Raw genomic sequence first — 56,399 nt, forward strand, 5'->3', positions numbered from 1 at the left:
ACCAGTTCTTGCAAGGCACGGCGATAAACGCCTCGTTTAAAATGAATCACTTGTCCAAGTGGATACCAGTAGCTGACCCATTGCCAATGGTCAAATTCTGGCTTCCCTTCATCGAAGCGGATATGTTGTGTGTTTGGCTCATCTAAGCGCAGCAAAAACCATTTTTGTTTTTGCCCAATACATAAGGGTTGCTGACCGTGTCGCACGTAGCGTTTAGGCAGTCGATAACGCAACCAATCTTGCGTCACTGCCAATAATTCCACATGACGCGGATGTAAGCCGACCTCTTCCCAGAGCTCGCGATACATTGCATCCATCGGCGTCTCCCCACGGTCGATACCACCCTGCGGAAACTGCCAAGCGTTGTGACCAATACGTTTTGCCCACAGAACCTGCCCTTGTGTATTTGCCAAGATGATGCCGACGTTGGCGCGAAAGCCGTCTGCATCTATCATGACTAAACCTTTTTAATGTGTTTAAAAATAGCTTGTCTTGTGCTTATATTTTGACAGTAATCGTAGTTATTATAAGGTGATTGTTATCAATATAAGCTCAAAACGAGACTCATTACCGTCATTAAACCAAGAAACAAGCAAAATGTGTAACAGTATTTTGCTATAAAATGTTTCGTAAGTTTTACCTTTTAAAATCAAGTATTTATAAATAGACTTTTGTGGGTTTTAAACGGCTGTATGGACAAGGTATGGTCATAGATTAGATCATAGAGAAATGCTCTATAACGGACTCTACTGAAAATCGATACTCGCATATCTATAAGTCACTATAAATACTGCTCATAAGAATGGCAAAGACAGTAAAATCATAGCAATCGCATGGTAGTGATTTTAAAGTGGGTCGACTACAAAACATTAGCGCCATAAAATCTTGCTTTGGCCTGTGCTACACTAGCCCATCTACATAGATTTAAACGATGATTACTCTAAAAATAACAGTAGTGTAATCTCGCTTAAAATGTCAGTTTATAGGCTTGAGTGTATCTCTCTCTCACTTTGAATCAACGATATAATAAACAGATAATATACCTATCAGAATAAGGACAAAACAATCATGTCAGAATCAAAAGCAAGTGTCGTATGGCAAGAAAACAAAGCCTTTATGGGCGTGTCACCATCAGGACATAATGTACAGATCGATGCAGACAAAGAAAAAGGCGCCAGTCCAATGGAGCTGATTTTACTAGGGCTTGGCGGCTGTGCCAGCTATGATGTGATCTCGATTTTAGAGAAATCTCGTCAAGAAGTGACCGATGTACGCTGTGAATTGACGGCTCAGCGCGCTGAGACGATTCCAGCGGTCTATACAGATATTCATATGCATTTTGTCGTGACAGGTCAGGATATCAAAGACAAGCAGGTTGAAAAAGCCATCCATTTATCAGCAGAAAAATACTGCTCAGCCAGTCGTATGTTAGTAGCAGGTGGCGTTAACATTACTCATGATTTTGAAATCATAGCAGGCTAAGGGCTCACATAATAATGAATGCATTTTTTGAGTTGGTTTCTAATACGTCAGCGTCCGCCATCTGGGCAATGGTGGCAGCAAGTTTACTGCCATGGCTGGTATCCATCGTGGCAAAAGCATCTGGCGGTTTTAGAATCAGAAATAATGCTCATCCTCGCGATTTTTTTCAAAATGCGACAGGCGTGGCGGCACGCGCTAATGCCGCACAGCAAAACAGCTATGAAACCTTACCGATATTTTTGGCCGCCGTATTAACAGCTATGCTGTTCTTCGTACCGCAGTCAATCATCAATATATTGGCATGGCTGTATGTGTTGATTCGGATTGGTTTTTGCGTGGCTTATATCACCAACTTATCGATGTTTCGTTCTATTCTTTGGGCGTTATCGATGGCTTGCTGTTTGATGCTGTTCTATTTAGCGATTAGAGTGAGTGTATAACTTTTAATTATTAACGTTTATGGCATCTAGATCAACCAAATATCAGCAGGTGATTATTGTTGTATGCTAGATTGTAGCGCACTGATAATCACCGCTTTATTTTTTTCTCGTTTGATACCGTCCCATAAAACTTTTGCTTCGCCATAGCCTTTGATGAGCATCGCGAGCCATTGCTTGTAGCGACCAACCAATATCACTTCAGTTTTAGCCTGACCTTCCAAAAATTTTATCTGATGGCTGACCATTGCTTCCCACGATAACGTTGCCGCATTCAGCGTGGCATCATCTGAACCGCAATCCACACGAGCAACCAAATCAGGACGGGTAACCGCACCGCGACCTAACATTAAATGTTTTGTACCTGCTTGCGTCATACAATTCTGTGCATGTTCTGCGTTCCATATCTCACCGTTGGCGATGACAGGAATATCAAGCGCATTAAAACTTTGAATCTTGTCCCAATAGGCTGGCGGCTTATAGCCTTGGGTTTTGGTTCGTGCATGAATGGTTAGCCAGTCAGTACCACTGTCGTTAATCGCGCCACGAATATCATCCATTCTACTGGTATCGGTATATCCCAAACGAATCTTGGCAGACACAGGAATATTATCAGGTACTGCCTGACGTACAGCGCTAATAATCTGATACATGGTTTCAGGTTCATCCAATAATACGGAACCACCACGATGGCTGTTTACTGTCTTGGCAGGGCAACCAAAATTGATATCAATGGCAGGCGCACCAAGCTCGGCAGCATAAGCGGCATTGTCTGCCATCAGCTGTGCCTCGCTGCCCAAAAGTTGTAAATGAATCGGTGTGCCACAGGCAGTTTTGGCATCATGACGCAGTTCTGGCACGTATTTATAAAACACATGGGCGGGCAGGACGTGTTGAGTCACCCGAATAAACTCACTAACTGACCAATCATAGGGACGGCCTAGGTCTGCCGCAATCTGCGTTAAGATTTGCCGCATTAAAGGATCCGTTAAGCCTTCCATTGGCGCAAGTAAGCGGACGGGATTGGCAAATAACTGACGGATGGTGTTTTGACGTGCTTGAAGTTGCTGACTATTATTCATGCTTGTTGTTCACTGCTAAAGAGTCGTTATAAGAAAGATAGACTAGGAATTTAGAATGGCAAATGCAAAGAGTGTCTGATTTAGGAAAATTAAGTATTACCAAAAATCACTTTCTTACCTGTCTGCAATCCTGATATCAAGTCTTTAATATTATGGATGTCCAAATTGCTCTGAGCACGCGTGCATGCAACGTAGAGCAGTCGCAACTCTTCTGGACTTATCTTGACCGCATTGGTGGTGATATCATAATAAAAATCATCGTCTAACTGCACCTTTCCCCATTCGAGCCCTTTGGCTTTGTGAGCGGTTGAGATGACATAATCTGCATTTTCGATACTGGTCAAGCTATTGACCGCTTGGCTTAATACATTAGTACCATGGTCATCGACCAATTTGACCAGTGTTTTTAGATCGCTGCCTTCGTTGGTTTCGGCGTACTCTTGCACATCGCCCCAGTTATAGAAGTAAGCCAGCTCAGGCACACCATAAGCAGATTTGCCGTTTTTTAAATTTTCGGCAGCCTGACAGAATTTGAGCATACGATCAGTGTCCGCCTGCAGTGCCACTCTATGACCGAGCTTGAGTCCAGTTAATAATTGCGACATTGCAGCAGCATTAGTGCGACAGAGAATGGCGTCTTTTTTACTGTGCACCATGCCTTTGTCCGTAGAGGACTGCTTATTCGGGTTGCCTTTGAGCGGTACGTCTTCTTGTAAGGCTTTCAATAAGGTATTGGCCACTTCTGCAATTGGCTCACCAAAACGAAATGACTGCGTCAACAAGGTTTGCGGTAGGGGCAGTTTCTTCATGGCATTGACCGCACCGCGCCACTCGTAAATCTGCTGATGCGCGTCACCCACATAGATGACCTGTCTCGGCTGCTGGGTCAAAATCCCCATCATCAATGGGTCGGCATCTTGGGCTTCATCGAACAAAATAAAGTCTGCTGGAATACTTGGCTTAGATAAGGCCCACAGTTTAAGATAAATATCATGACCAATACCAGCAGGGTGCCGCGCATCTATTGACTGTAGCCAGCGCTGCTCGACGGCAGGGTAGAGCATCTCACGTAATTGCTCTGCGTCAGAATCATCGAGCCAACTTGGGAAAAGTATGTGTCTGGGGGCAGGGTAGCTGGCATGCGTACTACAAAAGTGACTCACCGCATCACTGACAAACCGCGACAATCGGGCTGGCGTGAGTGTGATGTATTTGTTTATGCCATCCATTTGCCGACGTACTTGGACAGGTTGCAAGCCCAAATCGTCACCCAGACGCTTAGGTGAAAAGCGCGGCAAGGAGAGTTTTACGGTAATGTCACGCGCGACATGACGATAGGCAAGCGAATGAAAGGTGCGACACTCTACATGTGGTGGAAACTTTGAGCGAGCATCATTGGCAATCGTTTTGTTAAAGGCTAAATATAAGCCGCGTCCGCGCAGGCGCTCACCGATTAGCTTTAATGTCGTGGTTTTACCAGCACCCGCATAAGCCACCACTTTGAATGACTTGTGATCCATCGCCATATTGAGCGCATTCAATTGCTCATCAGTGGGATCGCTCATATAAGCTGGCATCGATGCGGACATAATAAAACTACCTAATACAAAAAATGATTAAAAACAAAGAGGGCAAAAAAAGCCACTGGATAAACAATGGCTTTTAAATAATAGCTTATAAAGGATGGTACTAAAACGTACTAACTAAAATATGATAATAAGCATATGGCTTATTTGTGGGATAAGAGTCAAACAATACAAGAACCAGATTAAACCATGGACTTATGCAGGCCTAATCTTAGTAAGATACGCACCAGTCAGTGGTGCTATCTTAATACAAATCATCGTGTTAAGGGCTTTATTTTTTATCGCTCAATACGGATGCTAGAGCAGGGTTAGGCTCTTCTTTGATCAGAATTTTCGATAAAAACAAACCAAGCTCAAACAATAACCACATCGGAATGGCTAGCATCAGCATCGACACGCCATCGGGCGGTGTGACGACTGCTGCCACGGCAAAGCAGCCCACAATGATATAGCGGCGTTTGTCTTCTAGACTCTGAATGGAGACAATGCCCGTCAATATCAATAGTAAGGTGACGACCGGAATCTCAAAGGTTAAGCCAAATACCATAAACAGTTTGAGGGCAAAGCTTAGATAACTGTCGATATCTGTCATCGGTAGGACGTTTTGCGGGGCGAACATAATAAAGAATTTCAGGACGCCTTTGAGCACAACAAAATACGAAAAAGCCACCCCTGCATAAAATAGAAAGATAGAGGATAGTAGTACTGGAATCGCGATTTTCTTTTCTTTTTTATACAGACCAGGTGCTACAAATGACCAGATTTGATAAAGAATGTATGGCATGGCAAAAAAAGCAGCGACAAAGACCGTCAGGCGTATCGGTGCCATAAAGTTGGAAGTAATATCAGTGGCAATCATCGTCGAGTTGGCAGGCAGCTGTGCGACCAAAGGATCTGATAGTAGGTTGTAAAGCTCGCGCGAATAACCGACTAAAGCTAAAAATATCACCAATATCGCCACGCATATTTTGATCAAATGCCGACGTAACTCAATCAAGTGCTCAGTAATAGGCATGTCACCCAGTGAGCTTAAGACATCAGTAGAGGCTGTCTTTTCAGTAGATTCGGTATCATTGATAGGCTCACTGTTTCCCAAAGCCTGCCCATTCTCAATCGTATCCGTACTAGTCCGTTTTTCTTGGCGGCTTTTTTTGCGTTTGAACAATCCCATCAGTTAGCCTCCTGATCATTGACAGAAGACGGTGAGCTTACTGGACTGCTTAATAAGGTATCGGCTTTATAATTCGGCAGATAAGGTGGCATAGGTAGCCTACGTGCTTTGTCATAAGCACCGAGTCTAAACCACATATTTTCCCATGGACGTGTGACAATCGTTGGAGTAGCATTCTTTGGAATGGCAGTTTTTGGAGTGGCAGCTTTTGCAATGTCAGTCTTTGGAATATCAGCAGCTGGAGCGCGCGACGCTTTGCTATCATCGATCATGTTTGCATCATCGTTGATATCGGATGCTACCGTATCAGCCTCTAAAGTTTGATGACGGTCTGACATCTGACTGTCTTGCTCATCAGTCGCGTAGGCATAGTCAAATGCTTTTGGTTTGGCTGCTTGATGTGAGTGCCGCGTACGATCACTTTCATGAGACTGCGTGTCGTGTGATGTCTTTAAAGAGTGGCTTTGCGAGTTTTCAAAGGCTTTCATATTGCCACGCATTTCAGCCATTTCACGCTTCATGTCAGCCTCAGTTTGGCGAATTTTGGCCAGCTCTTTTTGCATCTGTTGGCGCGTCTCTGCCAAGTCGAGCTCAGCCTCTATCTCAGACTGCAAAGTGGACACCGTACGTCGAATTTTGGCATACCACTGCCCAGCAGTACGCGCGGCTTGCGGTAGCTTTTCGGGGCCTAATACAATCAAGGCAATCACCCCAAAAAGGAGTAGTTCAGAAAACCCAATATCAAACATAATGTTCCGGTATCACTGTCTAGATGCTATACATTGTGCTTATCATCAACCTTAGTGGTTGCTGGGCGCTCTTCGGTATGTGCCGTGCCATCATGGTCGAGAACCACCTGTTTTTTGGCATGCTCAGTATTTTCGTCTTTGACCGCTTCTTTAAAGCCTTTGACAGCGCCGCCCAAATCTTTGCCAGCATTTCTGAGTTTTGAGGTGCCAAATACGACAACCACAACGACCAATAGTATCAGCCAATGTGTAATAGAAAAACTACCCATAACGGTATCCTTGTGACTTGGTTTTCAGTCTTTATACGAGTGACGTTGGTTCCATATAAGGATTATGAATGAAACAAACAGCATCAGCATATAATGCGAGATAAATCAGAGCTATATTATAACCTGCACTTATTACAAATTGGTGAAACCAACAACAATCAAATACGATAGGCAGTTATTTTATCTCTCAAATGCTATCTGGATGCTTTTTCATCGATGCCTGATAACCCAAACCGTCTTCCTAATTCATTTAGGACAGCATCTGATTCGATATCAAACCATGCCAACCCAACCAAGGTATGGAACCAGACATCGGCCACTTCATAGATCAGCTCATGACGGGCGGCGTCATAATGCGCTTTGTTTTGCGCTTCATCACAATTTGCCAAATCTTTGGCAGCGATGATGCTTTCTGTACTTTCTTCACCCACTTTCTCGAGTATTTTATTCAACCCCTTCGCATATAGGCTGGCCACATAAGAGCTGTCAGCGTCAGCGTGTTTCCGTTCTGCCAATACGTTATCGAGTTGCTGAAGCACAGAACCTTTATGCGCGTGTGCTTGACGGTCATCAGCACCAGAGTTCGTCGCAGTATGTTCGGTATTAGACTGGGTGCTGGCAGGTTTAGGGGTGTCATAAATATCAGCAGGGTCTTTTAATACTTTATCGACTGTGTGCCACTCAGGTGTCGTGCCAGACAGATCCAAACTCTGATAAAAACAGGATTCACGGCCAGTATGGCAAGCAATACCACCTGCTTGGGTGACACTCAGTACGATCACATCGGCATCACAGTCTAAGCGAATATCATGTACTGTCTGCGTATGACCTGATGACTCGCCTTTGTGCCATAGTTTGCCACGCGAGCGCGAAAAATAAACCGCGGTTTGTGTTTGTGCAGTGAGCGCTAGCGCTTCTGCATTCATCCACGCCATCATCAAAATGCGACCTGATTGGTAATCTTGTGCAATTGCAGGAATCAAACCATCAGTGTTGAAATTTACGGCAGTCAGCCAAGCAGGTAAAGTCATAATGTATCAATCATCTTATAAGTAGGAAGTAGAAAAGGGTAATGAGTGGTGGAGCAAATGGATATATGATTTTGATAAATATAGGGTATGAGCGAGACGGTTATCTAGGTAAGGCAATGATAAAAGCAATAGTGCTATTTGAGCTGAATGATTGGTAGAGAAAACCTTCAAACATGTCAGATATCAGCAAGTATTTTAAATCCTAAATAAATGCGGATACAGTGCTTCTTTGGTCGCATTATCAATGATAGTCACTTTATTGAGATGAAAATCATAATTGACGAAGTGTTGTTTGGCTTTTGCGACCGTCTCGCCCGTGTGCATGCGAGTGACTTTCATCACTATATTGCCGCCATTATCATACAACGGCTCAACGCCGACCTCAAACAAAAGCGCTTCACGCACCCGTATACGTGCAGTAATCTCCAACTGTAATGTATCAACGATCAGGCCTTGATGATCTGCATTGACTTCTTTAATACCTTTGGCATATAAGAATCGCAGCCGCGCCTCAGACAGCAAGGCTGTGAGTGATTCGATAGTGACATATTGATTCATGTCAGTTTCGGTATGACGCACACGCATTACTGCTTCGAAAACAAATAGATCATCATTAAACACCAGCGCCTGTTTTGACACATTGCCTCCTAGGTTAATGGTCGGCAGACATATTCTGCGTCACATAATGTGTGCTGGTCGTATTAAACTGATTACGAGGCTGTTGCTTTTTGCTAAGTTTTTGGCTGCAAACTCAGTAAAAACGAAGCCCAATCACGGTCATTAAGCGCTTGGTTTTATCGGCACCCAAACCGTCTTATCGCTTAGTATCTACTTAATCACAGCTTAAGCATACATTCAATCTATTTGGTGGATTTTTGGCAAAAATGTCTTCATTTATGCAAAATCTGATCATATAGGATAGGGGGGTATTGCGCGTGCTTATTTGCCTTTGTTACCTAATGGCGTTGCACCGAAACTTTCCTTGGCAAAACAGCGTACTATCTGCTAAAATACGGCCTCCCACCTCGAGGCAAATAGAGGTTTAGTGCTTGTTTTTAAAGCTACTATTCGTTATGTACTATTTGACGACCAGGTTCTATCAAAGACAAAGAGGCAAATCATCATGAAAGTTAAGATGAAAACCAGAAGCGGTGCAGCTAAACGCTTCAAAAAAACAGCAAACGGCTTCAAGCGTAAGCAAGCAAACAAAAGCCATATCTTGACCAAGAAATCAGCTAAGCGTATTCGCCAGTTGCGCGGTCTTAAGATGGTGGACAAGTCTGACGAAGCAGCAGTTCGTCGTATGTGCCCATACATCTAATAGCCTATCGTCATATGTATTTAATTAAGCGCTATTTAATTCATAGCTGCTGAGTTAATAGTATGTGACCTTGCAATCTGATAACGATGTCTACCATTCGATGACATCGTAATTCGTTTAATAATGATTAAAAATATCTTGGAGTAATTTATGGCCCGTGTAAAACGTGGTGTACAGGCGAATCGTCGTCACAAAAAAATCCTAAAACGCGCAAAAGGCTACTACGGTGCCCGTTCACGTGTTTACCGCGTAGCGGTACAAGCAGTGACCAAAGCTGGTCAATATGCTTATCGTGACCGTCGCAACAAAAAACGTACCTTCCGTCGTCTTTGGATTGCACGTATTAATGCTGGTGCACGCTTAAACGGTTTAAGCTATAGCCGCTTTATCAATGGCATGAAAAAAGCTAACATCGCAATCGATCGTCGCGTTCTAGCTGACATCGCTATGCATGATGCAGCGACTTTCACAGCATTGGTTGAAAAAGCAAAAGCGGAACTAGCATAAATATTAGTCTATCTAATTGAATAGAACTAATATTGATTAATAGTACGATATTAATAAAAGCTACCGCTGGTCGGTGGCTTTTTTTATATTAAATTATTTTATTCATGTTCGACGTTGAGATTTTATTAACATCAAAGCATGCTTATCATCGTCTAAATATTCAAGCCATTCTTATAGCCAATCTTTGTATGAATTTTTCATATGAACATAACTGAATAAATGGTTTGCAATATTTGGTCAAGTCCCTAAAATTAATGGTCTGTTTAAATCAGGAATAATGCGTCTTATGACTACCCCTGCTGCTATCAACGATTTGTCGGCGCTACCGACCTTATCCTCAGAGCTCAACGAGCTTAACGAAAATCAGCTCATTGAGTTTGCTAGTGCTGCTGAAGCATTAATTTTACAGGTCACTGATGCGCGTGAGTTGCAAGATTTGCGTGTGCAATTGACGGGTAAAAAGAGCCCGTTAACTGGCTGGTCAAAGCAGATGGGTAAACTCAGTGCTGATGACAAAAAAACTTACGGTGGCTGGTTGCATCAAGTACGTAGCCGTATTCAGCAGGCATTGACTGATCAGCAGCAGCAGCTAGAAGTTGCTGAGATGAACGCTAAGTTAGAAGCTGAAAGCATTGATATTACGCTGCCTGCTCGTGGTGGTCAAAAAGGTCATTTGCATCCAGTCACGATGATTACTCAGCGGATGCAGCAGTATTTTATTCAAGCGGGCTTCAATGTCGCAACCGGCCCTGAAGTCGAGAGCGATTACTATAATTTTGAAGCATTGAATATTCCGTCGCACCATCCAGCACGTGCGATGCATGATACGTTTTATTTTGATGCGCATTATCTACTGCGTACGCATACCAGTCCTGTGCAGATTCGCACGATGGAAAAGAACGAACCGCCTATTCGCATTATTTGCCCAGGTCGCGTCTATCGCAATGATTCAGATCAAACCCATTCGCCGATGTTTCATCAGTTAGAGGGGCTTATGGTTACTGAGTCGAGCACCTTCGCTGAGCTAAAAGGCCTGATTAGTGAGTTTTTAGAAGCATTTTTTGCCAAAGAACTGACCGTGCGTTTCCGCCCATCATTCTTCCCATTCACTGAGCCTTCTGCGGAAGTAGATATCTTGGATGACAATGGTAAATGGCTCGAGGTCATGGGCTGCGGAATGGTACATCCACAAGTATTAACTAACTGCGGCATTGATAGCGACAAATACACTGGCTTTGCGTTTGGTATGGGTATTGAGCGCTTTGCGATGCTGTATTACGGTATTGACGATTTGCGTCTGTTTTTCCAAAACGACGTACGCTTCTTAAAGCAATTTGGCTAGATTCTCGTTTTTGATACCAATACGCCTACCTTTACTCTAAAATTTTGATCCGAGATATTTATGAAAATTAGCGAACAGTGGCTACGTCAATGGGTGAACCCCACGAATACCAGCGAGCAGTTGGCCGAACAGTTAACGATGGCAGGACTAGAGATTGATGATCGCTATGCGGTTGCTCGTGCTTTTAGTGGTGTGGTCATCGGTGAAGTCATCAGCGTTGAGCAACATCCAGATGCGGATAAACTGCGAGTCACGCAGGTAAATATCGGTGAAGCTGAGCTGCTACAAATCGTATGCGGTGCACCTAATGTCACCGTTGGTATGAAAGTACCTGTCGCCACCGTTGGAGCAGTACTCCCAAGCGATGACAAGAAAGGCTTTAAAATTAAAAACGGTAACCTACGCGGTGTGGCCTCTAATGGTATGCTGTGCGGTGCTTCTGAGATTGACTTAGTCGACGACATCGATGGCTTGCTTGAGTTGCCAGCAGATGCACCAGTTGGTACAGATATCCGTGAATACTTAGGCTTGGACAATCAGATATTAGATATCTCGATCACACCAAACCGTGGTGATTGCTTTAGTGTTCGTGGTATTGCACGTGAGATATCTGTCATTAATGATTTATCTATGCAAATGCCAAGTAGCCCTAACAATGTAGCAGTCAACGCTAACGGCGCAACGCCAGCCGTCACGGTAAACGCAGTGGAAGCGTGTCCACGCTACTTATTACAATCGATTAGCAATATTGATCGTAGTATTGATACACCAAAATGGATGCAAGATGCGCTCGTTCAATCGGGACTACGTTCACACAACTTCTTGGTTGATGTGACCAACTATGTATTGATGGAGTTGGGTCAACCGCTACATGCTTTTGATGCAGATACCATCGTTGGTGATATCGTTGTGCGTTTGGCACAGCCTGCTGAGAGCATCACTTTACTCAATGAGCAAACGATTACTCTAACGGGTGATGAGCTCGTGATTGCTGATGATAAAGGTGCATTGGCGCTCGCTGGTATCATGGGTGGTCAGCGTAGTAGCGTTACTGATAGCACGACCAATATCGTTGTAGAAAGTGCTTTCTTTGGTCAGCTTGCTATCGCTGCTCGCGCACGTCGCTTCGGTTTACATACTGATGCGTCGCAACGTTTTGAACGTGGGGTAGATTTTGAGTTACCAGAGATCGCATTGGCACGTGCTTGTGATTTGATTGTTAGCGTTACTGGTGGTCAAGCGGGTCCTATCGTAAAAGCTGAGAGTAGCGATTATTTACCAGCACGTGCGCCAATTACTTTGCCAATCACTAAAGTTCGTGATGTTATTGGGATCGATATCGACCCAACAGAGATGGTGCGTATCTTAACTCAATTAGGGTTTGAGGTTGAGCAGCAAGCCACCGCACTTGTTTGCAAGCCGCCATCCTATCGCTTTGATATGAGTATCCGCGAGGATCTCATCGAAGAGATTGCTCGCATCTATGGCTATGACAATATCCCAAGCGTCCTGCCACATTTGCAAGTCAGCATGGATTATGATGATACCGCAGACTTGACTCATGAGATGAAGCTGGCGTTGGTTGATACTGGTTATATGGAAGCGATTAGCTTTAGCTTTAGTGATGCCAAACTAGAAGCCTTACTCGATGACGAAGCACTGGGAGAGGTACTGGCACTGGCCAATCCTATCTCTAGCGATTTGGCAGTGATGCGCCGCACTTTGCTATCGAGCTTATTGCCATGTGTGCAATACAATCTCAATCGTCAGCAGCCACGTGTGCGTTTCTTTGAAACAGGTCTTAGCTTCGTCGGCCAGAGTATCAGCGAATTAGTACAGACCCCGAGCATTGCTTTGGTCGCAGTCGGTAATGTGTGGGATGAGCAAGCGTATCAAAATCGTGCTTTAGATTTTTATGATCTAAAACATGACATCGAGCAGTTATTACCTGCGCAAATAGAGAGTGCTCGTATCCGTTATGAGCGTAGTGGACTAAATTTTTTGCATCCTGGTCAAAGCGCTAAATTATATATCGATGATCAGTACGTTGGTTGGCTTGGCCAGTTGCATCCTAATACTGCAAAACAGTTAGACCTACCAGCTACTTGGGTTGCGCAGCTATCACTTGCACCATTATTAGATGTTGCTCGTGAGCAGCACGCCATCACTACGCCAAGTAAGTTCCCGCAAGTACGCCGTGATATTGCTATCTTGGTAGACAGTGATATCAGTGCTCAAACATTAGAGTCAACGATACGATCAGCCGCTGGTCAGCTACTCACTGATTTATGGCTGTTTGATGTCTATCAAGGCGACAAAGTACCTACCGGTCAGCGTTCATTGGCATTTGCACTTATTTGGCAAGACAAAGCACAAACGTTGTCTGATGATGCTGTAAAGGTTGCCACGGATAAAGTAGTACAAGCATTAACAGATAAGCATTCAGCACAGCTACGCGATAGCTAATACTGTGCATCTGTAATACCCAATGCTCTGCAGTTTTCTTGTTTGGAGGACTGCAGAGCATTACTATTCGTAGAAATTATTATTCATAGAAATATGTTAAGTGGTTATTAATAAAGGATTTTCATGTAGATTGTGCTAAAAGACAGTCAAAAAACCTTTATAATAGCCAGTCTTAATCCTCATACCGCTAAACCATGATATTCGACCATCACGACATAGCATAGGAGTCGTACTGTGAGCACCTTAACCAAATCTGACATGATTGAGCATTTAATGAGTCACCTAAACCTAACGCGCCAAGAAGGTCGCTGTCTGGTAGAGAACTTTTTCGATGAATTGTCAGAGAGTTTGATTGACGGCAAAGAGGTCAAGCTTTCAGGCTTTGGCAACTTTGAGCTTAAAGACAAAAATAGCCGTCCTGGCCGTAACCCAAAGACGGGCGAACCAGTGGCAGTATCTGCACGTAGAGTAGTGACTTTTAAAACGGGACAGAAGTTCCGTCAAAAGGTAGATGAGCGTCTGTTCGAAGCTTAATTGATGCTAGCATAGGGATAAAATGGATGTCTTATGGGTTTTTGCATAAAACTCATAAGATATCTAGTACACGTCTACATATTGCTATTTTCTAGCTTATGGCTGTCTGCATAAGATAACGTAAAGTCAATCTCAGCAGTTATCTCAAATGACACAAATTTTAGGCATAAAAAAAGAGAGCATAAGCTCTCTTTTTTACTATAGTAGATCTATTGTATAAACAATAGAATTACTTAGCTTCTTCAACTACAACTTCGTCAGATGCTTCAACAGCAGCTGTATCAGTTTCGCTAGCTACGTCTACGCTAGTAGTAGTACCGTCTACAGGAACTTCAGCGTCCATTTCGTCAGTAGCAGTAGCAGCTTGTGCATCAGCGATATCAGCTTCAGCGCCAGCAACAGCAGCATCAGCGTCAGCAGTCATTTCGCCTTCAGCAGCAGCATCGTCAAGCTCTGCAGATGCGTCTTGCACTTCTTCTTGTGCGTCAGATAAATCTTCAGCAGCGTTTTCTTTGTTGCTGTCACAGGCAGTTAGGCCCATAGTTGCAGTCATGATACCAGCTAGAGCAAGTAATTTAAGTTTCATAAGGTTTTCTCCGGAAAAATGAAATGAGCAGTAGCAGCAACGACAAATTGAACTTCGAGATTTCTCAAAATTCAACTAGGATTAGTCACAGCTACTCAGCTTCCACGCATTCTATAGGTTTTCTATGTAAATAGAAATAGGCTGTACAATTAAGTAACAATAATATTTAAAATAATATTTTACTTTGTCTGTTTGATAGTATTTTTAATACAAAAAACGCAATTAATCGACGTATAATCAATGACATCGGTACATATGAGATCAATTATATAGGTATCCTTACGACGTGTTATTTGGCTATTTGTGATACTCCTGTAGGCAGAATTAGAGGTAAATAGTCCAATTAATGGTAAGTGAGTGAGTCAAAATATTAAGAGCTATTTTAAATATTCTAAAATAGCTTGCTTTTTCGATATTAGACCAATGTATCAAAACGAAAAGCTGCGTTAAATACTTTATTAAGAAGCGTGTTACATTAAAAAGAGCATTCAATCAAAAAAAGCTCGACACAATATGGACATCACATAAAATCAATTAGGATCAATGCGAATAGCAGACTATCGTATGTTTGAGGAATACAGTTATGAAATGGCAAGGCAGGCAGGGCAGCTCTAACGTACGCTCGAGTAAAGGCGGCGGTAAAGTATTGGGTGGGGGTATCGGCGGTATTATCATCGCAGGTATCTTATGGTTGGTATTTGGGGTCAACCCAATGACGGCATTACAGACAGGCCAGGCAGTTACAGGCGGCGGTAATAGTGAAACATCTACTGAACCTGCGACCAGTACCGATCGAGACACGCAGTTCGTAAAAGTCGTATTGGCTGACACGGAGGCGGTCTGGCATCAAATATTTAATGAAGCAGGCAGCACTTATCAAGAGCCGTCATTGATTTTGTTCAATGGACAAGTCAGCTCGGCTTGTGGCAGTGCGAGTGCTGCAACAGGTCCTTTTTATTGTCCAGGGGATCAGACTGTTTATCTAGATACGTCCTTTTTTGTAGAAATGCGTCAAAAACTTGGGATTTCAGGCGATCAGCAAGGCTCTGGTGATCAAGAGAACCAAGGTAAAGCAGGTGACTTTGCGCAAGCTTATGTCATCGCGCATGAGGTCGGTCACCATGTACAGACGCTATTGGGTATTTCTCAACAGGTTAGTGAGGCCAGTAGACAAGTCTCGCGTTCAGAAGCCAATAAGTTGTCGGTATTGCAAGAATTACAGGCGGATTGTTTTGCTGGCGTATGGGCACAGCGCAATCAAGAACGTGTACAATTTTTGGAAGCAGGTGATATCGATGAAGCTGTCAATGCAGCGGGTCAAATCGGTGATGATCGCTTAGCAAAAGCAGGCGGCGGGGCAGTCGTACCTGACAACTTTACTCATGGTACCAGCCAACAGCGTGTCGAGTGGTTCACCCGTGGTTTAGAGAGTGGTAATGTACAGTCTTGTGATACCTTTAGCGGTGCACTATAAGTATATCGCGGTGACTTGTGATAAGAATATTTACTTTTAGCCGACGAGCCAATACAAAAAAGCCTGCAATCAATTGCAGGCTTTTTTGTGTTAACTAAGATGCTATCAAGGCAGGATTCAACCTTGATCAGATCAATTAGCGAGTTTGGTCAAGAATATAAGCACCAGCACCACCTACAGCAGCACCACCAAGTGCGCCACGAGCGATATCTTTGCTATTGCCGTTACTTTTAAGAACGGCACCAGCAGCAGCGCCAACAGCAGCACCTTTAGCAGTGTTGCTTAGACCACTGTTATAGCCATTAGTTGCACAGCCGCCCATGATAAGAGCAGAACTAGTGATTGCCGTCATTGCGATTGTTTTAGCAAATTTCATATGATTACCTATAGATTCATCAAGTTTAAAATATTAGACCCTTAAAGTAAGGCATCTAGATTATTTTCAAGTGTATTCCTACCACCTATCATCATAATCGGTTATTGACTACAGGGTCGTAGTAAAAACGCTAATCTTTGCAAACAAGATGTAAGCGATGTTGCCACACTGTGTCATCGGTGGTACTTGTGGCTTATATTGGATCATAAATTTCTTAATCATTAGACAATGAATATTTCACTCTCATCAATAAAAAAGACCACCTATTGGTGGTCTTTATATTGAATCAAAGCTAAATACATCTGACAAACTAATCGAAAATTAGTTTTGTGATTTACGCTTCATTTGCTCAAAGAATTCATCGTTGGTCTTCGCTTCTTTTAAACGGTCTAACAAGAACTCAGTGGCTTGCACACCATCCATCGGCTGAAGGAGTTTGCGTAAAATCCAGACTTTACGCAGTTTATCTTCATCAAGTAGACGCTCCTCGCGGCGAGTGCCAGATTTTTTGATGTTGATTGCAGGGAAGACACGCTTTTCAGCCAAATCACGTTCAAGCGTAATCTCCTGGTTACCCGTTCCCTTGAACTCTTCAAAGATAACGCTGTCCATTTTACTACCAGTATCGATAAGCGCACTGGCAATAATGGTCAAACTACCACCTTCTTCGACATTACGAGCGGCACCGAAGAAGCGTTTTGGACGCTCAAGCGCATTGGCATCCAAACCACCTGTCAAGACTTTGCCTGACGAGGGTATGACCGTGTTATAAGCACGTGCTAGACGAGTGATCGAATCGAGTAAGATGACCACGTCTTGCTTGTGCTCAACCAAGCGCTTGGCTTTTTCGATGACCATCTCAGCCACTTGCACGTGACGCTGTGGCGGCTCATCAAAGGTAGAGGCAACCACTTCACCGCGTACCGTACGTACCATCTCGGTGACTTCTTCTGGGCGCTCATCGATTAATAGTACGATGAGATAACACTCAGGATTGTTACGAGTAATCGACTGCGCGATGGTCTGTAGTAGCATCGTTTTACCCGCTTTTGGCGGTGCGACGATAATAGAGCGTTGACCTTTACCAATCGGAGCAATCAGATCGATGATACGGCCGGTCAAGTCTTCGGTGGTGCCATTGCCCAACTCGAGTTTTAAATGCTCAGTTGGGAATAGGGGGGTCAAGTTCTCAAAGATAAGCTTATGACGTGAACGATCTGGCGTATCAAAGTTAATTTCACCGACTTTTAATAGCGCAAAATAACGCTCAGAATCTTTTGGCGGACGAATCGTACCAGCGATACTGTCACCCGTCTTGAGGCTAAAGCGGCGAATTTGGCTAGGGCTGACGTAAATGTCATCAGGGCCTGCCAAATAAGAGCCTTCTGATGAACGCAAAAAGCCAAATCCATCCGGTAGAACCTCAAGAACGCCGTCACCATAGATGGCTTCACCGTTACGGGCATGGGTTTTTAGAATAGCAAAGATGATGTCTTGCTTACGGCTACGCGCCATATTATCAAGACCCATTTCTTTGGCGATAGCCAATAGCTCAGCGATTGATTTTTTCTTTAATTCAGTAAGATTCATAGATAGGTCATTAGCAATTGATCAGATGATAGATGCCATTAGCAGCACAAGTCAGGACAGTGATTAAAATAACGGTATTAGAATGATAAATGAGGTAGACAGCACTGGGATTTATGTAGTTTTGGTCTTGCACGTTTGCTTATGTACGCGTTGCCATCATGCGAGGCAATGTCATAAGAAATAGAGATAAAAAAGGCTACATAAGGGTCTGCGTCAAAAACTCAATATCAGTAATTGCGTTCAGTCATTTTGTTCAGCAATGGTGTTTATAATGACGGTTGTGTTTTTGTTGATAAACACGAGGAGAATAGCGACAAGATACTTAGAAAAACAGTTGGTTTTCTCTTGTCAGCAGACTATACGGTCTTCACAATAGCGTTGTCAATAAATTTTGCCAAAAAAGTCATAGAATCAAGCTTTTTGCACAAAAAACAAGCAAAAAAGCCACTATCTTTATCAGATAATGGCTTTTTGATGGGTGCTACTTTACGCGCAGAATAGTCTGTCGCGAAAAGAATACTTATACATGCTTGTCCAATACTTTGGCCAATTCAGCTTTTGGCTGAAGACCCATGACTGAGTCAACTTTTTCGCCATCTTTAAAGACAAATAGCGTTGGGATATTACGGATACCAAAACGGCTGGCCGCTTGTGGATTACTATCCACATCAACTTTGACAATTTTAACTTTGCCTTGGTACTCAGAGGCAAGATCTTCTAAAATAGGAGCAATGGCTTTACAAGGGCCACACCATGCTGCCCAAAAGTCTACCAATACTGGCACGTCTGACTCTAGTACGTCTTTGTCAAAGTCGGCATCGGTGGTATGTAAAATAAGGTCTGACATAATGTTATCTCTCTTGTTTTATTATTTCTATCACCGCATAGCAACCTAAATATTGGTCTAATAATAAGCTGATATGCGATTAAAGAATTATTTGGAAGTGGTGAAAATGTGCCATTATATTAACATGTTTGTTCAATCTTGACAGATGCAGGCTGGTTAAATTGTTTAACAATTGCCATGAGTACAATAAATCAAAGTTCTATAATAGCGCGATTAAAACTCTCACACCCAATTTATATAAGTAGTTAATGTTATGTCTTTCACTGATGAAGCAGTCAACGCTCTGAATACCCAAGAAAATGCTTACCCTATTGAGTTTTTTAGGGAGTTTGCCCAAGCGATTACGGTCTACGAAGATGACGATATTTGGGTGGTTGATAAGCCTGCAGGACTGTTGAGTGTCGATGGAAAAATGCTAAAGGTGAGTTTGCTTTCTCGCCTTGAGCGCGCCAATCCAGCCGTCAAATTGATTCACCGCCTAGATATGGATACCTCGGGGTTGCTGATTTTTGCAAAAAACGCCGCCGCACAGACTCATATTAGTAAGCAATTCATTGAGCGTTTACCGCAAAAAAAATATCAAGCGCGTGTTTTTGGCCAGTGGGAGCAGGTTGGTGCAACTGGCAAAATATCAGTGCCAGTACGCTACGAACCTGCGACCAAGCCGCGTCACATCGTCGATCACGATTGGTCAAAGCATGCACTGACGTTGTATGAAGTATTGGCCCATGAAACGTGTGATGGTCATACAGTCACAAGAGTGATGCTAAAGCCCGTCACAGGCCGTAGCCATCAGCTGCGTGTCCATATGGTACATGTCGATCATGTGATGATTGGTGATCCGATCTATGCTGAAGGTGCGGCGTTAGAGATAGCACCAAGGCTCAATCTGCATGCACAGCAACTGCGTCTGAAGCATCCAGTATTGGGTGCTTGGATGGATTGGGAAAGCCCGTGCCCGTTCTAATGCCTTGCCAGTTTTAAAATGTGGCTCGCTGATGGATGGAAGGTTGACTCAAGGGTTGTAAATAGTAGTGGCAAAGTGATGACCAATTACTGACTATAAGCATTGGATAAAGCGTGTAATGGATAGCAACTATCCGCCGCACATTTTACGAAAAACACGTTCGCTATGTAGCACCAGTCATGCAAACACAAGGATGAAAGTATGCTTGATATCACAACCACCAAACAGGCCATGAGAAATCGTTTTAGACGTAAAAGCCAAAAGTCGACCGCGCCAGCTGATTATGAAGTAATGATTATCGGTGCGGGCATCGCGGGTATTGGCATGGCGTGCCGTTTACAGCAGCAACAGCATAAAGACTTATTCGGTCATAAAAGCTCAAAACATCAAAAAAAGAAAAAATTGACCCATCAGCAAAAGAATCCTCAGCGCTTTGCCATATTCGAAAAACGTGCTGATTTGGGCGGAACCTGGGATTTATTCACATACCCTGGTATTCGATCTGACTCTGATGCCTTGACTTTTGGCTACAATTTTCGACCGTGGTTAGATTATAGAATGTTGGCAAAAGGCAGTGATATCAAACGCTATATTGCAGACACGGCACGTGAATTTGAAGTGACTGAGCACATCCGTTACCAGCATGAGGTGCAGCAGCTCTCATGGTCGAGTGACGATCAGCAGTGGTCAGCGACCATCAAAGATCATGCTAGCGGTGACATATTTATTAAGACCGCTAAGTTTGTGGTAGGTGCGACCGGCTACTATGACTATGAACAAGGATATCGACCAACGTTTGATGCAGAAGAGGATTTTAAAGGTCGTATCGTCCATCCGCAGCATTGGAATAATCTAGAGTACCAAGACAAAAAAGTCGTCATCATTGGCAGCGGTGCCACTGCGATGACGTTACTCCCTGCGCTAGTAGATGAAGACGCAGAACAATGCGCGCGGCATGTTACCATGCTCCAGCGTACGCCCACTTATGTGGCGAGCGTGCCAGGCGATGACTATGCGATTGACTGGTTATCAGGTAAGTTTTCCCCTTTATCAAAAGCGCAGGCTTATACCGTACTGCGCACACGCAACGTCTTAATACAACAAGGGCTGTATAAAGTTGCCATTTATGCACCAAAAGTGATGAAAGCCGTACTAAAAGGTGGGGTGAAAAAAGAGCTGAAAGGTAGCGGGATTGATATTAAGCACTTTTTGCCAGATTATAATCCGTGGGATCAACGCGTCTGTGCAGTACCAGACAGTGATATGTTTAAAGCCTTTCAGGGAAAACGTGCAGCGGTGGTGACAGACCAGATCAATCACTTTACCAAGACGGGTATCTTATTGCAGTCAGGCCAGCATCTTGATGCAGATATCATCGTGACGGCGACGGGGCTGAAACTACAGATGTTAGGCGGCGCCGCAGTCTATATCGATGGTCAGCCGGTGGATATCGGGACTCGTATGACGTATAAAGCCGTTATGGTTGAAAATATGCCCAATATGGCCGTGCTGTTCGGTTATACCAATGCCTCATGGACGCTAAAAATCGATTTGGCCTGTCAGTATGTGCTCAGGCTACTCGGCTACATGCACCAGCATCGCTACCAAGTAGTACTACCACAAGCACAAACGGCGAAAGATAAAGCACATGCACAGGCTGATACCGTCATGGGCTCGCTGTCATCAGGATATGTCAATCGTGCCAAAGATGCGCTGCCAAAGCAAGGCGATCGCTACCCTTGGCACGTGACCAATAACTATCTAAGCGACCGTATCATGCTGAAATATCGCAAAATAAAAGACGATTGGCTACGGTTTAGTCGTTAGTAGCTTGCTGATTATTGACTATTGAATGTTAAAAGCCACTATCAATGATGACTGTCAATAAAGTCAGCAACTTGCTTGCTTAGCATCACCCACAGAGTCTCTTGTGCGCTTTTGCTGCCCCAAGCGTTGTGCGGACTAAAGATGACGCGAGGGTGATTGGCAATGGTTAATAAAGGGTCGTCGGCTGCGATGGGCTCTTGTTCGAACACGTCGCTCGCATAGCCGAGGATTTGCTCACTGTTGATTGCATCCGTCAATGCTTGGCTATCAACGATACCGCCGCGCGCGACGTTGACGATGAGGGGTTGTTTCGTCATTTTTGCCAAGGTGTCTTTATTAATCAAATGCTCGGTTTGTTCGGTCAAAGGACAATGCAGACTGAGCACATCAGCTTGTGCCAGCACGTCATCAAATGCAGTATAGTCATCGCTGCGCGGCGCACGACCTTGATGCTCCGCCCATAATACTGTCATGCCAAAGGCGCGGGCGATTTCGGTCACGCGTTTGCCAATCGTGCCGATACCAATGATACCCAGTGTCTTATCTTCCAAATCAATCAACGGAATATCAAGCAGGCAAAAATTGCCGTTTGCCAGCCATGTGCCGTCAGCGACTTTTTGATGGTAATGGATACCTGCGCGCATTGCATTTAACATTAACATAAAGGTATGCTCGGGCACGCTTTTGACCGCATAACCAGCGACATTAAAAAGCGCAACATCGTGCTTATCGCAAGCTTCTTGCTCGACGTTATTCATACCAGTGGCAGTCAGTTGGATCAGCTTGAGTTTCGGTAGCTGCTCTATGACTTCTGCACCGATTTGCACTTTATTGGTGATAATAATGTCAGCATCTTTGCAACGCTCAATGATAACAGCCGTGTCTTTTGGCGTGTCATTATAAGTGATGTAATCGCTGACACCTATTGGCGCTGGCAGGTCAATACCTTCAGAAAACGTACCTTCATCTAAAAAAACGGCTTGCATGGCTAGTCCTTACTTATTGTTGTCATATTGATGATGGTCTAACGAATAGTTGTCTTATGAATGAGTATCGGCTTAATGTAGCACGTTGGTCTTTTTAAGCAAAAAGTAATCCACTGAATGTGTGAAAGGGTGATGCCAGCCACAGACCTATCTCAACACATTGATCCTAGCTTGAACTTGAATAGATTATATTCACCCGCAGCACCTCTCTAAAATACAGTGCCAAGTAAATACTGCCTAAATTCATATCGCAAGCCTCCCAATCTATCAAAATTGACCACTTGAAAAGTCAACTTAACGCACTCATCTAGCCGCTAACGTTATATAATGGCTGCGCGTGGCGATTGGTTTTTCTAAGAGTGCTTTTAAGTTCGTTGAGAATCTGCATTCATAGTCCCCTAATCGCTATCATAAGCCACTATTGGTATCTAATTTTTTATTATCTGAGTACAAAAGACATCGCCTTATGACTATCTCTATTGCTTCATTGCACAGTACTGAATTCGCCGTTGGTCAACGTTATTTATCTGATACGGAGTCTGAGCTTGGCTTGGGCGTGGTCATCGATGTCGATGATCGATGTGTGCATATTTTATTCCCGCAAAGTGAAGAGACGCGCGTCTATGCCAAAAACTCTGCACCGCTATCGCGCGTGGTGTTCAAGGTAGGCGACAGCATTTATGATCAAGATGGCAAAAGCTATGTTGTTAATGCCGTCGACGAAGTGATGGGTGTGCTCAAATATGGCGTCGACGAGCATGAGCGCGGCATCATGGAGACGCGCCTGGCTGCTAATATCACGCTTGCTAAGCCACTTGAACGCTTACTTGCTGGTCGTATTGAGCGCGGTGATTGGTACGAGCTGCGTCAAGATATCTTGCGTATGCAGGCTGCGCTGGCAGGTCATCCGCTAAAAGGCATGATGGGGGCGCGTGTCGATATCATCGAGCATCAGCTATATATCGCACATGAAGTCGGCAAACGTATCGCACCGCGCGTCTTACTCGCTGACGAAGTAGGTCTGGGTAAAACCATCGAAGCGGGCATGATTATCCATCAGCAGCTATTGACCGGTAAAGCTGAGCGCGTACTGATACTCGTGCCAGACAGCCTGCAATACCAGTGGATGATTGAGCTGCGTCGTCGTTTTAACCTGAACTTTGCGCTGTTTGATTTGGTACGTACGGCTGCGATCAAAGAACACGATCCTGAGCAAAACGTCTTTGCCACTGAGCAATGTATCATCGCTGGTATGGACTTACTGATTGATCATCCAGATTTGTACGATCAAGCGATGGATGCTGGATTTGATCTGTTGGTCGTTGATGAAGCGCATCATCTGCATTGGGATGAGGCACAAGGTGGCAATGACAAATATGACCTAATCGCAGATTTCGCTGAAGAAACCCCTGGCGTGATGCTATTGACGGCGACCCCTGAACAATTGGGTGCTCAAAGTCACTTTGCGCGTTTGCGCTTGCTTGATCCAGATCGTTTTGATGATTTAGATGAGTTTATCGATGGTCAAGCAGCATTTGCTGAAACCGCTGCTGTCGCTGGTGTGCTGATAGAAGATAAGCCAGTCAGTGAAGGGCAAATCGCTGCTTTGAGTAGCTTGCTTGATATCAGTATTGATGAGCTATCAGCCATTAACGATGACGAAAAACTGCGAACACATGCACTCAATGAGTTGTTAGACCGTCATGGTACGGGCCGTATTTTGTTCCGTAACACGCGTGAGAGTGTCAAAGGCTTCCATGGTCGTAGTAGTCAGCCGTATCCATTGCCGTTGCCTGAGGCGTGGGTAGGCAGCTATCAGACCACTGGTAAACTGCGTGAGCAGCTATGGGGCGAAGAGAATCAACCGGATGGCGGCTGGTTAGAAGATGATCCTCGTGTCTCTTGGTTGATTGATATCTTACGCGGTGAGCTCAAGCATCAAAAAGTACTGCTGATTGCCCGTAGTGGTGCGACGGTTGAGAGCTTAGAAGCCGTATTGCGTTTGCATGCAGGCATTAAGACGGCTATCTTTACTGAGCAAATGACCTTGCTTGAGCGTGACCAAGCAGCGGCATTCTTTGCTGATAGCGAAGGCGCGCAGATATTGTTATGCTCAGAGATTGGTTCAGAAGGCCGTAACTTTCAGTTCGCGAGTCAATTGATCCTGTGGGACTTGCCTGCCAACCCAGATACGCTAGAGCAGCGTATCGGTCGTCTAGATCGTATCGGACAGACGCAACAAATCATGCTGCATGTGCCTTATGTACAAGGCACAGCGCAAGAGCGTCTGTATCAGTGGTATCATAATGCACTGAATATGTTCAATCAGATTTCACCAACTGCGCAGAGCGTGCAAGAGCAGTATATTCAAGACCTAAAGCCAATGTTAGAAGGTGCAGATACAGCGGACAATCGCAGTACCTTGAAAGGTGTCATTGATGAAGCGCTACAAACGCGATTGGGACTAGAAGCACAGTTGCAAGCTGGCCGTGATCGTCTGCTAGAGTACAACTCATGCCGTCCGCGTGTCGCTGGCCGTATCGCTGATGCCATGCGCGATTTTGATGGCAATAATTTACTGCCGCATTTCATTGAGCGCTTCTTTGCCTCTGCCAATATCGATCACAATATTCAGCGTGATGGCTCTTGGGTTATCGCACCGATTGACAGCACTGAAATTAGTGATTATATCGATGGCTTGCCACTGGGTGACGAAGACGGCATGACGTTAACATTCGAGCGTGATCAAGCACTACAACGTGAAGACATTGAGTTTATTACTCACGAGCATCCATTGATGCGCGCCATCTATGAGCTGGCAAGCACCAGTACCTTTGGTAATACTACAGTAGCTATGCTTAAGAGTGCTGCTGTCCCGCAAGGCATGGTATTGTTAGAGGTGAACTTCCGCGTAGAAGCAATAGCACCAAGATTGCTGAATTTGCCAGCGACATTGACCACACAAAATATCCGTGTGTTTATCAGTGAGCAGGGCAGTGATTTGTCCGCTCGTATCAGTGCTGAGATGATCATGCCGCATATTGAGCGCTTGGACAAAAACAGAGCTCGCCAAGTGATTAAAGTGCGCGGCGATGTGATTGAGCAGCGTTATTATGAAGCTGAAGAGATTGCGCGTCAGCAAATCGCTGAGATTGGTGAGCAAGCAAGCGCACGGTTTAGCCAGCAGTGGTCGCGTGAAATCAAACGCCTAAAACATCTACAAACCATCAATCCAAACGTACGCCCCGAAGAGATTGAGCGCTTAGAGCAATTAAAAGCGCAAGGCGAGCAAGCGCTTGGTAACTTATCACTCGTACCGGACTCTATCCGTGTACTGGTAGCAGTCAAGCCATAAGCATCATGCTATAGTCAAAGAACTACTAAACTGCTACGGTGTTAGTCTTCCTATTTGTAAAATCTGCAGTCGACTGCCTTATAGTAATTTTAGATTTCTTTGACTATATAAGTATTCAGATGGATATAGAAACGAGATGTTATTAGACATCTCGTTTTTTTGTGATTGAGACCACGTTTGCCCACTGATTGCTCATCGCTTGTTGAGCGGAAATTGCAAAGCAATACTTATGAGTAGGTGTGCAGTAGCTAGTCAAAGCCATCGATATTGGGTAAGATGTTTACCTTTTATATTGATAATAAATATTTCTAGTCAGAGAACTACTAAACGGCTACGGTGTTACGCTCTCTAGAAGTACTGTTTGTACAATCTGCAGTCGGCGGCCTTGTACCCGTTTTAGACTTTTTTGACTATAGCGATAGCACGTCTGGCTATAGGGTGTGTCATCGCTTAGGTGATGAGGCCTAAAAACTCTCTCTTGTATATTTTAGCAAGTGATCTCACATTATTTTAGATTCAAACACATCAGCTATCTGGCATTGATAATTATAGGTGCCAAGCGTTTTTGATAAAAATAAGGAAACATATCGTCATGTCCAATAATTCGCAACTGATCGATGAGCTGCTGGCTACTATCGCACTTATTGAGGTTACCCCAGATGTCTTTGAGGGTAAAAGCCATGACTATGTGGGCAGTCGGATATTTGGTGGGCAAGTGCTGGCACAAGCGATTATGGCAGCGGCGCATACATTAGATAAAGACAAGCCTTGTCACTCACTGCATGGGTATTTTTTGCGCGGCGGCGATATCAACCAGCCTGTCATATACCAAGTGCGTCGATTGCGCGATGGTCGTAGTCTGTCTGCACGTGAAGTGACCGCGATTCAGTACAAAGAAGTGCGTGGTAAGCCACCTGTTGAACAAGTGATATTTTCGATGATTGCGTCGTTTTCACCGATGGAGGAGGGGCTTGAGTATCAAGAAGACATGCCGGTCTATCCGCCACCAGAAGATCTGCTGACTGAGCAAGATTTAAAAGAAGAAAATGTGGGCAAAGTACCAGAAGCCTTAAAATCAAGATTTATGCGGCGCCGTCATGTAGAGATTAAACCGGTCAAACCCCGTAACCCTATCAGCCCAGAACCCATGAAACCCAAGCAGGCGAACTGGCTACGTATCCGTGAGTTGGGCAATCAACCGGTGGCTATTCAGCAGGCACTGCTAGCGTTCTCTTCTGATTTTTACTTAGTAGGTACAGGACTGATGTCACATGGTGTTAGCTTTATGACCAGTGGTCTACAAGCGGCGAGCATCGATCATTCAATGCATTTTCACCGTGATTTTGATTTGAACGAATGGATGTTGTACGACATGTGGAGTGACACGACATCCAATGCGAAAGGGCTGAACCACGGACAGTTTTGGCAAGATGGTAAGCTGGTTGCCACGGTGCAACAAGAAGGCCTGATGCGCTTGCGCGTGCCGAAGTCTTAGTTCTTTAGCTACTTATAATCATAAAAAAAGCGATTCACTATTGATAGTGAATCGCTTTTTTTATGGCATGCGAGATAGTTGTTTAATCAGCTGGTTTGAGCATGATTGATGTGGAGATATAGCTTATATGATTATTCTAAAATCTTAACCATCGCCCGTGGCAATCCAAGCGTTGCTTGAGCATCGTCAGCATTTAACCAGTTAATATTAATATCGGCAGCTTGCAGTGCTTTAGTTATTTCAGCAGTTTGCTTAGTATTCAGAGTTACTGATTGCGGGGTCAAATACCAGTGAAAGTGCGTCAGTGAATGCTTAATAGGCGCTTCATCTAATAAGGTTTTGCTGATAGGCGCTGCTACTAATTTATTTTTTATCAGCCATTCATTGATGATCTGCTCAGCAGTGGTAAATTCTGCTTCATATACTTTTTCATTACTACGTACTTCATTTGGCATATCCGATGTTTTATTATCGCTAGCCTCTGCTTTTTTCGCAGTGTTGCCACTCGCTTTACCCTCAATTTTTTCTACGAACTGCAATGGTAAGCTCCACAGTCCACCCCAGATACCATTGTCAGGACGCTGTAGCCATAGAATGTCGCCATTCGTATCTTTAACTAATAAGGCATTACTGAACTTACTGGGCTTGGGCTGTTTTTTTGCTTTGACAGGATAATCCGTTTCGCGTCCTTGCGCGTGGGCTAGACAGTCTTTTTTGAGTGGACATAATAGACAGGCAGGCTTGCTACGGGTACATAAAGTCGCTCCCATATCCATCATCGCTTGCGCAAATAATCCTGAGTTCTCTGTCGGTGTCAGGCGCTCCGCCAATGCCCACAGCTCTTTAGTCGTAGCAGACTTGGTAATGTCACCGTCAATCGCTGCCCAACGCGTGATGACTCGTTTAACGTTACCATCACAGATGACGCCATAATGGTGCAAGCCCATGGCCATGATTGCGCCAGCGGTCGATGGCCCAACACCAGAGATAGCTTCCCATCCTGCGAGTGTCTGTGGAAACTTGCCCGTTTCATCGATTACTTCAACCAACTGCTTGGCACCTTTATGCAAATTACGCGCGCGCGCATAGTAGCCAAGCCCTGCCCAATGCTCTGCTACGGTATCCCAGTCTGTGGATGCCAAATCCTGCACGGTCGGAAACGACGCCATAAAACGTGTAAAGTAGGGCAGCACAGTGGTCACCTGCGTTTGCTGAAGCATCACTTCGGATAGCCAAACGATATAAGGATTGGGCGTGTCAGTTTGGTGCTGCTGCCAAGGTAAGTCATGGCGACCGTTTTCGGCAAACCAATCTAGTAGGCGTGGGGCGAAGGAGTTTAGGGATGTGGGAGAGTGGCTAAAGTTAGTTTCAGAAGAGGTAGAGTTGGCAGTTGGCTGGGTCATAGGCTCTTATATTTGGTTTTTTGAAGGTAAATAATTATACCTGATATACGTATTTTCTACGACCCAACTCTGACGTAATGTATTGAAATAATATAATAAAAATAACTACTTAACGATGTCGAATAGCAGGAGGTTATTGATTACCTGCTTAATATATTCATCATTATGTATATCGCTGATATAATCATATTTGCCTAAACTAATCTTAATATGCCTTTGCACTTCTTGTCGTTCAATAGTACTACTTGGTAGGTCTAGAAAAGAATTTACAAAATACTTATCAAATGCAATCGAGAAAAGATTTTTGACGGACAAGTCATTAAGGATGTCAGACCTAGAATACGGTTGCCTCATATCTAACCTAGTGCCTCTGATAAAATTTGAAAATTTAGTCGGATTTATATGTCTTGTTACGATTTGATTTAGTAAATCTTTATCCATCATATAAACAAATGATAGAAAGACCACTAAAATCTGTTCAATAGTCAATGATTTACTCCGCTCAATATTTTCAAATACTACTAGAGTCTCTATACAGCGGACGATTTGCTCAATATTTCGTAGAGACAGCTTACCAACATCAAGAAAGGTTGGAATCTCGTAGATAAATTCGTTATCTTTAAATTCTTGAGGGATGACTTTACTAGCTTGTACTGAGGTTCTAAAGTAAGTAACGTTGTTTTCAATAGACCTACCTTCGATATCTTTTATAGAGGTTGGCAAATTGATTTGATATTTGAAAAATTTATAAAGGTAGTCGTGTGAGTTGGTTTCACTACCATAACTGTGTTTAATAGTGGCTTTCAGCTGTTCCGCATTAGTGATTAAGATAATCTGCACATTTTTAACATCGAAGACATGTTTGATGGTCTCTAACATCATTACTGCAAAGTCTGGTCGGCAGCGGTCTAACTCGTCAATCAACAAAATGACAGGAGTTTCTGCTGTAATATCAGTTAATACATTTTTTAGGGTATTCAGACTTCTTTCAGCCTCAGCTTGGTCTTCAATGAGAGATTCTAAAGAAAGGTCTATCAACTCTTTTGAACCTTCTTCTATGGTTTCCATGCCTTTAGAAAACTCTTCAGGTATATCCGCAGCATAGCGCCCAAAAGCGAAGCCTAATCCTGCTTTTAAGCCAATACCACCAACCAAGCGTAAATAAGGAACAGCATTTTTTATCAGTTTTTTTCGCTGATAACTTTTTTTAGGATAAAAGCTTACAATCTCTGAAATTAAAGTCAGTAACGGCTCGTTAGTGTGGTCAGCTTGAAAGGCGTTCACGTAGCCAACTTTATAGTTATTGGGATTATCTGCTTCAATGAGGTTTTTGAGTTTGAAGCAAAATTCAGTTTTACCTGTACCCCATTTACCGTCGATGATAAGTGGTGAGACATCAATATCTGAATCTAATAACTTAATGATTTTTTCAGCGATAGGCTTACGTATGAACTCATCTCTGCTAGAAAAAGTTAACTCTTTCATTACGCTGTAATCTGGCATTAAGTACTCTCTATATTTATAATTTTGATATACGATACTGATGTTATACAGATAATACAGACATAAAAAAAGCCCATAAGAGCTTTTATATAGGTAGTAGCTTTTTGAATGAGCTTTTAAACAAATTTATTTACGATTCTTCCGTGTTTTCAAACGACGTAAGCGTTTTTCTTCTTCTTTGGCTTTTTTCTTTTCTTCAGCTGCGATACGCTGTTGAGCGACCACGATTTCTTCAGCTTCCGTCATAGCTGGTGTCTCAAGCGTAATACGTCCGATTTTAGCGCTACGTAGCTCGTTAACTAGAATCTCAGACATGCGGTACGTATCGACTTGGTTGCCCGAACGTACACAGCCGCGATTACGCCCAGCGACTTCGAAAAACTGCCAATCAGTCTTTGGTAGTTCTTCAATTTTATAGCGGGTTTTTAGCAGCTCAGGATAAGCATGCATTAAGTACTCAGCGGTATAGCTGGCCACATCCGCGAAGTCAAAAGCCGTATCACGAATACCGCCAGTCGCTGCCAGACGATAGCCAGAGTTTTCATTTTCGACCTTTGGCCATAGCATACCAGGCGTGTCATAGAGCATGATATCATCGTCCAGCTTAATCAGCTGCTGCGATTTGGTCACGGCAGGTTCATCACCTGTTCTTGCGACAGCGCGCCCTGCTAAGGTGTTAATCAACGTTGATTTGCCAACGTTTGGAATACCCATAATCATGGCTTTGATTTGACGACCCGTACCGACTTTATTAGGAACGAGTTGTTTGCAGATGGCGATGATGCGTTTTACATCGTTGGCTTTTTCGGTATCGCAAGCAATGGCTCTGACACCGCTCTGCTGCTCGAGATAATCCATCCATATTTGGGTCAACTCTGGATCGGCAAGATCAGCTTTGTTCAGGATTTTGATAACAGGTTTTTCGCCGCGTAGTGCCGCGACCATTGGGTTTTCACTACTATAAGGGATACGCGCATCGATGACCTCGATGACCAAATCCATCTGTGGCATGATTTCTTTGATTTCGTTACGGGCTTTGTTCATATGCCCAGGGAACCACTGAATACTTGCTCTCTTATCCATCTGCTTTCATAACCTTTTATAAAAAATGCTAAAAGTAAAACTATCAACGTTTACTTTCTAATGGTGCTCAGTTTACTACAGAACCACATTGCTCACGGGACAATTTCACTTAACCATCATGTGAGGTCGTGATCAGGTTATGATTACATCTTGTCCGTTGTCTCATCCTGTGCGGGTGGTAGTGGTGCCAAATAGCCAATGAGCAGAATCAAACTACCTGCGCCAAGGAAAGATATGACCCGCCAAATCGCCTCAGTTTGTGACAGATCGACTAAGACCAGTTTAAGGACGACGACACCCAACAGCCCGATACCCATGAACCAAAGCGCACGTTGCCAGTAGCGGCTAGCGATGATAGTGGCGATTAGTGCCAATAGTGTCCACAACATGGTCAGTCCAGTTTGCACTTGCTCACTCTGCCACGCGCCGCCCTGAGCACTGTTCCATAATGGCGTGTCAATAAAGGCATGAAGCGTTCTGATAAGGATGCTAGATATCAACCAAAAGCCGATAAGTCCTAAAATAATCAGTAAATTATGAGTGGTAAATACTCTCTGGATATTATTTTTAATTACTGTGCTTTCTTGGTTTGGCTGCTCATTATGATACTGCTGATTCAGATAATAAACGCTAAAACCAACGAGTAGCGCTAGCCCTGAGGTAACATCATATAAATTCAACAGTGGGAAATATGACATGTCCCAAATCACACCATCATAAGACCAATTGGTAATGATGACCCAACTTAAAGCAATCGGCGTAAATATAGCGGCACAGCTTAATAATGCCTGTTGCCAATCAAACCAGTACAGCAATCCATGCGCTGAAGTTTCACTGATTGATGGGTCTGTCTGACGATAGTCGCCATAACGATAACCACACCACAATCCTACTAGTATTAAAATAGTTGGGATCAAAATAGCCATCACGCCAGCAGAGGCGGGCAGACCATAATGAGCCGCCGCCGCAATGACTAAAATGCCAGTGCCGAGCCAACTCGTACCATCATAGCGTGATAGATTGGCATCGTTGTGCCAGACCTTTAACCACAGCTGTCCAATAGTGAGCCAACCAACGAGTAAACTGGCAAACACTAACCATTCTGCTGATGACCATAATAGATTCAGCTCAAACTTCTGTGGTAATTGCAGTACGAGCATCAGATAAAACAATAATAGCAACCCATGACTTAGCTGTTTGGCTTCTGCCCATGGCTGATAGCGGTTGATACTCCAATAGATAGCAAGACTCACCAGTGCAGCCAATGCAATCGTCATCGTATCGAGCTGCCAAACCTCAAACCAATGACTCAAATCAAGTACTAGGACTTGTAGCATCCATACCACAGCCGTCAAGGTCAAACACCATATCAATCTAGGACTGCGCCAAACAAGGCCAAACACTTTACTTTGGCTATTGACTGAGGTCAGCCACTGCTGCGCGGCTTGGTCACTGATACCCAATGCACTAGCGTATGTCGTGATTGAGTCTGATGTGGTGTTTTTTTCTTTAGCATGTGCTAAATGACTGTCTGAGTTTGCATTTAATTCTATATTTAAGTGGTCGTTTAATATGGCTGGCGAGTTGCTAGCGCGCAAGATAAATACCGTGGCTAGATAAGCAATCGCTGAAATACTCAAGGCTAAAATCGGATAGTCATTGCCAGAGAATATAAGAGTAAGCACTAACATACCGATACTGATGAGCTGCAATAACACACCGAATAATACCGACCACGCACGCAGTGAGCGTCGTCCAAACCACGCCAAGGCCAATCCTTGTACCGACCAGCCAAAGGCAATCCACTCTGCATCGAGTGCCAACGGAATCACTAAGGCTAAAAATCCAAACCCTAACGCCAGCATACCTTCAGTGATTAAGGCATAGCGCTGGCTACGTTGGATAAATAGCCAGCCTAAACCAAGGTAAACCGAACCTAAAGCCGCACTGACGATAGTCAAGGCATGAGGAATATCCTCTAATAAAGCAGAAAATAAACCAAAAGCCAGTAGCGGTACTGAAAACAGTAAGCCAGTATCAATAGGGAATAAATACGTGCTATTGCCTACATGGCCTTCATTTAAACGCTCTATATTATTTGCGCTATCGGTATGGCTGAGATCTTTTTCATTAAGCGTGTTATAAGCAATGATTTGTTGTGCATAGCGAATCACCACAAAGAGATACAACATTAGATGTAAAGCAACCAGCAACACCAATGACCAACGCTGTGTCTCAATGATGGCGGTTAAGTTCTCACTTATGCCCCAGTAGTAGGCCAAGCCAAAGGTTACTGTCACACCGAATAAATTCAATATTTTCCATGGGCGATAATGAGCGATGACGGCAATCGTGACGTTCAATAATAGATAATAACTGAACAGTGCTACCAAGCTGCCAGTATCATCACTGGTCAAAATCGGCGCAAAGAAACCGCCGGATAATGACAGTAAGGCTAAAGGGAAAGCGTTCTGACGGACGGCGAGTGCAATGGTGACGGCAGACAATATGCCAAGCCCGATAAAGCTCGGTAAACTTGGAATAATTTGATAGACACTATAAGCAAAAAAGGTGCTCAAATACGCAATGGCTAGGCCAGCGCCTTGTAAAGTAATACCATAAGAAAAGCGTTTGGCGGTTAATTTCAGCCCCAATCCCGCCAATCCTAACCCTGCGACCCCTATCGCCATGAGTTTAAAGGCAATTGGAATCTCAATATAATCACTCAATAAGCGCAGTAATAGTACGACGCCCACCAAAAGCACCAATACACCGACCCGCACTACTAAATTGCCACCGAAAAACCAGTTTTTAACAGAGTGGAATAGCGAGGTGACGATAGGTAGCGAGCGCTCATCCGGTTGAATAGATGTGATGGGCGTTTTATTTTTGATTAAATTTGAATTGTCTAAAGTTTTATTATCTAAAGATGTGTTATCAGCAGTGTTGGATACAGGCGTTTCTGTCAAGTTTGCTGTTAGGTCTGAGGTAGAAGGAACCGTTGGCGGTAATGGTGGCCACGTAGCGGTTGCTGACTCTTCTGTATTGAAAGCTGCATTATTAGTGATACGCTTTTCAGTAGCCTCATCACTAGTATCAGGGCTCTTGTTAGCCAAGTGACGGTTACTATCTTTTTGCTGCTCAAGTTTGGTCTGTAGGTCGGTCACATCGCGGCGCAGTTGCCAAATTTTCCGATTGATCCGAGTGTATAGTCCGACTACAACGATTAACAAAATCGTAAAAGCCAGCCAACCCAATTGGGTTACCAATAGATATAACATCACCGTTACTCAATCCAGCATATAATAAAATGATAATGACGCGATTTACTCAGAAGTACAAGACTATCCTTGCGACTCTTATAAAGAGCCATTGATACTTATCTTGTATCATAGAAAAGCCAGACAAAATAAAAGGGCCGCTTAATACTAAGCAGCCCTTTTGTTTTCTTTCATCTATTATCTTGCTTTGAATCTGTACAGAAAGTCTTTGAGATTCTCTGTTATGGCAACTTATGCCAAGTTTGCTTTCATAAACTCAAGCATGTTTTCCCAGCTCTGCTTTGCAGCGGCTTCGTTGTAGCCAAGATCAACTTCGTTTTTGGCAGCGCGCTCATCGGCATGTGGATTGGTAAAGCCATGTTTGGCGTTGTCATAGACATCAATAGTGTAATCAACGTCAGCTGCGTCTAGCTCTGATTTCAGACCTTCGATGGCATCCATTGAGACCATTGAATCATCACGGCCGTGGGCGACCAACACTTTTGCAGTGAAGTTTTTGTCTGCTGGCTGTTTTGGTGATGGGTTACCATGGAAGGTTGCAACTGCTTTTAATGGCATACCTTCGCGTGCCATGTCCAATACAATTTTACCGCCGAAGCAATAACCAATCGCTGCTAAATTGTCACCATCCACAGCTAGTTGATCACTGAAGTCATTAAGAATTAGGCGGCAGCGTGCCATGAGCATGTCTTGATCTTCGAGCATTTGCTCCATCCACATATTGGCTTGCGCCGCATCGGTGGTCAGCTTGCCTTCACCATAGACATCCATCGCAACGGCAGCATAACCTGCTTCTGCTAAACGCTCAACGACTGATTTTGGATGATCGACCACGCCCCACCATTCTGGAGCCACTAAAATGCCTGGCACTGGCGTCTCATCTGATGCATTTTCTGGTAACGCTACATAGCTGATGAGCTGAACGTTATTTTCGGTAGTACTGATTAATTCAAAAGTCTTGATTGACATATTATTGTCCTTTTTTATGTTGTAAGTTTTATTTATTCGTCGTTGTGAGGGTTCGTTTTTCTGACTGTTACTACCTTAACGCCCATAATCAGCAAAAACAGCTATAATAGTGTAACGCTCTTTATCAAAATGCTACTGCGACGCTATGACTATAAATTTGTTAAACAAAAGTGATGATCAATCAGGCTTGTATTCTGCTCATGATTCTGATGCGAAGTCGTCGCCATCATTATCACCGTTAGTATCTCTATTTCCTGACAGTACTGATGCCAGTGCTAGTGCCAGCAATAGCAATAGCACGGCTGATGTCGAGACACTACGCCCGCAGTTTTGGTCGCGATTTCCATTGGCAGAATTAAATCATAGTGAATGGGAAGCCTTGTGCGATGGCTGCGGTAGTTGCTGCTTGATTAAATACATCGATGAAGATGAGAATGGTGATGTGGACGAAGAATTGGTCGAATATACCGATGTGACGTGCCAGCTGATGGACTGTGCGACAGGATATTGTGGTCACTATGCGACACGTCAAGAGCACGTCCCTGACTGTATTCAATTGACCATGGACAACCTGCCGCAAATGATGTGGCTACCATCGCACTGCGCTTACAAGCGATTGTATAAAGGGCAAAACTTGCCAAGCTGGCATTTATTACTGACCCAAGATGCGGTGGCCACGCAACAACAAATGCGCGCTGTTAATGTCGGTGTGGCGGGGCGCTGCGTCTCTGAAATAGGCATGTCTGATGAAGAAATGGAAGATCGGGTGGTTAATTGGGTAAACCCTTAGCCAACCTTCATCAATCCTGTATAAATGCCAAATTATTTTTAGTTAGAAGCCTGAGCTGTAGACTTGGCTTTGGCTTCCGCACTATCTTGTGAGTGAGCCAGTGGCGGCATAGGAATGCCTCGACGAATCTGCTGCGAGAATTCATGGCTATTTTCATCTCTATGAATGCCAGACTGTAGATTGATTTGATTGTTAAAGCCTTTTGCTTTTGGGTTGATATGGGTACGCTCGTACCATGTCTCCATCGACCAAGGCAGGTCTGCCTTTTCAGGCGCGGCATCCAGCATGCCGACAGCGTATAGATAGTTTGGCAGCCAACCAGAGACCCAAATTCGATAATCCCACGGTAGACGATCGTCACTGACGATACGCGCCATATAAAAAATAATATTGGTACAGTTGCTCGTCAACGTATTGTACCAAGCGGGCTTTGCATTTAGCTCATCGGCAGCGGTCAAGTAAGACTCAAACAGTGATTTGACCTCGTGTTGCTGCAAGCTGCTAACAGGAAATAGATAAACTTGCTCGCCGCGTGCATTGCTACGTGTATAGATAATATCGCGTTCTTCTGCGGCAATCAGACTCAGCTCATAGCGTCTAAAAAACCCAGCAAGCGCGGAGAACGATTCGCCATTCTCTTTACGAATCTCAAATGAGAAGGCAAGTGGTTTATCATCTTCAAAGCGAAAGCTGACTAAAGTATGGGCAATCAATGGCCCCATCCAATAAGAGTTGATGACATCGACACCAGAGAGTTTGGACATATCGATTGTGCGAGTGTCCCAATGCTCGGTTGCATCCTCGGCAGTATGCCAATCAAAGTTACGAATATTGGTCAGAGTAATCAAATCAGGATTGCTCGCATCGCGTTCATAAGAGACTCGCTGATCGACCTCAGGCATCCAATCACGATCTTGCTTTGGTTCGATAGAAAAGAACCACCCCACACCCAACAGCCAAATAGCAGCATATAAGCCAATGAGCCGTTTGGTTGCGACATCTTTATGAGCAATCTGTTTGTTAGAAGTCGATTGAGTAAGCAGTCTAGGCAGTATTTTTTTGAGCACCTTCCAACACCGCGTACTCACCAGCGCCGCCAATACCCCAACAATTGCGATAGTGGCCAGCCAAGTTACCACCGAACGTATGCCATACTGGTACCAAATGGCCAACAGCAACCATATTGCTGATAGCGCTAGCGTGACTGCGATAAAGAATTGCAAAAGACGATGTCGCCACGTGGCTGTTGGCTGTTGGCTATTTGACTGTCCACTATCTGATGTTATGTTCTCTGAGTCATGGCTTTCTAGCCTGCTATTTGGGACACGGCTGTGTTCAAGACGGCTGCGGGAGCGCGACGAGAGTAAGCGAGAAAGCAGAGAGCGTAGCGACATAAGATTTGTTTTGTTAAATAAAGGCTTTGACCATAGCAAAGTTTATAACACACTGACAATACAATTTGAGTGAATTTATCGTTGAATGTCGGGGAGCCTTGCGATAAAGTGAAGCTAATTTATACTGGCTTGTTGATTGCTTATTGACTATGTGACAGTCCCTGAATGAGGTTTTTCCTGTTTTATTTGGTATGTTTATCCCCATCTATATGCCAGTCGTTTGTTTAAACGTTATTTTAATTGCCATTCACTAAAGAGGTTAAATCACACCACATGTCTGACGACACTCCCAGCCCGAGTAGTTGGTCGATGCGCGGCTTAAAACGCTGGCTATCGACCGCTCCCGAAACCCGTGACGAATTGATTCGTCTGGTACAAGACTCGCGCCAGTTCCTAGAGCCTGATACGGTTGATATGCTAGAAGGCGTACTCGATCTACCAGCAACCCAAGTGCGCGAAATCATGACGCCACGCCCGCAAGTGATTGGTATCCATGAAAGTACCAGCCTTGCTGAAGTGATGGACATCATTCTTGAGACCACGCACTCACGCTACCCTGTTTTTGACAGTCAAGATGATGATGCCGTTATTGGCATATTATTGGCCAAAGACCTGATCCCTATCTTGGTTCATATGGTGCGTAACCAAGAAGACAGAATCGACAGTCAACGTCTAAAAGACTTGGTGCGTCAGCCACTCTATATCAGTGAGACTGCACGCTCTGATACCTTGCTGCGCTCATTGCAACGTACGCAAGTGCACATGGCCATTGTCGTTGATGAATTTGGTAATTTCGGCGGCGTGGTCACTATGGAAGATTTGTTAGAGGAAATCGTCGGTGACATCGTCGATGAGCATGATGACTTTGATGAAGACAGTGACATCAATAATATCGTTGCGGATCCTGATAAGCCTAATACATGGCGTGTTCAAGCCTCTACCGTAATAGAAGACTGTAATGACGAGCTCGGCAGTCGTTTCGATGATACCGATGTCGATACGATGGGCGGTTTGGTCATGCAAGCGCTCGGCTATGTAGGCGATCTAGAAGGCGAGAGCGTTTTGATAGACGACTGGCAGATCACTATCACTGATGTCGAAGGTCGATTCATCCAAAACCTAGAGCTGACCAAGACCAATGCTGATAAACAGATATTGATAGGCAGTCATTGATTTTCTTATAGCAATGCACATGTCTTTTGATCAATAAGCAGACCCTATATTAAGAAAACCTATCCGTAAGCTTCATAAAAAAACACGACACTCAGTCGTGTTTTTTGCATTTTGTTGTCTGCTATTTTGTATGAGGTTTTGGCAACGCAAATTTACCCACTGATAAGCTATGACTGGTATCATGGGTGGGTTTTGTTTGTGGTGCTGCATACAGCGTGATGCAGTCAGGTTTCGTTTGAGTGTTGCCTCAATGCGAATCCGTGAACATATAAAACTATAAACCTATGAAATTTTAAAAAATATCGTTTTGGATTATTGCTATGCGTCTGTCTACTGTGGATTTACAAAAACGTCTGAACCCCGAAAAACCTAAGGGTTTGCCCATGGGATTGACGGTGCTGATGGCGTTGCTGGCAGGAGCTGCCTTTATATGGGCACTCGCGCCCTATGGGTTTTGGCCCGTTGCCCTGATATCTCCTGCTATTTTATACGCGTTGTTGATGCCTGATATGACAGGTCGTCGCGCTTTTATCATCGGACAGGCTTATGGTACAGGGCTTTGGTGCGTTGGTGCGTTTTGGTTGTATACCTCCATCCATGTCTATGGCGATACGCCTGTGTGGCTAGCACTGCTTATGATTGTGTTGATGGGCCTTGGCATGGGTTTGTTCCATGGGTTTTTGGCTTTGATTTTTAATCGCATGGTCGGCCGTCAGCCGTTGTCTTTTGCTGCCCTATGGATACTCCAAGAGTGGATGAAAACGTGGCTATTCACGGGTTTTCCTTGGTTGTTCGTCGGCTATGCGTTTACTGAGCAGTATTGGCTATCATCATTGGCACCGGTGGCGGGCGTTTTTGCGGTTTCTTTTGTGGCAGTATTATTAGCAGCAAGCGTGGTCGAGCTACTGCGTCGTCGCGGCGGTTACATGATTCCAGCGATGGCATTTCTCGTTATCAGTAGTGCATTGTGGCTGATCAATCCGCAATGGACTAAGCCAAAAGGCACGCCTGATTTATCGGTGTCTTTGATTCAAGGTAATATCCCGCAAGACCTAAAATGGCTCACTGAATATCAGATAGAAACTTTGAAAATTTATGCCACGCTAACCCGTACTGAGTGGGGGCGCGATATTGTGCTGTGGCCTGAGTCATCGATTCCTATGTTTCAGACAGAAGCGGTCGGCTTTATCAATGAAATGGTAAAAATGGCCAAAGAAACGGACACGACATGGGTGACAGGTATTCCCTATAAGGACGAGGCGGCGTTTGATGCCAGTACGGATAAGTACGCACCATTTTATAATAGTGTGGTGGCACTAGGTGCACAGGCGGATGGCTTGTATAAAAAGCAGCGTCTGGTACCCTTTGGTGAGTACATCCCGTTTGAGGGCATGCTCGATATTTTGCCTAACCTAGCAGGTAGCCAAGACATCATGAGCTATAGCCGCGGCAGTGATCAGCAGTCACCACTGCGTGTCCGCGGACACAATTTGGGTGCCGCTATTTGTTATGAGGTCGCCTATCCGGACACCACGCGCAAAAATGCGATTGGGACGGACTTTTTATTGACCATCTCAAACGATGCTTGGTTTGGCACCTCAGCAGGCCCATTGCAACACTTGCAAATGGTACAGATGCGCGCGTTAGAGAATGGTCGCTGGTTTATGCGTGCGACCAATACGGGTGTGACGGCTATCATTGACCATAAAGGTCGTATCGTAGCGCGTGCGCCGCAGTTCGAGCGTACGGTATTGCGCGGTAATATACAGGCACGCGTCGGCAACACGCCATTCATGCGCTTTGGTAATTATCCTATCCTATTCATTATGGCGCTGCTGCTGATGTTAAGTTATCTGGGCAAGCGTCCAACCCCTCTGGTACGCAGTGGCAAATAATACGGATATTTTGCAGATATACAGAGCCAGTAAATGCAGATAGCCCATGATAGCGAGGTGATTTTAAAAATTACCGCCATCCAGACTAAAAGCAGTTGGCAAAGTTTGTCGATAATAAACCCTTTAAATACTTAAGGGTTTTCACAAATCAGTACAAATTACGATATAATAGTTCGATATTTCAAATATTTTGCGCAAGGTGGATAAGGTATGTCAGAAGGTATCGTCAATAATAATCCAAAAAAAGAGCTGTTGTTCACTTTAGGTGGCATTGCCTTGTTCTTAGGTATTGTCTTACTTATTGGTGTTTCTGCATTTTTACGTCCAGCAGGACAGCATATTGTGGTTCAGACTCCTGAAGAATTAGCCGCTGCTGATGAAGCAGCAGTCGCAGCAGCAGAAACTGCTCCAGCTGATGCGGAAGTGGCAACGGCAGAGACGGATGCTGCTGCACCTGATACAGCTGCCGATGCAACCGTCACCCCAGTGGCAGATGCGGACAGTGCAGTCGTTACTGCAGAAGCCGGCACAGCCACCGCTTCTGGTACAGTGAGCCAAGCGGCCGTTGCTGATGCTGATTTGACCGCTGAGCAAGCAGATGGTGATTTAGATGCTGGCACTGCTGCTGATGACACAGCTGCCGCACAGTAATCTATCATGTAGTCATGTAGATGATGGTTATTTAGACAGTCATACAATGGTGCTCTACTATTCAGTTAGTAGCATTATAAAGTCTTTATTAACAGTGCTATAAGTAAAGCAGTAGTGCTGCTGAGACGAAAAAGAAAAGCCCATTTTCAACTTTTGAGAATGGGCTTTTTTGTGGGTATTTGTGTAATTTTTGACCAATTTTTTCTTTACTTGATTATACCCAAGTGAAACAATGTTCCGCCTATATGACCGCTCGTCTGAATAAATGAGGGCTTGGTCATTACCAAAATAATCTTTAAAGGAATAAAGCTGTGAGTACACAATCAAAATCAGAAGCTAGTGCAGCTGAACTGCAAGCACTAGACAATGGCTTTATGGGACATCCTGCGCCATTACGCTCTTTATTTTTCACCGAGATGTGGGAGCGATTTTCTTATTACAGTATCCGCCCGCTATTGGTGCTATTTATGGTGGCGACAGTAAGCAGTGGCGGTTTTGGGTTTGATGAAGTCACGGCATCTGCTATCTATGGTATCTTTGCTGGTTCGTTGTATTTAGCAGCAGTACCAGGGGGCTGGCTGGCAGATAACTGGCTGGGTCAAGAGCGTGCACTATGGTGGGGCAGCATAATCATTGCGCTTGGTCACTTATGTATCGCGCTTTCTGCTATGTTCGGTATGACGCTGTTCTTTGTCGGTTTGATCTGTATTGTCTTGGGTTCAGGATTGTTCAAAACCTGTATCTCAGTGATGGTCGGTGCGTTGTATCCCAAAGGCGACTCTCGCCGTGATGGTGGCTTCACCTTGTTCTATATGGGTATCAATATCGGCGCGCTATTGGCAGCACTGATCGTGGGTATATTCAAAGAAAAAGGCATGTGGCACGTGGGCTTTGGTGTTGGCGGCTTGGGCATGCTAGTGTCGTTACTCATCTATCGCTTTGTGGCACAAAAGAATTTGACAAAATATGCACGTGCTAAGGGCATCGTCGCGGATTGGGAAAATGCCAACGATCGCTACAAAAACATCGGTCGATGGGCCATGGCATTTGTTGCTACTTTGGTCGCTATAGTCATTTTAGTAGCGACAGGCATTGTGCCATTTGCACCTGAGATGGTTGCAGAGTATATGACTTATCTGATTGCCGCTGTGGTCATACTATATTTTGCCGTGATGTTTATTTCACCGCGCCTCGATAAGACCGATAAGCTGCGCCTGTTGATTTGCTTTATTTTAATCATTGGCTCGACGCTGTTTTGGTCAAGTTTTGAGCAGCAGCCGACGTCTTTTAACTTATTTGCTGATCGTTATACCGATCTGAATGTTTTAGGCTTTGATGTACCGAGTATTTGGTTCCAGTCATTGAACCCTTTATTCATTTTGATATTAGCGCCTATCATTAGTATCGTTTGGGTCAAGCTTGGTAACCGAGGACTTGAGCCGAGCAGTATGGCGAAGTTTGCACTGGGTATGTTACTGGCTGCTGCAGGCTTTGCATTGATGATTTTTGCCTCAAAAAGCATCTTAGCGCCTGGTGCTGGCTTGGCATCGCCACTATGGTTGGTGGGTAGTTTATTATTATTGACACTAGGTGAGTTAGCACTTAGCCCAGTCGGTTTATCTGCTATGACCAAGCTTGCACCAGAGGGCATGCAAGGCCAAATGATGGGGCTTTTCTTTGCCTCTATCGCCATGGGTAACTTGGTTGCCGCCTTCTTTGGTGGTCATGTATCTGCCGACAAAATCGAAGGGTTACCGGGTCTGTTTACCACCATGACCATTTTCTTGGTGGTGACCGCCGTATTATTATTGATACTGGCAAAACCCATCAACAAAATGCTAAAAGATAGCGAGCGCGAAAAACAATTGGCCAAGTCGTAAGAGAGGTTGGTGTACATTTGTGAATAACAACAGCACAAGTGACGTATGACGAGACGTGTTACCATCATCGGTAGCACGTCTTATTGTTTTACTTAGTGAGATATTTGGCACAAGCCATTGAAAGCTTACTATCTGCCCAAACATCTAATAATAGCTGACTGTCAACATAAGCAGTCGATGTGTGTTGACGGTAACGTTGCGTTCAATGACCTCAGTCATGTAATGCTAATTTTCCACTGTCAATAAGCAGAAGCTATTCTGCAAATTTAGACAGCTTGCTTGAAGAATCGCCAATAATAAAGGTCTTATTAAAACCAAATTAGTATTCATCACTCTAACAAGACGACTATTCATATAAGACGATTGTAAATAATCGCCAAATTATAATATTTTTATAAAATCTATAAGGACACTTTTAATGAATAAACAAATCATCCATGATCGCATCGATAACTTGCGTAAAGCGTTGGTTGAGCAAGATTTGACCGCGATTATCGTACCCTCTGCCGATCCGCATCTGTCTGAGTATCTTCCTGAATATTGGCAAGCCCGTCAGTGGTTATCTGGATTTACAGGCTCTGTCGGCACGCTGGTTGTGACAGCTGACTTTGCAGGCCTGTGGACAGACAGCCGTTATTGGGTACATGCTGCCGAACAGTTAGAGGGCACGGGTATTACGTTAGAGAAGTTAGCGCCAGGTCAGCCAAACCACATCGACTGGCTAGCCGATCATCTACAAGAAGGGGATAGCGTGGCAGTCGATGGCAATGTATTGTCTATCGCTGAGCAAGATCGCCTATTAAATGCGTTTGATGCCAATGACATTACCTTAATCACCGAGCGTGATGTGCTGACAGACGTTTGGATGGATCGTCCAGCACTACCCGCTGCTAAACTATACGTACACGATGAGCAATTCCTTGCCCAGTCTGCTAATTCAAAGTTAGCTGCCGTACGCGAAGGTATGGCGGCGGCAGGCGCAACACATCATCTACTCTCTAGTCTAGATGATATCGCGTGGTTGACCAACTTGCGCGGTGCTGATGTTGACTATAATCCTGTGTTCTTGTCACATATTTTGATTGACGCTGAGAAGGCGACACTGTTTATTGACAGCGATAAAGTCAGCGAAGAGATTGCATCTAGCCTAAAAGACAGCGGATTTAGCGTGGCTGACTACTCTGCTGTGCAAGATGCATTGAGCGCATTGACGCCAAACGATTTATTATTGTTAGATCCGAGCAAAGTCGCAGTAGGGACGCTCTCAAAAATGGCAGATGATGTTGGCTTTATTGAGCAAATGGCGCCTAGTACGCTACTCAAATCAGTGAAGGCTGACTCAGATATCGAGCATGTGCGTGAAGCCATGCGTCAAGATGGCGCTGCTTTGGCTGAGTTCTTTACGACGTTTGAGCAGCGTCTAGCAGCAGGCGAGCGTCTAAATGAGCTAGATGTTGATAGTATGCTGATAGAAGTGCGTAGTCGCCAGCCGCATTACGTCTCGCCAAGTTTCCCAACCATCGCAGGCTTTAATGAAAATGGTGCACTACCACATTACCGCGCCACACCAGAAAAATTCAGCTACCTTGATGTGGCCGAGGGCGAAGGTGGATTGCTACTGATTGACTCAGGTGCTCAGTACCAAAATGGCACAACGGATATTACACGCGTGGTTGGCATTGGACAAATAACCGCTGAGCACAAGCGCGACTTTACTATTGTGTTGAAAGCGCATATTGCCCTTGCTCGTGCTCATTTTCCTGATGGCATTGCCTCACCATTGATTGACGCCATTTGCCGTGCTCCATTATGGCAAGCGCAAATGGATTATGGTCATGGTACAGGTCACGGCGTTGGTTATTTCTTAAACGTACATGAAGGCCCGCAAGTTATCGCTTATAGCGCGAGCACGCCAAAAGAGCGTGCGATGAAAGTCGGTATGATTTCGAGCAACGAGCCAGGCCTGTACCGCGAAGGCAAATGGGGCATTCGTATCGAGAACTTGGTGGTAAATACAGCAGTTGCCAATCCTACCGAGACCGAGTTTGGTAATTTCTTGAACTTTGAGACCATCACTTACTGCCCAATCGATACGCGTCTGATTGAGCCGTCGTTGTTGGATCAAACCGAGAGAGATTGGTTGAATGACTATCATAGCCAAGTCTATGCAGAGCTAAAAGATCGCATCGAAGGCGCAGCGCTTGAGTGGTTGACTGAGCGTACCAAAGCTATTTAGTACCAAGCTCAAAGAATTTAAAAAGCCCCGTCAATGATTGACGGGGCTTTTTAATGCTTACTACTGAGCGGCTGCTTCTAAATATACGTCTAATATTGAAAAATAATCACTGTTAGTGGATATTTTTCTTAACAGCTTCGTTATTAGTAGTTGAGTCACTCTGTTCGCTAAAATGCTGGGTCACCTCGGCACGCAGCCAAGACTTGAGATTTTCAGACATCAGCATCATTTGCTCACTTAAATAATCATCCACCTGTGTTTCTAGTTCACGAATAAGCTGCTCGTGCGTTGCATCGAGCTGAGTGTCTTTTAATGCCAACTTAATCGCTGTACCAGCTTTATTATTGATGTCTTCGATAGGTTCATCGCTGAGGACATGGATTTTTTCGCTGAGGGTATTGCTGTCAGTGTTTTCATTTTTAACACTGCTAATGCTGTTGTTGCTAATGTTACTCTCGCTACTTATTGTATTAGACGCTGTCTTTTCGATACTTTTACCAGTGTTGCGAGTAATGGTGATATTGGCAATGCCCTTATGCGAGCTGGCTTTATCTGCCTCAGTAGCGGCGCTGTCTTTATCCGCATTATTTTTTTCGATCGCTCGCTGCTCATTCTCTTCTTTTTCTTTTTGAGCCGCTGCGTCTTTGCGTTGGTCCGCTTCGGCCTCTTTCTGTTGCGCTTCTTCTAATCGTTGTTTTTCAGCTTCGACTTGTTCTTGTTTGTCTGTGATTGCTTTGGCGATCGCTTGCTCTGCATTATAGTTATCATATAGCTCATCCACATGGGCATCCAAATCATGCGTATTAAAAGTGAAGCTTTCAAATACGGTGTCTGCTTGCAGTAAGGTGGTGATGTCTTTTAGCTCTTGGGTAATGGCTGCGCGTACTGGCTCAGGTGCACACGTCCAGCGCTGATAAAACTGATGGGAAAATGAGTAGCTTGACATGGTATCTTCCATAAATGTTCCAAAAATTACCCCTTATCATACGCAAGTACGATAAGGGGCTGCAAGTGGACAAACGTAGCAAATCTGACACCAACGTTACAACGCATTCATTACAATGCGCTGCGATGTAGATGGGTGGCTGTTATGGATTGACCGGCCAACGCGCAAATACCAAGGAACCATTGGTACCGCCAAAGCCAAAGCTATTGGACACCGCGTACTGCAAGTTTTCGACTTTACGTGATTGGTTGGCCACATAGTCGAGATTACAGTTGTCTTCGACATCGTCTAAATTGATCGTCGGCGGCACATGCTGATGCTGTAGAGCAAGTACGGTAAAGATAGCTTCAACCCCGCCCGCTGCACCCAGTAGATGCCCTGTCATCGATTTGGTTGAGCTGACCAAAATGCTGTCTTTGACTGGCGAAAACACTGTTTCGATCGCAATTGACTCAGCCACATCGCCAGCAGGGGTGCTAGTACCATGGGCGTTGACATAACCGACGCTTGATGGCTCGATCCCAGCATCATTTAGGGCATTGCGCATGGCTTTTGCAGCGCCGCTACCGTCTTCCGGTGGCGCAGTGATATGGCTGGCATCATCGCTCATCCCAAATCCGACCAGCTCGGCCAGTATGGTTGCACCGCGTGCTTTGGCATGGGCAAGGCTCTCGAGTACCACCATCCCAGCACCGTCACCGAGTACAAAACCGTCACGGCCTTTATCAAATGGACGCGAGGCTTTGGTCGGCTCATCATTGCGCGTCGAGAGTGCATGCATGGCACTGAACCCTGCGATGCCAAGAGGGCTTGAGCCTTTTTCACTACCGCCGGCTAGCATGACATCAGCATCACCGTATGCGATCAAACGCGCTGCAAGACCCATGGCATGAGTTGCAGTGGTACAAGCCGTAGAAGTCGCAAGGTTTGGACCTTTTAACGTGTGCTTGATTGCAACCAACCCTGCGGCCATATTGACGATAGAGCCTGGGATAATAAAAGGTGAGACTTTGCTCGCGCCTTTTTCGTGTAGGGTATCGCGGCTATTTTCGATGGTTTGGATACCACCAATACCTGAACCCAAAATAATGCCAAAGCGATCTTGGTCGACGCCTTGTACAGGGGCATCTGCGGCACTGACTTCATCAATGAGTCCGGCGTTTTTTAATGCCATTGCGGAGGCTGCGATACCATAATGAATAAACTCATCATAGCGTCGCGCGTCTTTGGCATTCATATATTGTTTGGCATCGAAGTCTTTGACCACACCTGCAATTTGTGCGCGGTAACCTGTAGCATCAAAGTGGGAAATCGATGTGATTCCACTGTCACCATTGAGCAATTTAGACCATGAGCTCTCGACATCTAGGCCCAGCGGTGTGATGGCACCCATGCCTGTGACCACGACACGTGTCTCATCAGAGCGGTCATAATGCGGTGGCTTTTGACGGGGTTTGTGCGTAGATGCGGCAGCCGTAGGATTGATCGCCTCATCGGTCGCTTGGTCAGTCGGTGAACTGCTGTTTTGGCTCATAAAATATATCCTGTACTTACGGGTCCTAAGAGGATGACGTTTTAAAAGTATTATAAAGCACGTAGGTGGACGTATGTAAACTAAAATCTAACTGGTCAGACAAAGCAAACTTGCCCCAATACCACGCCTTTACTCGCGCCAGTAACCGCTGGCAAGTTACCCGTTTCGCCCATCAATGTCTGTCTGGCCAACCAAGCAAATGCCACTGCCTCCACCCATGTCGGTGCCAGTCCTAAAGTTTCTGTGGTCTCAACGGTGCAGTAGGGCAGATGTGCTTGCAGTCGTGTCATCAGATAGTCATTCAATGCCCCGCCGCCACAGACATAGACCGAGCTATTGCTATCTGTATTGGTAAACATATTGACCTGTGTACTGGCACTGATAGCGGTCAGCTCAGTCAACGTCGTTTGTACATCAACCGCTGAATAAATGATGTCAGTATTGGCTTGTTCAAAAGCCTGTAATTCATCTTGCAACCAAGTTAAGTTAAAGTCCTCACGGCCAGTGCTTTTAGGATAAGGTTTTGCAAAAAATGGATGCGCTAATAATTGAGTTAATAGCGGCTCAATAATCGTGCCAGACTGTGCCCAAGCGCCACCTGCATCATAAGCATGATCAGTATGCAACGAGGTCCATGCATCCAATAATAAGTTGGCAGGGCCAGTATCGTAGCCAACGACATTCTGCAATTTATCTTCTGACGTATTCTCTGCGCTATCAGCTACCGCTGGCAAGACCGTTATATTGGCAATACCACCCAAGTTCAGTAGCACACGGGTGCGGTTAGGCGTTGCAAATAATGCTTGATGAAACGCCGGTACCAGTGGTGCGCCTTGACCACCGACTGCCATATCACGACGACGGAAATCGCTGACCACGCTGATACCGGTACGCTCAGCGATGATATTGGCATCGACCAATTGCAACGTGAATCCCATCTGCGGGCGATGGCGCACGGTTTGACCGTGACAGCCAATCGCCAGTACTGACTCAGCATCAGTATTTGATTGCTGCAATAATGTATTGACCACTTCGCTCGCGAACTCAGCGTACGCGCGACTTGCCCAGCCGAACCAATCCAGCTCGCTACTTGATTCGCAGTTTGGCTCGTTTGTTAGGCCATCCGCTATAGGTATTAATGCTTGGATGCCGTTTGGCTGACACAGTGCCAATAACACCTCGCGCAGTCGCGGCGGAAAATCTTGGCTGTACGTCGCAAGCAAGCGCATGGGCTGTTGGATATTGTCTTCGTCGCTTATCTCAGGATTAAATTGACAAAGAACAGCATCCATACCATCCAAACTGGTACCTGACATCATGCCGATATATAAGCCATCATCAAAGCTCTCAAACACTGTTTGCTCAAGGGCATCGGTCAGCGTGGCATAGTTCGAATTATCATAGGTCAAGTCATCAATATCGTTTGAACTGTTATTCAAACCATTATTAATAAGCAAGTCTGCAAGGGTATTATGGTCAGTATCAGCAATCGATGCGGGGTTGGTCATGGCAATTTACCTTAAAAAACGCTAGTATATCCGTCAAATTCTATCATTTTTTCTAACCTTTTGAGCTTTTAAACGTCATCAGACGTCGAGCTTATAACCGTCACTCATAAAAATCCCAATAAAAGCGATATATAGAGAACACCATGACCGAAAAAACCTACACTCTAGAAGAACAATTGGCCCTTATCCAGCGCGGCACACAAGAGATACTATCCGAAGACGACTTAGTGGCGAAGCTAAAGCTAAACCGTCCACTGCGTATCAAGGCAGGCTTTGATCCTACCGCACCTGATCTGCATTTGGGGCACACAGTACTGATTAATAAGCTCAAGCATTTCCAAGATTTGGGTCATGAGATTTACTTTTTAATCGGCGACTATACCGCCAAGATTGGCGACCCGTCTGGTAAAAACAGCACGCGTCCACCATTGACCGATGAGCAAATCAAGGCCAATGCCACGACTTATGCTGAGCAAGTATTTAAAATCTTGGACAAAGAAAAGACTCGCGTGGTCTTTAATTCTGAATGGTTCAAGGACATGAGCGCCGCTGATATGATTCAGCTTGCCAGTCAGCAAACGGTTTCGCGTATGCTAGAGCGTGATGATTTCTCTAAACGCTATGCCTCGCAAACGCCTATCTCAATCCATGAGTTCCTCTACCCACTGGTACAAGGCTATGATTCTATCGCGTTAAAAGCCGATGTCGAGCTTGGTGGTACCGATCAAACCTTTAACTTATTAATGGGTCGCACGTTGCAAGGCCGTTATGGTCAAGAGCAGCAAGTGTGTATCACAGTGCCGATTTTGGAAGGGTTAGACGGCGTTAATAAAATGTCTAAATCGTTGAATAACTATGTTGCTATCTATGATGCGCCAGGCACCATGTATCAAAAAATCCTATCTATGCCAGACACCCTGATTCATCGCTATTTTGAATTTTTAAGCTTTAAGCCAATGGACGAAGTCGAAGGTTTATTGGCGGAGATGAAAGAGGGTCGTAACCCACAAGAAATCAAACGTATCTTGGCCGAAGAGTTGATTGAGCGTTTCCATGATGCCGATGCGGCTGCCAATGCGCATAAGTCAGCCGGTAATGTGTTAGCCGATGGCGAGCTGCCAATCGATTTGCCAGAAGTAACGGTAGATTTAGAAGGTCAAGATGCACTGTTTATCACTCAGGTACTGAACCAATCTGGGCTTGCGAAAAACAGCTCATCGGCCAAAGACATGGTAAAACGCGGTGTGGTAAGAGTAGATGGCGAAGTTGTTGATGGTGGCTTTAGTCTCACTTCAGGTCAGACGGTCGTGATTCAAGCAGGCAAAAAAGCTTATGCGAAAGTGACAGTTGGTTAAGTAACATATAAAAATGATTAAAAGCGAGGTCGGCAGTCATTGTCGACTTTTTTTATGAAGCGACCATTAGCAGCCATTTTTTAATATTAGGAATTTGCTATGACTAAAATCATCCCTCAAGGCATCTACCGCCATTACAAAGGCAGCCTTTACCAAGTTTTGCATACCGCGCAGCATTCTGAGACTGAAGAATCATTGGTCGTTTACCGCTGCCTGTATGGTGAGTACGGTGTGTGGGTTCGCCCATTAGCTATGTTTACTGAAACAGTCACCGTAGATGGTAAAGGAATACCACGATTTGAATTAATCAAAGATTTAGCCAGTTAGTTTTGATCTTCTGCGAACTTACATAACAACTCATTAAACAAATAAAAAGCGACTTTCAAAGTCGCTTTTTTTACGTCTGCTAAAACAAGTCTTTTAAAGACTAACTATGCAGAAACCGCTTTAAAACATTGTAAAATCCCACAGGTGCATCCATCGGCACAGCATGACCTGACTTTGGCAAAATAATGCTGTGCGCATTGGGCAACAAAGTGGTCAAACGCTGTTGCCACTCTGCACTATATAACTGTGAACGCCCACCAATCAGTAAGGTAGTCGGAATATTGACCGTTGGCAAAACCTCGCGGTAATCGTAGGGCAGCGCAACATATGCAGATAGGCAGCGCAGTTTATGCTGCCATGTCGCGTGCTGCATTAAGGAGATTTTGTGCGGTGCCCGATAACTGAGGGCTTTTACCAACAATTGCGAAGATTTACTACTGACAGACAGCAGAGAAAAAGAGCGTTCCATGTCTAATAAATTTACTTTTAATCGATAAGGCAGGTGACGGAAGTCAACCATTTGCTCGGCTTGCATATAAGGGGCCACGTCGGCAATCAACCGTGTAAATTCTGCAAACAATTCGGTTTGACGCGCACCAAATACACCGCCACCTTGCCAGTCTGGCTGATTATGAATGATCGGTGCTTGGTCAATATTCAGATAACGACTCACGCGCTGAGTGCCAAAGCGCTGAAAATACGCCCACATGACCAATGCGCCCATCGATATCGCGGCAACAGGAAAAGCCTCAATGCCGGTTTCTTCGCTCACGTATTCAAATACATCTTGGGTATCTTGTGCATATTGCTTAATAAAATCAAACGTTGACAACGCTAGATGACTGGCCAAACCAAACCCTCTAAAATGCGGCAAGTAAAAGCAGTAGTGCTGAATCAGCGGTAAAATAAATGGCAAAAATTGCCTCGCATCCATACCAAAAGCATGCATTAAGAGGACAGGTTTACCTTTGCCAATGACAGAGACGGGCAGCAGTATTCCATCAGTTATTTGGATAGTAATGGTCTTTAGCTGGTAAGGAGTAGAAAAGGGTATGAGGTCTTTTTTCATAAAGTGATATCGCTTTTATCGTCAAGGTATTGGGGTATCAGGTTGTCAAGATATCAGGGTTGATTGGTCGAGATGTATCGTTGCAAAATTCGCTATACCGCTAATAAAAGACTGCTATATTAAAGCAGTCATTTGACCATAGCACAGAATTTAACTCAGGGTAAAAGCCGTCGCAGTGACAGGTGACAACCGATGATAACGGACGATAGCTGATAAGGATATACGCACATGAGCAGATCGACATTGCCATTACTCGATAGCAGCCTATATCCACAGCTGTGGCAGCAGCAGATATTGCTCAGTCCGCAGGCGCTTTTGCTGTCGATGCTTTCAGCTACCCTGAATACGGATGTCACAGCAGATACCAATGATTTTGCTAAGCAACTCGTGGCGAATGAGGTCTATCAAGAGTGGATTAATACCACAGTGTTCGGGCGTTATCTTCATCGTAACTTTATTGCGTTTTATCAGCAGACAGAAGACAGTTTTAACACAGATATGCCTGCAATATTTCGTCAAGAGTTGATGCGCCATACGCAGTATTTACCACTCAATCAGGTATTGTTTTTTGCAGGAGACATGCCCAAAAGTGTGCGACAAATAAAGATACTAACCACTACTGTGAATCCAGCAACTGCGATCATAAATGCCCAGATAATGTCCCAGAAGCTGACCGTGAATAATTCAAAGTTAATCGTTAATCAGATAGCCATCACTGGTAAGCAAGTTTTAGGATTTGCGATACGTCATAATAAACGTACTAGCGAACGTCTTCGTAATGAAGTGCTGATTTTGGACTTTCAGGATTTACGTTTGGTCAATGAGCAAGTTATTGAAGACATAAAAAAAAGCAATATAGAGTTCTCTATATTGCTTCGATCTTATGAGATACGCTAACAGTTTTGGTGTTGATAAATGATACATCGATAAACAACATTGATACTATAACTAGCCGAGCAGTTAATATTAACCTTGCTTGGCAATCGTCAGCCCATTATAGGTCTGGGCGACTGGCATGACTTCTAAACGGTTGACGTTAATATGAGCAGGTGATTCGATTAGCCATAATAAAATATCACCGATATCTTCACCTGTCATGGTTTTAAAACCATCATAAACCTTGGCAGCTTTGTCATCATCGCCATGATAGCGCACGTTTGAAAACTCAGTGCCAGCCACATTACCAGGCTCAAGGTTGGTCACACGCACTTGCGTGCCAATTAAGTCAGCTCGCAAGTTTAAGCTGAACTGTTTTACAAATGCTTTAGTTGCGCCGTAAACGTTACCACCGAAATAAGGCCAGCTACCAGCAATCGAACCCACATTGATGATATAACCGCTATCACGAGCCACCATCGCTGGCAAGACCGCATGAGTCAACGCCATCAAGCCTTTAATATTGGTATCAGTCATGCGCATCCAATCATCAAGACTGGCTTTGTGAGCAGGCTCTGCACCGAGTGCCAATCCTGCATTATTGACCAAGACATCGATTTGCTTAAAATCATCAGGCAAGTCAGCAATGATTTGTGGAATAGAAGCCGTATCACTCACATCCATAACCACGGGTAAAAAAGCCTCACCTAAAGTCTCTGCCAAAGCAGTCAGTTTATCAAGGCGTCTGGCACAGCCGATTACTTGATGACCATTAGCAACCAAACGCTCTGCTAATGCTTTACCAAAACCCGCGCTTGCGCCAGTAATCAATACGTTCATTGTGTGTCCTTATCAGTGATGTTGTCTGGTTTTGCCATAATTTTGATGACGGCTTTATTTACCCTATGCGACTTATCTATTTGATAATTGCTTACCAAAGATTTTATCACCCGCATCACCCAGACCTGGAATGATATAACCATGCTCATCCAAGTGGCTGTCTAGTGCAGCGGTATAAATGGTCACGTCAGGATGCGCTTCATTTACTAAGCGTACGCCTTCAGGGGCAGCAACCAATACCAATGCTTTGATATTCGTACAGCCGTTTTTCTTTAGCATCTCGATGGTCGCGACCATTGAGCCACCTGTGGCTAGCATTGGATCAATGATAAGAGCAGGACGTTTGTCCATATGGCTCACGAATTTCTCAAAAAACGGTACTGGCTGCAACGTTTCTTCATCACGTTGTAGACCGACCACAGAAATCTTAGCAGTAGGAATTAAGTCGAGCACGCCATCTAGCATGCCAATACCTGCGCGTAAAATCGGTACGATCGTCGCCGTCTTACCGATGATTTGCTCACCAGTGATTTCACCACACCAGCCTTCCATTGGGAAAGTTTCAATTTCAAAATCGCGGCTTGCTTCATAGGCCATCAAGCGGGCAAGTTCTTTGGTCAGTGTACGAAATTTATAAGTACTACAGTCTTTTTCGCGCATGAGACTGAGTTTGTGACGGACTAGTGGATGATCGATTACCGTAATGTTTAAACCGCTATTTAAGTCACTCATAAGTATTCTCTTGGGTTCTAGTCTGATGCTTGCGCAGTCACTGCGCTTGCTATTAGTAAAAAAGATACAAACACTTACTGCATATCCACCCTATATTTAGCGCATCAATAGTAAAGTTAATGCTTAGGGTAGCCAAATGCATCTATCACACTTTGGACATGATAGACGTGAGTACAGTACGGCTTATAGGTAGGCGCGATACAGAAGTTATTAAAAAATACATCTAAAGTCGCATTACCTTTTGAGCCGACTATATTTGACTATATAGAATGATTATAAATGTAGTAGTGTTTAGACCTGCTATGATACCAAAAAAACGACTTTTCTGATGAAGAATATCATGACTATAAAAACACCAAGCACCCAAGAAACCATCGATACTGAATCGAAATCACTAGAGAACAGAGCAGTAGAGGTTGAAACCCATCCTTTTGAGCCCGTCTTACCGCCCAATGCAACGATCATGATGATGGGCACCTTTCCACCGACTGCTGATAAATGGGCCATGAGCTTTCACTATCCCAATTTCTATAATGATATGTGGCGGATATATGGTCGCGTGTTTTTTGATGATGCTGAGTATTTCAGAGTAGGTGACGAAAAGCGCTTTAATCCTGAGCATATCCGTGACTTTATGTTTGAACGTGGTATCGCGTCTTGTCCAACCGTCAAGCAAGCCATCCGTGAGACAGGTAACGCCTCTGATAAAAATTTAACCGTTGTTACACCTGTTGATTTAGACAATACATTGCTACAAGTGCCAAAGGTAAAGACATTATTTACCACAGGAGGCAAGGCGACCGAGGTATTACTTGGGTTATTAGATGAGCCAATTGCCAAATCAAAGTACCCAAAAACCAATGATAGTATGAACTATCCATATAAGTGGCAAAGCGCAAGTGATAAAGAAGCAGATGTGAATAACTTAACTTTATATAGACTGCCTTCAACCTCACGTGCTTATCCGTTATCGTTGGATAAGAAGGTTGCAGCCTATAAAGCATTCTTTAAAAAAATGGGTAAGTTATAAGCAGTTATATAGAAAAGAGTGGCGTAGCAGTATTGGTATATCAGTGAGATTTCAATCATATATTATTGGTAAAGTAGAAGCGATTTTCTAAAGAAGTAGAAAGGCATAAGAGCTTTAGCAGCAATATCTAAAATTCTGAATAGATAAATTTATCCTAACCCATTGAAACTAATGTAATATTATATAGGCGATCAAACTAATTAATAAACCTTTGATTAAGCAGTTGACACAGCTTTTAAACTCTATACAATACGCCCCACAGCAAAGGAAGCTAGGCAGTAAGTTAACAAACTTATTACTTAGATTACCGAGTTGAGACAATTTATAAAAAAGCTTGACAAATCAAATCATTATGATAAGATAGTCGGCTCGCTAGATAGCTTAAACCGTAAGGGATTGAGACTAAACAGCAAGAGAGATACCCTATATATCAGTTACTGGACG

At 44.3% G+C, this 56,399-nt stretch carries 47 protein-coding genes (1 of these 47 only partly in view); 22 read left to right on the forward strand and 25 right to left on the reverse strand.

Going from position 1 to position 56,399, the window contains the following annotated elements; genetic code table 11:
• Window positions 1-455, reverse strand: the 5' portion of a protein-coding gene (locus I6E86_RS11300; protein WP_194364994.1) for an RNA pyrophosphohydrolase. Its footprint begins 64 nt before the window's first position; the window shows 455 of its 519 coding nt (coding positions 1-455); the start codon lies at window positions 453-455; the stop codon falls past the left edge of the window.
• 613 nt (window positions 456-1,068) lie between these two features.
• On the opposite strand from I6E86_RS11300, the gene I6E86_RS11305 reads away from it, so the two are divergent.
• Together I6E86_RS11305 and I6E86_RS11310 are read left to right on the forward strand one after the other, a co-directional pair.
• Window positions 1,069-1,482: an OsmC family protein gene (locus tag I6E86_RS11305; protein ID WP_194364993.1), complete on the forward strand. Its 414-nt coding sequence runs from the start codon at window positions 1,069-1,071 to the stop codon at window positions 1,480-1,482.
• 14 nt (window positions 1,483-1,496) lie between these two features.
• Window positions 1,497-1,922: an MAPEG family protein gene (locus I6E86_RS11310; RefSeq protein WP_197177555.1), complete on the forward strand. Its 426-nt coding sequence runs from the start codon at window positions 1,497-1,499 to the stop codon at window positions 1,920-1,922.
• A 53-nt stretch (window positions 1,923-1,975) separates the two neighbouring features.
• On the opposite strand, the gene I6E86_RS11315 is transcribed toward I6E86_RS11310, so the two are convergent.
• The 7 genes from I6E86_RS11315 to I6E86_RS11345 all read right to left on the reverse strand — a co-directional run bounded on the left by I6E86_RS11315 (window position 1,976) and on the right by I6E86_RS11345 (window position 8,446).
• Window positions 1,976-3,001 (reverse strand): tRNA dihydrouridine synthase, encoded by a 1,026-nt coding sequence (locus I6E86_RS11315; RefSeq protein ID WP_197177556.1) that lies wholly within the window; start codon window positions 2,999-3,001, stop codon window positions 1,976-1,978.
• Between the two features lie 89 nt (window positions 3,002-3,090).
• A complete protein-coding gene (locus I6E86_RS11320) occupies window positions 3,091-4,590 on the reverse strand; it encodes a UvrD-helicase domain-containing protein (RefSeq protein WP_197177557.1) in 1,500 nt (499 codons plus the stop codon).
• A 268-nt stretch (window positions 4,591-4,858) separates the two neighbouring features.
• Window positions 4,859-5,602 carry a twin-arginine translocase subunit TatC gene (gene tatC / locus I6E86_RS11325; protein WP_413787003.1) on the reverse strand — a complete coding sequence of 248 codons (744 nt, stop codon included), beginning with the start codon at window positions 5,600-5,602 and terminating at the stop codon, window positions 4,859-4,861.
• Window positions 5,603-5,757: 155 nt separating this feature from the next.
• The gene (tatB, locus tag I6E86_RS11330) at window positions 5,758-6,507 is read right to left on the reverse strand and encodes a Sec-independent protein translocase protein TatB (protein WP_197177559.1); all 750 of its coding nucleotides are present in this window, start codon (window positions 6,505-6,507) and stop codon (window positions 5,758-5,760) included.
• A gap of 26 nt (window positions 6,508-6,533) precedes the next feature.
• Window positions 6,534-6,776, reverse strand: coding sequence for a Sec-independent protein translocase subunit TatA (gene tatA / locus I6E86_RS11335; RefSeq protein WP_194364987.1), 243 nt, complete (start codon window positions 6,774-6,776; stop codon window positions 6,534-6,536).
• 194 nt (window positions 6,777-6,970) lie between these two features.
• Complete coding sequence (gene hisI, locus I6E86_RS11340) at window positions 6,971-7,807, reverse strand: phosphoribosyl-AMP cyclohydrolase (protein WP_197177560.1); 837 nt, start codon at window positions 7,805-7,807, stop codon at window positions 6,971-6,973.
• Window positions 7,808-8,002: 195 nt separating this feature from the next.
• Window positions 8,003-8,446, reverse strand: coding sequence for a thioesterase family protein (locus I6E86_RS11345; RefSeq protein WP_194364985.1), 444 nt, complete (start codon window positions 8,444-8,446; stop codon window positions 8,003-8,005).
• 484 nt (window positions 8,447-8,930) lie between these two features.
• Here I6E86_RS11345 and rpmI point away from each other — a divergent pair, with 484 nt between their 5' ends.
• From rpmI to I6E86_RS11370, 5 genes are all read left to right on the forward strand, one after another.
• Window positions 8,931-9,128 (forward strand): 50S ribosomal protein L35, encoded by a 198-nt coding sequence (gene rpmI, locus I6E86_RS11350; protein WP_010197866.1) that lies wholly within the window; start codon window positions 8,931-8,933, stop codon window positions 9,126-9,128.
• Window positions 9,129-9,278: 150 nt separating this feature from the next.
• Window positions 9,279-9,635, forward strand: a complete 357-nt coding sequence (gene rplT / locus I6E86_RS11355) for a 50S ribosomal protein L20 (protein WP_011281252.1) — start codon at window positions 9,279-9,281, stop codon at window positions 9,633-9,635.
• Between the two features lie 286 nt (window positions 9,636-9,921).
• Window positions 9,922-10,977 carry a phenylalanine--tRNA ligase subunit alpha gene (gene pheS, locus I6E86_RS11360; RefSeq protein WP_197177561.1) on the forward strand — a complete coding sequence of 352 codons (1,056 nt, stop codon included), beginning with the start codon at window positions 9,922-9,924 and terminating at the stop codon, window positions 10,975-10,977.
• A gap of 60 nt (window positions 10,978-11,037) precedes the next feature.
• On the forward strand, window positions 11,038-13,443 hold the full coding sequence (gene pheT / locus I6E86_RS11365; protein WP_197177562.1) for a phenylalanine--tRNA ligase subunit beta: 2,406 nt from the start codon (window positions 11,038-11,040) through the stop codon (window positions 13,441-13,443).
• 234 nt (window positions 13,444-13,677) lie between these two features.
• The gene (locus I6E86_RS11370; RefSeq protein WP_194364982.1) at window positions 13,678-13,977 is read left to right on the forward strand and encodes an integration host factor subunit alpha; all 300 of its coding nucleotides are present in this window, start codon (window positions 13,678-13,680) and stop codon (window positions 13,975-13,977) included.
• A 229-nt stretch (window positions 13,978-14,206) separates the two neighbouring features.
• On the opposite strand, the gene I6E86_RS11375 is transcribed toward I6E86_RS11370, so the two are convergent.
• Entirely contained in the window at window positions 14,207-14,563 is a 357-nt protein-coding gene (locus I6E86_RS11375; RefSeq protein WP_194364981.1) for a hypothetical protein, read from the reverse strand.
• Between the two features lie 583 nt (window positions 14,564-15,146).
• Here I6E86_RS11375 and I6E86_RS11380 point away from each other — a divergent pair.
• A complete protein-coding gene (locus I6E86_RS11380) occupies window positions 15,147-16,037 on the forward strand; it encodes a neutral zinc metallopeptidase (protein WP_197177563.1) in 891 nt (296 codons plus the stop codon).
• A gap of 136 nt (window positions 16,038-16,173) precedes the next feature.
• On the opposite strand, the gene I6E86_RS11385 is transcribed toward I6E86_RS11380, so the two are convergent.
• The 3 genes from I6E86_RS11385 to trxA form a co-directional block, all read right to left on the reverse strand.
• Complete coding sequence (locus I6E86_RS11385; protein WP_197177564.1) at window positions 16,174-16,413, reverse strand: hypothetical protein; 240 nt, start codon at window positions 16,411-16,413, stop codon at window positions 16,174-16,176.
• Window positions 16,414-16,734: 321 nt separating this feature from the next.
• Window positions 16,735-18,003, reverse strand: a complete 1,269-nt coding sequence (gene rho / locus I6E86_RS11390) for a transcription termination factor Rho (protein WP_055125334.1) — start codon at window positions 18,001-18,003, stop codon at window positions 16,735-16,737.
• A 520-nt stretch (window positions 18,004-18,523) separates the two neighbouring features.
• Complete coding sequence (gene trxA, locus I6E86_RS11395; RefSeq protein ID WP_194364978.1) at window positions 18,524-18,850, reverse strand: thioredoxin; 327 nt, start codon at window positions 18,848-18,850, stop codon at window positions 18,524-18,526.
• Window positions 18,851-19,103: 253 nt separating this feature from the next.
• Between trxA and I6E86_RS11400 the strand changes: the two genes are divergently transcribed.
• The gene (locus I6E86_RS11400) at window positions 19,104-19,817 is read left to right on the forward strand and encodes an RluA family pseudouridine synthase (protein WP_197177565.1); all 714 of its coding nucleotides are present in this window, start codon (window positions 19,104-19,106) and stop codon (window positions 19,815-19,817) included.
• A 231-nt stretch (window positions 19,818-20,048) separates the two neighbouring features.
• Window positions 20,049-21,644, forward strand: a complete 1,596-nt coding sequence (locus tag I6E86_RS11405) for a flavin-containing monooxygenase (RefSeq protein WP_413787004.1) — start codon at window positions 20,049-20,051, stop codon at window positions 21,642-21,644.
• 41 nt (window positions 21,645-21,685) lie between these two features.
• Here I6E86_RS11405 and I6E86_RS11410 read toward each other — a convergent pair whose 3' ends face one another.
• Entirely contained in the window at window positions 21,686-22,630 is a 945-nt protein-coding gene (locus I6E86_RS11410) for an NAD(P)-dependent oxidoreductase (RefSeq protein WP_197177567.1), read from the reverse strand.
• 466 nt (window positions 22,631-23,096) lie between these two features.
• Here I6E86_RS11410 and rapA point away from each other — a divergent pair, with 466 nt between their 5' ends.
• Together rapA and I6E86_RS11420 are read left to right on the forward strand one after the other, a co-directional pair.
• Window positions 23,097-25,985 carry an RNA polymerase-associated protein RapA gene (gene rapA, locus I6E86_RS11415; RefSeq protein ID WP_197177568.1) on the forward strand — a complete coding sequence of 963 codons (2,889 nt, stop codon included), beginning with the start codon at window positions 23,097-23,099 and terminating at the stop codon, window positions 25,983-25,985.
• Window positions 25,986-26,577: 592 nt separating this feature from the next.
• A complete protein-coding gene (locus I6E86_RS11420; protein ID WP_194364973.1) occupies window positions 26,578-27,480 on the forward strand; it encodes an acyl-CoA thioesterase in 903 nt (300 codons plus the stop codon).
• A gap of 131 nt (window positions 27,481-27,611) precedes the next feature.
• Here I6E86_RS11420 and mutY read toward each other — a convergent pair whose 3' ends face one another.
• From mutY to I6E86_RS11445, 5 genes are all read right to left on the reverse strand, one after another.
• Window positions 27,612-28,883: an A/G-specific adenine glycosylase gene (gene mutY, locus I6E86_RS11425; protein WP_197177569.1), complete on the reverse strand. Its 1,272-nt coding sequence runs from the start codon at window positions 28,881-28,883 to the stop codon at window positions 27,612-27,614.
• Between the two features lie 105 nt (window positions 28,884-28,988).
• The gene (locus I6E86_RS11430) at window positions 28,989-30,386 is read right to left on the reverse strand and encodes a P-loop NTPase fold protein (RefSeq protein WP_197177570.1); all 1,398 of its coding nucleotides are present in this window, start codon (window positions 30,384-30,386) and stop codon (window positions 28,989-28,991) included.
• Between the two features lie 126 nt (window positions 30,387-30,512).
• Window positions 30,513-31,469 (reverse strand): ribosome biogenesis GTPase YlqF, encoded by a 957-nt coding sequence (gene ylqF, locus I6E86_RS11435; protein WP_197177571.1) that lies wholly within the window; start codon window positions 31,467-31,469, stop codon window positions 30,513-30,515.
• A gap of 143 nt (window positions 31,470-31,612) precedes the next feature.
• Window positions 31,613-34,750: a DUF2339 domain-containing protein gene (locus I6E86_RS11440; RefSeq protein ID WP_197177591.1), complete on the reverse strand. Its 3,138-nt coding sequence runs from the start codon at window positions 34,748-34,750 to the stop codon at window positions 31,613-31,615.
• Window positions 34,751-34,981: 231 nt separating this feature from the next.
• Window positions 34,982-35,719: a dienelactone hydrolase family protein gene (locus I6E86_RS11445; RefSeq protein ID WP_197177572.1), complete on the reverse strand. Its 738-nt coding sequence runs from the start codon at window positions 35,717-35,719 to the stop codon at window positions 34,982-34,984.
• Window positions 35,720-35,876: 157 nt separating this feature from the next.
• On the opposite strand from I6E86_RS11445, the gene I6E86_RS11450 reads away from it, so the two are divergent.
• Window positions 35,877-36,509, forward strand: coding sequence for a YcgN family cysteine cluster protein (locus I6E86_RS11450; RefSeq protein WP_413787002.1), 633 nt, complete (start codon window positions 35,877-35,879; stop codon window positions 36,507-36,509).
• Between the two features lie 38 nt (window positions 36,510-36,547).
• On the opposite strand, the gene I6E86_RS11455 is transcribed toward I6E86_RS11450, so the two are convergent.
• On the reverse strand, window positions 36,548-37,903 hold the full coding sequence (locus I6E86_RS11455; protein WP_197177573.1) for a DUF4105 domain-containing protein: 1,356 nt from the start codon (window positions 37,901-37,903) through the stop codon (window positions 36,548-36,550).
• 273 nt (window positions 37,904-38,176) lie between these two features.
• Between I6E86_RS11455 and I6E86_RS11460 the strand changes: the two genes are divergently transcribed.
• From I6E86_RS11460 to I6E86_RS11480, 5 genes are all read left to right on the forward strand, one after another.
• Window positions 38,177-39,076, forward strand: coding sequence for a CBS domain-containing protein (locus tag I6E86_RS11460; RefSeq protein WP_194364967.1), 900 nt, complete (start codon window positions 38,177-38,179; stop codon window positions 39,074-39,076).
• A 320-nt stretch (window positions 39,077-39,396) separates the two neighbouring features.
• Window positions 39,397-40,971, forward strand: a complete 1,575-nt coding sequence (gene lnt / locus I6E86_RS11465) for an apolipoprotein N-acyltransferase (RefSeq protein WP_197177574.1) — start codon at window positions 39,397-39,399, stop codon at window positions 40,969-40,971.
• A 210-nt stretch (window positions 40,972-41,181) separates the two neighbouring features.
• Entirely contained in the window at window positions 41,182-41,622 is a 441-nt protein-coding gene (locus tag I6E86_RS11470; protein ID WP_197177575.1) for a hypothetical protein, read from the forward strand.
• A gap of 374 nt (window positions 41,623-41,996) precedes the next feature.
• The gene (locus tag I6E86_RS11475) at window positions 41,997-43,502 is read left to right on the forward strand and encodes a peptide MFS transporter (protein ID WP_227680643.1); all 1,506 of its coding nucleotides are present in this window, start codon (window positions 41,997-41,999) and stop codon (window positions 43,500-43,502) included.
• A gap of 418 nt (window positions 43,503-43,920) precedes the next feature.
• Entirely contained in the window at window positions 43,921-45,738 is a 1,818-nt protein-coding gene (locus tag I6E86_RS11480) for an aminopeptidase P family protein (RefSeq protein ID WP_197177577.1), read from the forward strand.
• Window positions 45,739-45,850: 112 nt separating this feature from the next.
• Here I6E86_RS11480 and I6E86_RS11485 read toward each other — a convergent pair whose 3' ends face one another.
• The 3 genes from I6E86_RS11485 to I6E86_RS11495 all read right to left on the reverse strand — a co-directional run bounded on the left by I6E86_RS11485 (window position 45,851) and on the right by I6E86_RS11495 (window position 49,726).
• Window positions 45,851-46,696 (reverse strand): hypothetical protein, encoded by an 846-nt coding sequence (locus I6E86_RS11485; RefSeq protein WP_197177578.1) that lies wholly within the window; start codon window positions 46,694-46,696, stop codon window positions 45,851-45,853.
• 130 nt (window positions 46,697-46,826) lie between these two features.
• On the reverse strand, window positions 46,827-48,218 hold the full coding sequence (gene fabF, locus I6E86_RS11490) for a beta-ketoacyl-ACP synthase II (RefSeq protein WP_227669708.1): 1,392 nt from the start codon (window positions 48,216-48,218) through the stop codon (window positions 46,827-46,829).
• Between the two features lie 95 nt (window positions 48,219-48,313).
• A complete protein-coding gene (locus I6E86_RS11495; protein WP_197177579.1) occupies window positions 48,314-49,726 on the reverse strand; it encodes an anhydro-N-acetylmuramic acid kinase in 1,413 nt (470 codons plus the stop codon).
• Between the two features lie 143 nt (window positions 49,727-49,869).
• Between I6E86_RS11495 and tyrS the strand changes: the two genes are divergently transcribed.
• Complete coding sequence (tyrS, locus tag I6E86_RS11500; RefSeq protein ID WP_197177580.1) at window positions 49,870-51,081, forward strand: tyrosine--tRNA ligase; 1,212 nt, start codon at window positions 49,870-49,872, stop codon at window positions 51,079-51,081.
• A 99-nt stretch (window positions 51,082-51,180) separates the two neighbouring features.
• Complete coding sequence (locus I6E86_RS11505) at window positions 51,181-51,408, forward strand: DUF1653 domain-containing protein (protein WP_197177581.1); 228 nt, start codon at window positions 51,181-51,183, stop codon at window positions 51,406-51,408.
• Window positions 51,409-51,508: 100 nt separating this feature from the next.
• On the opposite strand, the gene I6E86_RS11510 is transcribed toward I6E86_RS11505, so the two are convergent.
• Window positions 51,509-52,477: an alpha/beta fold hydrolase gene (locus tag I6E86_RS11510; protein WP_197177582.1), complete on the reverse strand. Its 969-nt coding sequence runs from the start codon at window positions 52,475-52,477 to the stop codon at window positions 51,509-51,511.
• A 228-nt stretch (window positions 52,478-52,705) separates the two neighbouring features.
• Here I6E86_RS11510 and I6E86_RS11515 point away from each other — a divergent pair, with 228 nt between their 5' ends.
• Entirely contained in the window at window positions 52,706-53,374 is a 669-nt protein-coding gene (locus I6E86_RS11515; RefSeq protein ID WP_197177583.1) for a hypothetical protein, read from the forward strand.
• A 69-nt stretch (window positions 53,375-53,443) separates the two neighbouring features.
• Here I6E86_RS11515 and I6E86_RS11520 read toward each other — a convergent pair whose 3' ends face one another.
• Complete coding sequence (locus I6E86_RS11520; protein WP_197177584.1) at window positions 53,444-54,193, reverse strand: SDR family NAD(P)-dependent oxidoreductase; 750 nt, start codon at window positions 54,191-54,193, stop codon at window positions 53,444-53,446.
• A 72-nt stretch (window positions 54,194-54,265) separates the two neighbouring features.
• A complete protein-coding gene (upp, locus tag I6E86_RS11525) occupies window positions 54,266-54,925 on the reverse strand; it encodes a uracil phosphoribosyltransferase (protein ID WP_194364955.1) in 660 nt (219 codons plus the stop codon).
• 463 nt (window positions 54,926-55,388) lie between these two features.
• On the opposite strand from upp, the gene I6E86_RS11530 reads away from it, so the two are divergent.
• Window positions 55,389-55,955 (forward strand): DNA glycosylase, encoded by a 567-nt coding sequence (locus tag I6E86_RS11530; RefSeq protein ID WP_413787005.1) that lies wholly within the window; start codon window positions 55,389-55,391, stop codon window positions 55,953-55,955.
• Window positions 55,956-56,399: the final 444 nt, after the last annotated feature.

The sequence above is a fragment of the Psychrobacter sp. SWN149 genome (assembly GCF_015864565.1).
Classification (GTDB): domain Bacteria; phylum Pseudomonadota; class Gammaproteobacteria; order Pseudomonadales; family Moraxellaceae; genus Psychrobacter.

What these genes read in the sequence shown, in the direction of transcription:
- I6E86_RS11305 (WP_194364993.1), top strand. Translation starts at nt 1,069, where the DNA reads ATGTCAGAATCAAAAGCAAGTGTCGTATGGCAAGAAAACAAAGCCTTT.
- I6E86_RS11310 (WP_197177555.1), top strand. Translation starts at nt 1,497, where the DNA reads ATGAATGCATTTTTTGAGTTGGTTTCTAATACGTCAGCGTCCGCCATC.
- I6E86_RS11315 (WP_197177556.1), bottom strand. Translation starts at nt 3,001, where the DNA reads ATGAATAATAGTCAGCAACTTCAAGCACGTCAAAACACCATCCGTCAG.
- I6E86_RS11320 (WP_197177557.1), bottom strand. Translation starts at nt 4,590, where the DNA reads ATGTCCGCATCGATGCCAGCTTATATGAGCGATCCCACTGATGAGCAA.
- tatC (WP_413787003.1), bottom strand. Translation starts at nt 5,602, where the DNA reads ATGCCTATTACTGAGCACTTGATTGAGTTACGTCGGCATTTGATCAAA.
- tatB (WP_197177559.1), bottom strand. Translation starts at nt 6,507, where the DNA reads ATGTTTGATATTGGGTTTTCTGAACTACTCCTTTTTGGGGTGATTGCC.
- tatA (WP_194364987.1), bottom strand. Translation starts at nt 6,776, where the DNA reads ATGGGTAGTTTTTCTATTACACATTGGCTGATACTATTGGTCGTTGTG.
- hisI (WP_197177560.1), bottom strand. Translation starts at nt 7,807, where the DNA reads ATGACTTTACCTGCTTGGCTGACTGCCGTAAATTTCAACACTGATGGT.
- rpmI (WP_010197866.1), top strand. Translation starts at nt 8,931, where the DNA reads ATGAAAGTTAAGATGAAAACCAGAAGCGGTGCAGCTAAACGCTTCAAA.
- rplT (WP_011281252.1), top strand. Translation starts at nt 9,279, where the DNA reads ATGGCCCGTGTAAAACGTGGTGTACAGGCGAATCGTCGTCACAAAAAA.
- pheS (WP_197177561.1), top strand. Translation starts at nt 9,922, where the DNA reads ATGACTACCCCTGCTGCTATCAACGATTTGTCGGCGCTACCGACCTTA.
- pheT (WP_197177562.1), top strand. Translation starts at nt 11,038, where the DNA reads ATGAAAATTAGCGAACAGTGGCTACGTCAATGGGTGAACCCCACGAAT.
- I6E86_RS11375 (WP_194364981.1), bottom strand. Translation starts at nt 14,563, where the DNA reads ATGAAACTTAAATTACTTGCTCTAGCTGGTATCATGACTGCAACTATG.
- I6E86_RS11380 (WP_197177563.1), top strand. Translation starts at nt 15,147, where the DNA reads ATGAAATGGCAAGGCAGGCAGGGCAGCTCTAACGTACGCTCGAGTAAA.
- I6E86_RS11385 (WP_197177564.1), bottom strand. Translation starts at nt 16,413, where the DNA reads ATGAAATTTGCTAAAACAATCGCAATGACGGCAATCACTAGTTCTGCT.
- rho (WP_055125334.1), bottom strand. Translation starts at nt 18,003, where the DNA reads ATGAATCTTACTGAATTAAAGAAAAAATCAATCGCTGAGCTATTGGCT.
- trxA (WP_194364978.1), bottom strand. Translation starts at nt 18,850, where the DNA reads ATGTCAGACCTTATTTTACATACCACCGATGCCGACTTTGACAAAGAC.
- I6E86_RS11400 (WP_197177565.1), top strand. Translation starts at nt 19,104, where the DNA reads ATGTCTTTCACTGATGAAGCAGTCAACGCTCTGAATACCCAAGAAAAT.
- I6E86_RS11405 (WP_413787004.1), top strand. Translation starts at nt 20,049, where the DNA reads ATGAGAAATCGTTTTAGACGTAAAAGCCAAAAGTCGACCGCGCCAGCT.
- I6E86_RS11410 (WP_197177567.1), bottom strand. Translation starts at nt 22,630, where the DNA reads ATGCAAGCCGTTTTTTTAGATGAAGGTACGTTTTCTGAAGGTATTGAC.
- rapA (WP_197177568.1), top strand. Translation starts at nt 23,097, where the DNA reads ATGACTATCTCTATTGCTTCATTGCACAGTACTGAATTCGCCGTTGGT.
- I6E86_RS11420 (WP_194364973.1), top strand. Translation starts at nt 26,578, where the DNA reads ATGTCCAATAATTCGCAACTGATCGATGAGCTGCTGGCTACTATCGCA.
- mutY (WP_197177569.1), bottom strand. Translation starts at nt 28,883, where the DNA reads ATGACCCAGCCAACTGCCAACTCTACCTCTTCTGAAACTAACTTTAGC.
- I6E86_RS11430 (WP_197177570.1), bottom strand. Translation starts at nt 30,386, where the DNA reads ATGCCAGATTACAGCGTAATGAAAGAGTTAACTTTTTCTAGCAGAGAT.
- ylqF (WP_197177571.1), bottom strand. Translation starts at nt 31,469, where the DNA reads ATGGATAAGAGAGCAAGTATTCAGTGGTTCCCTGGGCATATGAACAAA.
- I6E86_RS11440 (WP_197177591.1), bottom strand. Translation starts at nt 34,750, where the DNA reads ATGTTATATCTATTGGTAACCCAATTGGGTTGGCTGGCTTTTACGATT.
- I6E86_RS11445 (WP_197177572.1), bottom strand. Translation starts at nt 35,719, where the DNA reads ATGTCAATCAAGACTTTTGAATTAATCAGTACTACCGAAAATAACGTT.
- I6E86_RS11455 (WP_197177573.1), bottom strand. Translation starts at nt 37,903, where the DNA reads ATGTCGCTACGCTCTCTGCTTTCTCGCTTACTCTCGTCGCGCTCCCGC.
- I6E86_RS11460 (WP_194364967.1), top strand. Translation starts at nt 38,177, where the DNA reads ATGTCTGACGACACTCCCAGCCCGAGTAGTTGGTCGATGCGCGGCTTA.
- lnt (WP_197177574.1), top strand. Translation starts at nt 39,397, where the DNA reads ATGCGTCTGTCTACTGTGGATTTACAAAAACGTCTGAACCCCGAAAAA.
- I6E86_RS11470 (WP_197177575.1), top strand. Translation starts at nt 41,182, where the DNA reads ATGTCAGAAGGTATCGTCAATAATAATCCAAAAAAAGAGCTGTTGTTC.
- I6E86_RS11475 (WP_227680643.1), top strand. Translation starts at nt 41,997, where the DNA reads ATGGGACATCCTGCGCCATTACGCTCTTTATTTTTCACCGAGATGTGG.
- I6E86_RS11480 (WP_197177577.1), top strand. Translation starts at nt 43,921, where the DNA reads ATGAATAAACAAATCATCCATGATCGCATCGATAACTTGCGTAAAGCG.
- I6E86_RS11485 (WP_197177578.1), bottom strand. Translation starts at nt 46,696, where the DNA reads ATGGAAGATACCATGTCAAGCTACTCATTTTCCCATCAGTTTTATCAG.
- fabF (WP_227669708.1), bottom strand. Translation starts at nt 48,218, where the DNA reads ATGAGCCAAAACAGCAGTTCACCGACTGACCAAGCGACCGATGAGGCG.
- I6E86_RS11495 (WP_197177579.1), bottom strand. Translation starts at nt 49,726, where the DNA reads ATGACCAACCCCGCATCGATTGCTGATACTGACCATAATACCCTTGCA.
- tyrS (WP_197177580.1), top strand. Translation starts at nt 49,870, where the DNA reads ATGACCGAAAAAACCTACACTCTAGAAGAACAATTGGCCCTTATCCAG.
- I6E86_RS11505 (WP_197177581.1), top strand. Translation starts at nt 51,181, where the DNA reads ATGACTAAAATCATCCCTCAAGGCATCTACCGCCATTACAAAGGCAGC.
- I6E86_RS11510 (WP_197177582.1), bottom strand. Translation starts at nt 52,477, where the DNA reads ATGAAAAAAGACCTCATACCCTTTTCTACTCCTTACCAGCTAAAGACC.
- I6E86_RS11515 (WP_197177583.1), top strand. Translation starts at nt 52,706, where the DNA reads ATGAGCAGATCGACATTGCCATTACTCGATAGCAGCCTATATCCACAG.
- I6E86_RS11520 (WP_197177584.1), bottom strand. Translation starts at nt 54,193, where the DNA reads ATGAACGTATTGATTACTGGCGCAAGCGCGGGTTTTGGTAAAGCATTA.
- upp (WP_194364955.1), bottom strand. Translation starts at nt 54,925, where the DNA reads ATGAGTGACTTAAATAGCGGTTTAAACATTACGGTAATCGATCATCCA.
- I6E86_RS11530 (WP_413787005.1), top strand. Translation starts at nt 55,389, where the DNA reads ATGATGATGGGCACCTTTCCACCGACTGCTGATAAATGGGCCATGAGC.